This window comes from Lysobacter terrae (genome assembly GCF_054782215.1).
Genome location: NZ_BAAGSX010000008.1, coordinates 623,451 through 681,121, shown reverse-complemented (window position 1 = coordinate 681,121; position 57,671 = coordinate 623,451). Strand labels below are relative to the sequence as shown.

43 protein-coding genes and 1 pseudogene (2 of these 44 cut by a window edge) are annotated in these 57,671 nt (G+C 67.0%); 29 read left to right on the top strand and 15 right to left on the bottom strand.

Features of this window, described 5'->3' with window-relative positions; all coding sequences use genetic code 11:
- From ACYVJ8_RS14695 to ACYVJ8_RS14685, 3 genes are all read right to left on the bottom strand, one after another.
- Positions 1 to 1,120, bottom strand: the 5' portion of a protein-coding gene (locus ACYVJ8_RS14695; protein WP_460713673.1) for a S9 family peptidase. The gene continues 1,073 nt to the left of window position 1, outside the view; 1,120 of the gene's 2,193 nt are visible here — the first part of the coding sequence; the start codon lies at positions 1,118 to 1,120; the stop codon falls past the left edge of the window.
- Between the two features lie 115 nt (positions 1,121 to 1,235).
- Positions 1,236 to 3,383: a prolyl oligopeptidase family serine peptidase gene (locus ACYVJ8_RS14690; RefSeq protein WP_460713770.1), complete on the bottom strand. Its 2,148-nt coding sequence runs from the start codon at positions 3,381 to 3,383 to the stop codon at positions 1,236 to 1,238.
- Positions 3,384 to 3,453: 70 nt separating this feature from the next.
- Positions 3,454 to 3,798, bottom strand: coding sequence for a hypothetical protein (locus tag ACYVJ8_RS14685; protein ID WP_460713671.1), 345 nt, complete (start codon positions 3,796 to 3,798; stop codon positions 3,454 to 3,456).
- A gap of 216 nt (positions 3,799 to 4,014) precedes the next feature.
- Between ACYVJ8_RS14685 and ACYVJ8_RS14680 the strand changes: the two genes are divergently transcribed.
- Positions 4,015 to 5,016 (top strand): NADPH:quinone reductase, encoded by a 1,002-nt coding sequence (locus tag ACYVJ8_RS14680; protein WP_460713669.1) that lies wholly within the window; start codon positions 4,015 to 4,017, stop codon positions 5,014 to 5,016.
- A 33-nt stretch (positions 5,017 to 5,049) separates the two neighbouring features.
- Here ACYVJ8_RS14680 and ACYVJ8_RS14675 read toward each other — a convergent pair whose 3' ends face one another.
- On the bottom strand, positions 5,050 to 6,018 hold the full coding sequence (locus tag ACYVJ8_RS14675; protein ID WP_460713667.1) for a helix-turn-helix transcriptional regulator: 969 nt from the start codon (positions 6,016 to 6,018) through the stop codon (positions 5,050 to 5,052).
- A gap of 650 nt (positions 6,019 to 6,668) precedes the next feature.
- On the opposite strand from ACYVJ8_RS14675, the gene ACYVJ8_RS14670 reads away from it, so the two are divergent.
- From ACYVJ8_RS14670 to ACYVJ8_RS14645, 6 genes are all read left to right on the top strand, one after another.
- Complete coding sequence (locus tag ACYVJ8_RS14670; protein ID WP_460713665.1) at positions 6,669 to 9,533, top strand: molybdopterin oxidoreductase family protein; 2,865 nt, start codon at positions 6,669 to 6,671, stop codon at positions 9,531 to 9,533.
- Positions 9,530 to 9,760 carry a hypothetical protein gene (locus tag ACYVJ8_RS14665; protein WP_460713663.1) on the top strand — a complete coding sequence of 77 codons (231 nt, stop codon included), beginning with the start codon at positions 9,530 to 9,532 and terminating at the stop codon, positions 9,758 to 9,760. Before ACYVJ8_RS14670 ends, ACYVJ8_RS14665 begins: the two co-directional genes overlap by 4 nt.
- On the top strand, positions 9,757 to 10,620 hold the full coding sequence (locus ACYVJ8_RS14660) for a 4Fe-4S dicluster domain-containing protein (RefSeq protein ID WP_460713661.1): 864 nt from the start codon (positions 9,757 to 9,759) through the stop codon (positions 10,618 to 10,620). Before ACYVJ8_RS14665 ends, ACYVJ8_RS14660 begins: the two co-directional genes overlap by 4 nt.
- 9 nt (positions 10,621 to 10,629) lie before the next feature.
- Complete coding sequence (locus tag ACYVJ8_RS14655) at positions 10,630 to 11,586, top strand: dimethyl sulfoxide reductase anchor subunit family protein (protein WP_460713659.1); 957 nt, start codon at positions 10,630 to 10,632, stop codon at positions 11,584 to 11,586.
- A gap of 39 nt (positions 11,587 to 11,625) precedes the next feature.
- A complete protein-coding gene (locus ACYVJ8_RS14650; RefSeq protein WP_460713657.1) occupies positions 11,626 to 13,443 on the top strand; it encodes a tetratricopeptide repeat protein in 1,818 nt (605 codons plus the stop codon).
- A gap of 76 nt (positions 13,444 to 13,519) precedes the next feature.
- The gene (locus ACYVJ8_RS14645; protein WP_460713655.1) at positions 13,520 to 14,269 is read left to right on the top strand and encodes a DUF481 domain-containing protein; all 750 of its coding nucleotides are present in this window, start codon (positions 13,520 to 13,522) and stop codon (positions 14,267 to 14,269) included.
- A gap of 10 nt (positions 14,270 to 14,279) precedes the next feature.
- On the opposite strand, the gene hemC is transcribed toward ACYVJ8_RS14645, so the two are convergent.
- Together hemC and ACYVJ8_RS14635 are read right to left on the bottom strand one after the other, a co-directional pair.
- Positions 14,280 to 15,203 carry a hydroxymethylbilane synthase gene (gene hemC, locus ACYVJ8_RS14640; RefSeq protein ID WP_460713653.1) on the bottom strand — a complete coding sequence of 308 codons (924 nt, stop codon included), beginning with the start codon at positions 15,201 to 15,203 and terminating at the stop codon, positions 14,280 to 14,282.
- Positions 15,204 to 15,351: 148 nt separating this feature from the next.
- A pseudogene (locus ACYVJ8_RS14635) lies at positions 15,352 to 19,887 on the bottom strand (putative Ig domain-containing protein); the annotation flags it as partial.
- A gap of 657 nt (positions 19,888 to 20,544) precedes the next feature.
- Between ACYVJ8_RS14635 and ACYVJ8_RS14630 the strand changes: the two are divergent.
- The 4 genes from ACYVJ8_RS14630 to ACYVJ8_RS14615 all read left to right on the top strand — a co-directional run bounded on the left by ACYVJ8_RS14630 (position 20,545) and on the right by ACYVJ8_RS14615 (position 22,941).
- Complete coding sequence (locus ACYVJ8_RS14630) at positions 20,545 to 21,090, top strand: phage tail protein (RefSeq protein WP_460713651.1); 546 nt, start codon at positions 20,545 to 20,547, stop codon at positions 21,088 to 21,090.
- A 94-nt stretch (positions 21,091 to 21,184) separates the two neighbouring features.
- Positions 21,185 to 21,715: a phage tail protein gene (locus ACYVJ8_RS14625; protein WP_460713649.1), complete on the top strand. Its 531-nt coding sequence runs from the start codon at positions 21,185 to 21,187 to the stop codon at positions 21,713 to 21,715.
- Positions 21,716 to 21,784: 69 nt separating this feature from the next.
- Positions 21,785 to 22,324: a phage tail protein gene (locus tag ACYVJ8_RS14620; RefSeq protein ID WP_460713647.1), complete on the top strand. Its 540-nt coding sequence runs from the start codon at positions 21,785 to 21,787 to the stop codon at positions 22,322 to 22,324.
- 5 nt (positions 22,325 to 22,329) lie between these two features.
- Positions 22,330 to 22,941 (top strand): GNAT family N-acetyltransferase, encoded by a 612-nt coding sequence (locus ACYVJ8_RS14615; protein WP_460713645.1) that lies wholly within the window; start codon positions 22,330 to 22,332, stop codon positions 22,939 to 22,941.
- A 436-nt stretch (positions 22,942 to 23,377) separates the two neighbouring features.
- On the opposite strand, the gene ACYVJ8_RS14610 is transcribed toward ACYVJ8_RS14615, so the two are convergent.
- The 4 genes from ACYVJ8_RS14610 to ACYVJ8_RS14595 all read right to left on the bottom strand — a co-directional run bounded on the left by ACYVJ8_RS14610 (position 23,378) and on the right by ACYVJ8_RS14595 (position 26,316).
- Entirely contained in the window at positions 23,378 to 23,668 is a 291-nt protein-coding gene (locus ACYVJ8_RS14610; protein WP_460713643.1) for a DUF6916 family protein, read from the bottom strand.
- An 87-nt stretch (positions 23,669 to 23,755) separates the two neighbouring features.
- Entirely contained in the window at positions 23,756 to 24,493 is a 738-nt protein-coding gene (locus ACYVJ8_RS14605; RefSeq protein ID WP_460713641.1) for a LytR/AlgR family response regulator transcription factor, read from the bottom strand.
- Positions 24,490 to 25,614 (bottom strand): sensor histidine kinase, encoded by a 1,125-nt coding sequence (locus tag ACYVJ8_RS14600; protein ID WP_460713639.1) that lies wholly within the window; start codon positions 25,612 to 25,614, stop codon positions 24,490 to 24,492. Before ACYVJ8_RS14600 ends, ACYVJ8_RS14605 begins: the two co-directional genes overlap by 4 nt.
- Before the next feature lie 6 nt (positions 25,615 to 25,620).
- Positions 25,621 to 26,316, bottom strand: coding sequence for an alpha/beta hydrolase (locus tag ACYVJ8_RS14595; RefSeq protein ID WP_460713637.1), 696 nt, complete (start codon positions 26,314 to 26,316; stop codon positions 25,621 to 25,623).
- A 609-nt stretch (positions 26,317 to 26,925) separates the two neighbouring features.
- Here ACYVJ8_RS14595 and ACYVJ8_RS14590 point away from each other — a divergent pair.
- Together ACYVJ8_RS14590 and ACYVJ8_RS14585 are read left to right on the top strand one after the other, a co-directional pair.
- Positions 26,926 to 31,425 (top strand): DEAD/DEAH box helicase, encoded by a 4,500-nt coding sequence (locus ACYVJ8_RS14590; RefSeq protein ID WP_460713635.1) that lies wholly within the window; start codon positions 26,926 to 26,928, stop codon positions 31,423 to 31,425.
- 89 nt (positions 31,426 to 31,514) lie between these two features.
- On the top strand, positions 31,515 to 31,901 hold the full coding sequence (locus ACYVJ8_RS14585) for a SnoaL-like domain-containing protein (protein WP_460713633.1): 387 nt from the start codon (positions 31,515 to 31,517) through the stop codon (positions 31,899 to 31,901).
- A 10-nt stretch (positions 31,902 to 31,911) separates the two neighbouring features.
- Here the strand turns inward: ACYVJ8_RS14585 and ACYVJ8_RS14580 are convergent, their stop codons facing one another.
- Positions 31,912 to 32,631 (bottom strand): hypothetical protein, encoded by a 720-nt coding sequence (locus ACYVJ8_RS14580; RefSeq protein WP_460713631.1) that lies wholly within the window; start codon positions 32,629 to 32,631, stop codon positions 31,912 to 31,914.
- Between the two features lie 394 nt (positions 32,632 to 33,025).
- On the opposite strand from ACYVJ8_RS14580, the gene ACYVJ8_RS14575 reads away from it, so the two are divergent.
- The 14 genes from ACYVJ8_RS14575 (at position 33,026) to ACYVJ8_RS14510 (ending at position 49,362) form a co-directional block, all read left to right on the top strand.
- On the top strand, positions 33,026 to 33,412 hold the full coding sequence (locus ACYVJ8_RS14575) for an HvfA family oxazolone/thioamide-modified RiPP metallophore (RefSeq protein ID WP_460713629.1): 387 nt from the start codon (positions 33,026 to 33,028) through the stop codon (positions 33,410 to 33,412).
- A 121-nt stretch (positions 33,413 to 33,533) separates the two neighbouring features.
- Entirely contained in the window at positions 33,534 to 34,301 is a 768-nt protein-coding gene (gene modA / locus ACYVJ8_RS14570; protein WP_460713627.1) for a molybdate ABC transporter substrate-binding protein, read from the top strand.
- 1 nt (position 34,302) lies between these two features.
- A complete protein-coding gene (gene modB, locus ACYVJ8_RS14565) occupies positions 34,303 to 35,028 on the top strand; it encodes a molybdate ABC transporter permease subunit (RefSeq protein WP_460713625.1) in 726 nt (241 codons plus the stop codon).
- Positions 35,015 to 35,677, top strand: coding sequence for an ATP-binding cassette domain-containing protein (locus ACYVJ8_RS14560; protein ID WP_460713623.1), 663 nt, complete (start codon positions 35,015 to 35,017; stop codon positions 35,675 to 35,677). Before modB ends, ACYVJ8_RS14560 begins: the two co-directional genes overlap by 14 nt.
- A gap of 72 nt (positions 35,678 to 35,749) precedes the next feature.
- Positions 35,750 to 38,362 (top strand): Fe/S-dependent 2-methylisocitrate dehydratase AcnD, encoded by a 2,613-nt coding sequence (gene acnD / locus ACYVJ8_RS14555; protein ID WP_460713621.1) that lies wholly within the window; start codon positions 35,750 to 35,752, stop codon positions 38,360 to 38,362.
- Positions 38,363 to 38,399: 37 nt separating this feature from the next.
- A complete protein-coding gene (locus ACYVJ8_RS14550; protein ID WP_460713619.1) occupies positions 38,400 to 38,849 on the top strand; it encodes an SRPBCC family protein in 450 nt (149 codons plus the stop codon).
- 14 nt (positions 38,850 to 38,863) lie between these two features.
- Positions 38,864 to 40,051 (top strand): 2-methylaconitate cis-trans isomerase PrpF, encoded by a 1,188-nt coding sequence (gene prpF / locus ACYVJ8_RS14545; protein ID WP_460713617.1) that lies wholly within the window; start codon positions 38,864 to 38,866, stop codon positions 40,049 to 40,051.
- Positions 40,052 to 40,415: 364 nt separating this feature from the next.
- Entirely contained in the window at positions 40,416 to 41,195 is a 780-nt protein-coding gene (locus ACYVJ8_RS14540) for an AfsR/SARP family transcriptional regulator (protein WP_460713615.1), read from the top strand.
- A gap of 187 nt (positions 41,196 to 41,382) precedes the next feature.
- On the top strand, positions 41,383 to 42,324 hold the full coding sequence (locus tag ACYVJ8_RS14535; protein WP_460713613.1) for a hypothetical protein: 942 nt from the start codon (positions 41,383 to 41,385) through the stop codon (positions 42,322 to 42,324).
- The gene (locus ACYVJ8_RS14530; RefSeq protein WP_460713611.1) at positions 42,317 to 42,754 is read left to right on the top strand and encodes a hypothetical protein; all 438 of its coding nucleotides are present in this window, start codon (positions 42,317 to 42,319) and stop codon (positions 42,752 to 42,754) included. The genes ACYVJ8_RS14535 and ACYVJ8_RS14530 overlap by 8 nt, the downstream gene beginning before the upstream one ends.
- A gap of 12 nt (positions 42,755 to 42,766) precedes the next feature.
- Positions 42,767 to 43,348 carry a hypothetical protein gene (locus ACYVJ8_RS14525; RefSeq protein ID WP_460713609.1) on the top strand — a complete coding sequence of 194 codons (582 nt, stop codon included), beginning with the start codon at positions 42,767 to 42,769 and terminating at the stop codon, positions 43,346 to 43,348.
- A 19-nt stretch (positions 43,349 to 43,367) separates the two neighbouring features.
- Positions 43,368 to 43,808, top strand: coding sequence for a hypothetical protein (locus ACYVJ8_RS14520; protein WP_460713607.1), 441 nt, complete (start codon positions 43,368 to 43,370; stop codon positions 43,806 to 43,808).
- A gap of 29 nt (positions 43,809 to 43,837) precedes the next feature.
- On the top strand, positions 43,838 to 48,850 hold the full coding sequence (locus ACYVJ8_RS14515; RefSeq protein WP_460713605.1) for a S8 family serine peptidase: 5,013 nt from the start codon (positions 43,838 to 43,840) through the stop codon (positions 48,848 to 48,850).
- Positions 48,847 to 49,362, top strand: a complete 516-nt coding sequence (locus ACYVJ8_RS14510; protein WP_460713603.1) for a hypothetical protein — start codon at positions 48,847 to 48,849, stop codon at positions 49,360 to 49,362. Before ACYVJ8_RS14515 ends, ACYVJ8_RS14510 begins: the two co-directional genes overlap by 4 nt.
- Here ACYVJ8_RS14510 and ACYVJ8_RS14505 read toward each other — a convergent pair.
- Positions 49,281 to 50,177 (bottom strand): AraC family transcriptional regulator, encoded by an 897-nt coding sequence (locus ACYVJ8_RS14505; protein ID WP_460713601.1) that lies wholly within the window; start codon positions 50,175 to 50,177, stop codon positions 49,281 to 49,283. The two genes, ACYVJ8_RS14510 and ACYVJ8_RS14505, sit on opposite strands and share 82 nt — an antisense overlap.
- 98 nt (positions 50,178 to 50,275) lie before the next feature.
- Between ACYVJ8_RS14505 and ACYVJ8_RS14500 the strand changes: the two genes are divergently transcribed.
- Positions 50,276 to 51,034 carry an SDR family oxidoreductase gene (locus tag ACYVJ8_RS14500; protein ID WP_460713599.1) on the top strand — a complete coding sequence of 253 codons (759 nt, stop codon included), beginning with the start codon at positions 50,276 to 50,278 and terminating at the stop codon, positions 51,032 to 51,034.
- 38 nt (positions 51,035 to 51,072) lie between these two features.
- Positions 51,073 to 51,303, top strand: a complete 231-nt coding sequence (locus tag ACYVJ8_RS14495) for a DUF1653 domain-containing protein (RefSeq protein WP_460713597.1) — start codon at positions 51,073 to 51,075, stop codon at positions 51,301 to 51,303.
- Between the two features lie 152 nt (positions 51,304 to 51,455).
- Here ACYVJ8_RS14495 and ACYVJ8_RS14490 read toward each other — a convergent pair whose 3' ends face one another.
- From ACYVJ8_RS14490 to ACYVJ8_RS14480, 3 genes are all read right to left on the bottom strand, one after another.
- Positions 51,456 to 52,871 carry a glycoside hydrolase family 47 protein gene (locus tag ACYVJ8_RS14490; RefSeq protein ID WP_460713595.1) on the bottom strand — a complete coding sequence of 472 codons (1,416 nt, stop codon included), beginning with the start codon at positions 52,869 to 52,871 and terminating at the stop codon, positions 51,456 to 51,458.
- Between the two features lie 16 nt (positions 52,872 to 52,887).
- Complete coding sequence (locus tag ACYVJ8_RS14485; protein ID WP_460713593.1) at positions 52,888 to 55,524, bottom strand: beta-mannosidase; 2,637 nt, start codon at positions 55,522 to 55,524, stop codon at positions 52,888 to 52,890.
- A gap of 119 nt (positions 55,525 to 55,643) precedes the next feature.
- Positions 55,644 to 57,671 carry the 3' portion of a GH92 family glycosyl hydrolase gene (locus ACYVJ8_RS14480; RefSeq protein WP_460713768.1) on the bottom strand. Its footprint extends 408 nt past the window's final position, so 2,028 of the gene's 2,436 nt are visible here — the last part of the coding sequence; its start codon lies beyond the right edge, outside the window — the gene reads right to left on this strand; the stop codon is at positions 55,644 to 55,646.

Here is a 57,671-nt window from a genome sequence, read left to right as displayed (position 1 = left end):
CGAACAGCTCGAAGCCGTCGATGTAGACGTCGTCGCGCGCCGGGATCCAGTCCTTCCACTCCTTGCGCGAGGTCGATGCGGTGGGCGCGGTGACGATCTTGAAGTTCTTCGCCGGCTTGCCGTCGGCACCCGGTGCGTTGGTGCGGATCACCCAGCGGCCACCGTGGTGGTCGGCGTCGTATTCGACGTCGCGCTCGCGCGGGGCGAGCACGACGAACTCCTTGGGATCGGCTGCCGAGGCGCAACGCAGTTCGTCGGACACCGTGCTGCTCACCCCGATGCAGATGAACTTGTCGTCGCGGGTGCGCGACACGCCCATGTAGAAGCTGTCGTCATGCTCTTCGTAGATCAGCACGTCCGCCGAGGCCGGCGTGCCCAGCACGTGCTTCTTCACCCGCACGGTGAGCAGGGTTTCCGGATCGTTCTCGACGTAGAAGAGGGTCTTGTTGTCGTCGGCCCAGACCAGGTTCGGCGAGACGCCCTTCACCGCATCGGCGTAGATCTCGCCGGTGTCGAGATTCTTGAAGCGGATCGTGTACTGGCGGCGGCCCACATCGTCCTCGGCCCAGGCGAGGATGCGGTTGTCCTGGGTGACTTCGTAGTCGCCGACACTGAAGTATTCCTTGCCCGCGGCCATGGCATTGACGTCGAGCAGCACCTGCTCGGTGGCGAAGTCGGCGCCGGTGTTGGCCTGCTGGATCGAGGTCGCGTCCACGCCCGCGCCGTCCTTGCGGCGCGCGTGCACCGGGTAGTCCTTGTCCTTCTCGAAGCGGGAGTAGTACCACCAGCCGCGATCGCGGAACGGCACCGAGGCATCGTCCTGCTTGATGCGCGCGACGATCTCTTCGTAGAGCTTTTCCTGCAGCGGCCGCAGCGGCTTCATCACCGTGTCGGCGTAGGCGTTCTCGGCGGTGAGATACGCCAGCATCTGCGGATTCTTGCGCGTGTCGTCGCGCAGCCAGTAGTAGTCGTCGTTGCGGGTGGCGCCGTGCGGCGCCTTCACCGCGTGCGGCTTCTTGGCCGCGTCGGGCGGCGTCGGCAGATCGGCGGCGAATGCGGGCTGGGTAGTCATCAGTAGCGTGCTCGTGAACAGCGTGGCCAGCAGGAAGGTGGACTTCATGGATGGGGTCCGGTTGGGCGATGCGCAATGGCGGCGGAGGGCCGCAACGGCAGACGGGCGCCGTAGCGCCCGTCCGAGGATACCTCTTCGGGCTGTTAGGCCCGAGTAGGCAGGGTTACTTCAGCTTTTCCCACAGGAACGTGTAGGCCAGCGCGCTCATGTGCGCCGCTTGCGCGTTGTTGGCCGAGCCGCCGTGGCCGCCTTCGATGTTTTCGTAGTAAGTCACGTCCTTGCCGGCTTCGAGCATCTTCGCCGCCATCTTGCGGGCGTGGCCGGGATGCACGCGATCGTCGCGGGTCGAGGTCATGAAAATGACCGGGGGGTACGCACGCTTGGCATCGAACAGGTGGTACGGCGAAAAGGTCTTGATGAACTCCCAGTCCGCCGTATCGGGATCGCCGTATTCGGCCATCCACGACGCACCTGCGAGCAGGTGGCTGTAGCGCTTCATGTCGAGCAGCGGCACCTGCACGACGACCGCACCGAACAGCTGCGGATACTGCGTGAGCATATTGCCGGTGAGCAGGCCGCCGTTGCTGCCGCCCTGCACGCCCAGGTGCTTGGCGGAGGTGATCTTGTTCGCGATCAGATCCTGCGCGACCGCGGCGAAGTCCTCGTAGGCCTTGTGGCGATTGGCCTTGAGCGCCGCCTGATGCCAGCGCGGGCCGTACTCGCCGCCGCCGCGGATGTTGGCGACGACGTACACGCCGCCCTTCTCCAGCCAACCCTTGCCGACGCTGCCCGAGTAACCCGGAGTCAGAGAAATCTCGAAGCCGCCGTAGCCGTACAACAGCGTCGGCGCGGAGCCGTCGGCCTTGAGCTGCTTCGGCTTGACCAGGAAGTACGGAACCTTGGTGCCGTCCTTGCTGGTGGCGAAGTGCTGTTCGACGACGTTCTTGCTGGCGTCGAAGAAGACCGGGTTGGTCTTCAGCACTTCCGGCGTCTGACCCACTTCGGCGATGGCTAGCGTGGTCGGGGTGAGGTAGTCGGTGGTGGTCATCCACACCGCATCGCCTTCATCCGCGTCGACCGCGCCTACGGTGACGGTGCCCAGCGCGGGCGCGCCGACGAAGGCTTCGCGCTTCCACTCGCCCGCGGCGGGCGTCAGCACGCTGATGCGGTTCTTGACGTCTTCCAGCACGTTGATGACCAGATGGTGCTTGGTCCACGCGTAGCTGGACAGCGAGGTGCGCTCGGTCGGCGCGAACAGCGTGGTGAACTCGCGCTTGCCGGCCATGAAGTCGTCGAACTTAGCCGCGATCAGGCTGCCGGACGGATAAGTCTTGCCGCCGGCCTCGTAGGGATCGCGCAGTTCGAGCAGCAGCCACTGCTCGTGCACCGACTTGTTGGCGGAGTTGGGCGCATCGACCTTTACCAGCTTGCCGCCTTCCCGCACGTACAGCTCATCGTTGTAGAACGCCAGCGTGCGGCTGACGAAGTCGCGCTCGAAGCCGCGCGTATCGTCGTGGAAGGCGGCGATGTACATGTCGTCGGCCTGGCCTTCGTACACGGTGGCCGCGCTATCCAACGGCGTGCCGCGCTTCCATTCCTTGACGATGCGCGGATAGCCCGAAGGCGTCATCGAACCCTTACCGAAGTCGGTATAGACATACACGCGGTCGCGATCGATCCAGCCCAGTCCGCCCTTGGCTTCCGGACGATAGAAGCCATCCTTCACCCAGGTCTTGCTGGTCAGGTCGAATTCGCGGGTCACGTCCGCGTCGGAGCCGCCGCGCGACAGCGCGATCAGGCAGCGCTCGTAGGCGGCACCAGGCTGCTGGGGCTTCAGGCACTGTGCGCCGTGCCAGACCCATTGCGCGTTCTCGGCGGTGTTCAACGCGTCGAGGTCGAGCACGGTTTCCCACTGCGGCTCGGGCTTGCGGTATTCCTCCAGCGTGGTGCGGCGCCACAGGCCGCGCTGGTGCTGCGCGTCCTTCCAGAAGTTGTAGTAGTAGGCGCCGATTTTCTCGACGCCGGGAATCTTCGCGTTCGAATCGAGGATCGCGCGGATGTCGCCCTCGAGCTGCTTGAACTGCGGGTCGGCGGCGAGTGCGCCTTCGGACTTCGCGTTCTGCGCCCGCACCCATTCAAGGGAGTGGCTGCCTTCGACCTCTTCCAGCCAGGCGAACGGATCGGCAGGGTCTTTCATCTTCGGGGCGTCCTCGGCGTGGGCGGCGCCCAGGGTCGCGGCCACGGAGGCCGTCAGCAGCGCGGAGAATGCCGCGTTTTTTACGGCCTTGCGGGCCTTGCGCAGTGGAAGCATGGGCATGCGGCGGATGGTGGAAAGGCCCGCACGCTAGCACAGCCCCCGAGCGCCCACGCCGTGCCCGAGGTCATGCTGCGCCGCGATACGCCTGAGTCCGCACAGGCCGTGAAATCAGCGAAATGGGCAGTGAAGACGGCCGCGAACGCCGCCGCGCCTGCGGTCCGATCCGGCGGCGGCGCATGGACACCTGCTCGCCCTCGCTCCGTCGGGGCAGCGGGAAGCCCCGCAGCGCCCACAAGGCCATCGCCGGCATCACCAGCAACCACAGCGGCAACCAACCCACGGTGTCACTGAAACCACGCGCGCCGGGCAGCAGCAGGACCAGGGCGGTGCCGATCGCCAGTGCGTAGCGCAGCACGGCGTCGATGCGGGAATCGATGTCGAGGGGACGATGCGGGCGAGACTCGGTCATGGCGCTGGCTCGAAGAGGTGTGGGCCTACGCTGCCGCGGACTCATCTCAGAGGCTGCGACGTGCCTGGGAAGGCCGCACGCCACGGCCCCTGGCGTTGTTCCATGCGGGTCTCGACACCGTTGCGACGATCCCCCCGCTGAAGCCGCGGTCCGGCCCGATCATGGCGCCCCCTCCCCCGACCCGCTTTACGAGAACCCCGCCTTATGAAGACCGGAATGCGTGCTGCCCTCTATTCACAGACCGGACCCGCCACCGAGGTCCTGCGGATCGTCGACAGGCCGCGGCCCGAACCCGCGGCCGGGGAAGTGCGGGTGCGCGTGGCCTGGTCGGGCGTCAATCCGTCGGATGTGAAGAGCCGCGCCGGCACGCGTACGCGCACGTTGCCGTTCGCCGAAATCGTGCCGCATAGCGATGGCGCGGGCGTCATCGACGCCGTCGGCGAAGGCGTCGCCCACGAACGCATCGGCCAGCGCGTCTGGCTCTGGAACGCCGCCTGGGGTCGCGCCGATGGAACCGCCGCCGAGTGGATCGTGTTGCCCGCGGCGCAGGCGGTCTCGCTGCCTGACGGCGTGCCGCTCAAGGTCGGCGCCTGCCTGGGCATTCCGGCATTGACCGCCTGCCACGCCATCCAGGTCGACGGCGGCGTCGCCGGTCGCACCATCCTGGTCGCCGGCGGCGCAGGCGCGGTCGGCCATTACGCGGTGCAGATGGCGCGGCTCGCCGGTGCGCGCCGGGTGATCGCCACGGTCAGTTCGGCGGAGAAAGCGGCGCACGCACGCGCCGCGGGCGCGGATGTGGTGATCGACTACCGCCGCGAGGATGTCGTCGCGCGCGTGCTCGAAGAGACCGAAGGCCGCGGCGTGGACACCATCGTCGAAGTCGACTTCGCGGCGAATGCGGCGGCGGACTTCGCCATGCTCGCGCCCGAGGGCCGCATCGTGGTCTACGGCAGCGGCGCGTCCGACATCAGCGTGCCATTCGTGCCGGCGATCGTGAAGAACGCGCGGCTGTCCTTTTTCATCGTCTACAACCTGTCGCCGGCGGACCGCGAGCATGCCGTCCGCCGGTTGCACGCCTGGCTGGCGACGGGCGCCTTGCAGCACACCATCGCACTGCGCCTGCCGCTGGAGGAGATCGCGCAGGCGCATGAAGTCGTGGAGACCGGTCGCGTGATCGGCAACGTCGTGCTGCGGATTTCCGACGCAGCTGGCGACTGACGCGGTGCCTGCCGCGTCAGCGCGCAGACGCGATCAGCGCTCGTAATTGCTCAGCGCCAGCGCCAGCAGCGACCGCGCCTGCTCGCGCAGCGAGGCGGGCTCGACCACTTCGGCGTCGCTGCCGTAATGCATCACGTCCATCAGCAGCTCGCGGCCGGCGCTGTAGGGCAGCTTGAGTTCGTAGCGGCCGTCGGGCAGATAGCGGCCCTGCTGCTGCGAATGCCAGTGCTCGTCGGCGACCCAGCGCGCAGCCTTGGCGCTGAACAGGATCGTCGCCCAACCCTTCGGCGTGCCCGAGAAGATGCCGTAGCTCGAGGCGAGATGCCGGTCGAGTTCCTCGTCGGGCACGTCGCGCGTGGCGTCTTCCTGCAGCTTGGCCGCGCTGATGCGGTCGACCGAGAAGCTGCGCAGCGCGTCGCGGTCGTGGTCCCAGGCATCCAGGTACCAGTTGTCGCGGTAATGGGTCAGGCGCTGCGGCGACACCGTGCGCCGGGTGCGCTCGTCGGTGGAGCGGGCGCGATATTCGAAGTTCAGCCGCTTGCGGTCCAGCACTGCGGTGGCGACGACGCGGAAGGAGGTTTCGTCGAGCTTGCGGGTGCGGTGCGGCACGACGCGCACGCGTTCCACCGGCAGGCGGCGGCCGCCGGCGTGTTCGTCCAGCAGCTTCTCGATGCGCTGCTGCAGCGGCGCCAGGGCGTTGGACAGGACGCCGCCGCCGCTGCGGACCAGCAGTTGTTGCGCGGCGAGCAAGGCGTGCAGTTCTTCGGAGCTCAGCCACAGCCCCGGCAGTTCGAAACGCTGCGCCTCGTTGTGGTCGTAGCGGAAGCCCGCTTCGCCGTTGCCGATCACCGGCGCCATCAGGTAATCGCGCAGGTAGGCGAGGTCGCGGTAGACCGTAGCGCGCGAGCACTCCAGGTCCTCCTGCAGGCGCTGCACCGTCACCGGGTAGCGTGCGGCGCTGAGGATGCGATGCAGGGCGTGGATGCGTTCGATGCGTTCCATGATCGGCGGGCTGCGTGGATACGTGGGGCGATGGCGTAGACCATCGGGGCACGCAGTATGGCAAACGAATGGAGTAGAACGGTCGGAAGTCTGCTCGTCTGATCGTAAAGCTTCGGCTTCGGATGGAAGCGCTGCCCGGTTTGTAGCAAAAAGCATCGGCTTCGGAAGGACGCGCTACCCGACGGGACGGGGGTGCTCCGCCCCTCCGGACGGCATCCCTGCCTTTAGTCGGGGCCGCGGACCATCCTGGTCCGCTCTCCGCACCCCCATCGCATCGGGCAGCGCTTACCGCGAGCGCTGTGATCGCCACTTCGGCGTCAATGCTCTTCTTCTCCCCGCCTGCGGGGAGAAGATGCCCGAAGGGCAGATGAGGGGGAGCGAGCGCAGCGAGTTGCCTTTGCTCTTATCAAAGCGCCCGAGATGTGTGGGAGGGCAGGCGGTGCCGGTGGGCAGGCGCGACTGTCAGCGGCATGGATGCCGCTGACCAAGCCTCCATGGACGGATTCACGGCGTGTCGCGACTGCCCACCGGCGCCGCCTGCCCCCCCGTACAGCCACACGCCACCGCACCGCTGCGCAAAGCAAAAGCAACGTCAAAGTGGATCCCGGCTTACGCCGGGATGACGAGCAAGAGCTGATTACAATGGCACCATGCGCGCGCCCGCCGAACCCGTGATCGACTACTCGCCCTCGCCGGGAGACGAAGTCAAAACCACCACCTGCTACATGTGCGCCTGCCGCTGTGGCATCAAGGTGTGGCTGCAGGACGGCAAGGTCCGCTACATCCAGGGCAACCCCGAGCACCCGGTCAACAAGGGCGTGCTGTGCGCCAAGGGCTCCGCGGGGATCATGCAGCACTACTCCCCGGCGCGGCTGGACAAGCCGATGCTTCGCGTGGGCGAACGCGGCCGCGGCGAATTCCGCGAAATCGAGTGGGATGAGGCGCTGGAAATCGCGACCTCGTGGCTGGCGCCGATCCGCGAACGCAACCCCGACGAACTGGCCTTCTTCACCGGCCGCGACCAGTCCCAGGCCCTGACCGGCTGGTGGGCGCAGCAATTCGGCACGATCAACTACGCCGCGCACGGCGGCTTCTGCTCCGTCAACATGGCCGCGGGCGGGCTGTACACGCTGGGCGGCTCGTTCTGGGAATTCGGCGAGCCCGACTGGGAGCACGCGAAGTACCTGATGATGTGGGGCGTGGCCGAAGACCACGACTCCAATCCGATCAAGCTCGGCCTGGGCAAGCTCAAGGGCCACGGCGCCAAGATCGTCGCCGTGAATCCGGTGCGCACCGGCTACGGCGCCATCGCCGACGAATGGATCGGTATCCGGCCCGGCACCGATGGACTGCTCGCCTTCGCCCTGATCCACGAGCTGCTGAAGGCCGATCGCATCGATCTGGACTATCTGGTGCGCTACACCAACGCGCATTGGCTGGTCGTCCAGAATCCGCACGGGGCCGACGACGGCCTGTTCGCGCGCGATGCCGAAGGCCGCCCGCTGTGCTTCGACAAGCGCAGCGGTGCGCCCGCCGACGCGAATTCCATCGAGGTGTCGCCCGCCGTGGTCGGCGAAGTCGCATTACCCGACGGCCGACGCGCGGTGCCGGTATTCCATCTCGTCGTCGAACGTTATCTCGATCCGCAGTACTCACCGGATGCGGTGAGCGGACGCTGCGGCGTGCCCGCCGACACCATCCGCCGCATCGCCCGCGAGCTGGCGGAAGCCGCGTTCGACAACGCGATCCGCCTGCCGGTGAAATGGACCGACGCCTACGGCCGCGAGCACGAGGAGATGATCGGCCGCCCGGTCGCCATGCACGCGATGCGCGGCATTAGCGCGCACAGCAACGGCTTCCACACCTGCCGCGCCCTGCATCTGCTGCAACTGCTGCTGGGCGCGGTGGATACGCCCGGTTCGTTCCGCTATCAGCCGCCCTTCCCGAAGCCGATCGCACCGCCGAACCGTCCGGGCAAGGCGCGCCAACCCAATGGCGTGCTCGATGCAGCGCCGCTGGGTTTCGTGCATACGCCGGAAGACCTCGTCGTCGATGCGGACGGCAACCCGCGCCGCATCGACCATGCGTACTCGTGGGCGTATCCGCTGTCCGCGCACGGCATGATGCACAGCGTGATCCGCAACGCCTGGGCGGGCGATCCGTACAAGATCGATACGCTGATGATGTTCATGGCGAACATGAGCTGGAATTCGTCGATGAACACGCGCGAGACCATCGCGATGCTCACCGACAAGGACGCCGGCGGCGATTACAAGATTCCGCGCATCATTTATGCCGACGCGTATGCGAGCGAAATGGTCGCGTACGCCGATCTGGTGCTGCCGGACACGACCTACCTCGAACGCTTCGATGCGATCTCGCTGCTGGACCGGCCGATCTCCGACGCCGATGCGGCGATCGATGCGATCCGGCATCCGGTGCTCGACTCGGCGACGCAACGGGAGGGCCGTGACGTGCGCGGATTCCAGAGCGTGCTGATCGACCTGGGCGCGCGCCTGGGCCTGCCGGGCCTGTGCAACGAGGACGGCTCGCCGAAGTACCGCGACTACGCCGACTACATCCAGCGCCACGAACGCGCGCCGGGCGTGGGCCTGCTCGCGGGCTGGCGCGGTCCCGACGGGTCGCTCGAAGCCAAGGGCGAACCCAATCCGGAGCAGTTGCAGCGCTATATCGAGAACGGCGGCTTCTGGCGCAGCGAAATTCCCGAGGACGCGCGCTATTTCAAGATGGCCAATCGCAGCTATCTGCAGTGGGCGCAACGCATGGGCTTCCTCGCGGGAACGGCGCCGATCACGCTGCAGCTGTATTCGGAGACGCTGCAGAAGTTCCGCCTGGCCGCGCTCGGCTTCGGCGCGCAGCAGCCGCCGGCGCAGCATCGCGAACGCGTGGCGACGTACTTCGATCCGTTGCCGATCTGGTACGAGCCCTTCGAGGGCGAGCAGATCGCCGACGTCGACCGCAAATTCCCGCTCAGTGCCATCACCCAGCGTCCGATGTTCATGTACCACGCCTGGGGCTCGCAGAATGCGTGGCTGCGGCAGATCGCCACGCGCAACTACCTCTACCTGCATCCGGACACCGGCGCGAAGTACGGATTGCAGGACGAAGACTGGATCACCGTAACGTCGCATCACGGCACGATCACCGTGCAGGCCAAGTTCGCCGGCAACGTGCAGCCCGAGACGGTTTGGACGTGGAACGCGATCGGCAAGCGCAAGGGCGCTTGGCGCCTGGGCAAGGATGCGCCGGAGGGCGAGAAGGGCTTCCTGCTCAACCACCTGATCAGCGACATCACCCCGCGCGGCGATTACTTCAATGCCGATCCGGTCACCGGGCAGGCGGCGTGGTTCGACCTGCGCGTACGTATCGCCAAGGCCGACGCACCCGCGCAGCAGAGTGCGCCGCAGTTCGCGCCGTTGAACCTGGGCGAAGCCGACAACCGTCCGTTGCGCTACGGCGCCGGTTTCCGCGCGAAGCGCGAGGGGAAAGCATGACTACTCGCAAATTCGCCGGCTACCTGTGCGTGGCGCTGGGCTTCGCCTTGATCGCGCTGTTGGGTTACGGCGTGATCGATCCGATCGGCGGGCTGCCGGGCGGGTCGGCATCGATGCGCGATGTACTGATCGGACTGATGCCCACCGTGCTGCTGGCTCTGGGCATATTCGTGATCGGCCTGTGGCTGGTCAAAGGCGGCTCGAACAAGGGAAGCTCGAAGAAGTGACTGCACTGCCGCCGCCTTCGAAGAAGAAACTGGGCCTGGTGATCGACCTCGACACCTGCGTGGGCTGCCATGCCTGCGCGGTCGGCTGCAAGGAGTGGAACGCCGGCGGCTTCGCCGCGCCGCTCACCGACGAGCAGCCGTACGGCAAGGATCCCAGCGGCGTGTGGTTCAACCGCGTGCACAGCTACGAACTCGCCGCGACCGACTTCGCCACGCCGGCGCACGATCCCGGCGCGCATCAGGCGTTGAACTTCGCGCAGAGCACCTCAGCCACCGCCTGCAGCTCGAATGTCCCGCTGGCGCAGCAGCTGTCCGCACAACCGGCAATGACCCTGCACTTCCCGCGCTCGTGCCTGCATTGCGAAACGCCGGCCTGCGTCACCGTGTGCCCGACCGGCGCCAGCTACAAGCGCGCCGAGGACGGCATCGTCCTGGTCGACGAGGACAAGTGCATCGGCTGCAAGCTGTGCTCGTGGGCCTGCCCGTACGGCGCGCGCGAGTATTCGCACGTCGAAGGCGTGATGAAGAAATGCACGCTGTGCATCGACCGCATCTACAACGAGAACCTGCCCGAAGCCGAGCGCGAACCGGCCTGTGTGCAGGTTTGTCCGACCCGCGCGCGCCACTTCGGCGATCTGGGCGATCCCGAGTCGAAAGTGTCGAAGCTGGTCGCCGAGCGTGGCGGCGTGCCGTTGATGCCCGAGCTCGGCTACGCGCCAGTCAACCGCTACCTGCCGCCGCGGCCGCGCCGCGCGGGCAACGGCGAAGCGACGACCACCCCTGCAGTGACCTCCGAAGCGCTGGACACGGCCGCGCTGCCGCCGGTGTTGCGCTGGCTCGATCGCGTGCTGAGTCGCTGAGAGGACCGCATGAACCCCGCGTTTTCCGTCATCTTCTTCACCACGTTGTCCGGCGCCGGCTATGGGCTGCTGGCGTGGAGCGCCGTAGCAGCGCTATTCCGCTGGAGCGGCGCGCAGACGTTGTTCGTCTGTGTCCTGCTGGGGCTGATCCTGGCGACGATCGGACTGTTCAGTTCGATGGCCCACTTGGGCAAGCCGCTGCGCGCGTGGCGGGCATTTTCGCAGTGGCGCACTTCGTGGCTGTCGCGCGAAGGCGTGATGGCGCTGATTACTTACGTTCCCGCCCTGGTGTTGCTGGCCGTGCTCGTCGCGACCGTGTTCGCCTCGCATGGCGACGACCGCGTTCCCGCGCAATTCGACCTCGTCCTTACCGCGAGTGCGGTGTCGCTGATCGCAGCAGCGATGGCGACCGTGGTCTGCACCGCGATGATCTACGCCTCGCTGCCACCCATTCCCGCGTGGCGCCACCGCGCCGTCGTTCCGGTCTACCTGTTGTTCGCGCTATTGACCGGCGGCCTGCTGTGTGCGGCGATCGTGAGCCTGTCGGGATCGGTCGGCAATGGCGTGGCGATAGCGGGCGTGTTCACTGCGGTGATCCTGGCGGTCGTGAAGTCGCGTTACTGGCATGACATCGACACCACGCCGCTGGCGATGACGCGCGGCGATGCCGTCGGCCTGCCCGGACGGCAGGTGAGCGTATTCGAGCGCCCGCACACCGAGTCGAACTACCTCACCCGCGAAATGGGCTTCGTCGTCGCGCGCACGCATTCGCGCCGCCTGCGGCAGATCGCGATCGTGCTGTTCGCGGTGGTGCCGGTCCTGCTGCTGATCCCGGTATGGCTGTTCGTGCATCTGGACGCAGGGCCGTGGCTGCTCGCGGCCGCTTTCGCCGCCATCGTGGGCGCATTCGTCGAGCGCTGGCTGTTCTTCGCCGAAGCGCGGCACCTGGTGACGCTGTATTACTGACGTCTATCCCGCCTTTCGCTCGTCGTGCCGGTGATCGCCTTGCAGCAAGCGCAACAGCTCAATGCCCTAGCCGACCTGCTGCGCCGTGGTGCGATCGCGCAGGCGCTGCCGCTGGCTCGCCAGATCGTGTTGCAGGCGCCGATGGATGCGGAGGCGCGGCAGTTGCTGGCCCTGTGCCTGGCGCAGTCCGGCGATGCGGGCGCCGCAGAGGCCGAGTTCCGACAGGCGCTCCAGCTTTCGCCTTCCCATCCCAATGCCCTGGCCAATCTGGCGACGCTGTTGCGCAGCACCGGGCGTGTTGAAGAAGCCGCGCCGCTCTGGCGTCGCGCGACAGCAGCGAGTCCTCGCTTCCTTCAGGCCTGGATCGACCTGGGTGCCGCCGAGCTGTCGCTGGGAAACAACGAAGCAGCGGCGACCGCATTCGAGAAGGCCATCGCGCTGCAACCTTCCGCACGCGCCTGGCATTACCTCGGCAATGCGAAGCGCGCCGCCGGCGATCTCGAGTCCGCGGAGCGGGCATTTCGCCAGGCGGTCGCACTCGATCCCGCCGCGGCCACCGCCTGGATCAATCTCGGCGCGGTGTTGCGGCTGCTGGGCAGAGCCGAAGAGTCGCTGGACTGTTACCGGCGTGCGCAAGTCCTTGGCTATTCCGATCCCGGACTACGCGACGCCGTGATTGGTGCACTCACCGATACGGGACGTATCGAAGAAGCGCTGACACAGGCGCGCGACTTGGTGGCGGAACACCCGACTTTCGCCCCAGCGCAGCGCACGCTGGCGGGATTGCTGTGGGAATACGGGCCGACGCTGCACGCAGCGGAAGACCCTGCCCCCCGCTTCGCTGCAGCGGCCGAAGCGAATCCGGACGACGTCGCGCTGCAACTGGCCTACTTCGGCTTCCTGCTCGAGTCGCGCAGAGCGGACGAGGCGGTCGAACGCATCGAAGCGCTGCGGCGCCGGGTCGATTCGCCGCAACTCGTCCGCGTTCACGCCGATGCGCTGAGTCGGGCCGGACAGATCGAGCGCGCGGGCGTGCTGTATTCGCAGCTCTATGCCGCAGGCGAGCGCGGCGATGCCTTTCTCAATGCCTGGGCACGCCAACTTCTTATCGCCGGCGATTGGGAAGCGGCGCGGGATCGAGCCGGCGAAGTGCTGCGATCCTCGCCCTGGAATCAGCAGGCGCTGGCCTATCTTTCGACGGCGTGGCGGCTGCTCGGCGACGAGCGCGAACTGTGGTTGTGCGATTACGAGCGGCTGATACAGCCGATCGAGCTCGCGCCGCCGGATGGATTCGGCACTTTGGAAGCGTTCCTTCGCGACTTGAACGCCATGCTGGACAGCTTGCATCGCGCGGTGCGTGAGCCGATCCCCGAAAGCCTGCGCGGCGGCTCGCAAACGCCTGGGCAGTTGTTCGGCAGACGCGACCCGATCATCGAGGCCACCGGGCAGGCCTTGCAGGCGGCGGTCCAGCGTTGGCTGGCGACACTGCCCGAAGATGCGAGCCATCCCTTCCTGCAGCGAAACCGCGGGCGCAGCCGCTTCAGCGGCTCCTGGTCGGTGAAGCTGCGCAGCGCCGGGCATCACGTCAATCACATCCACTCGGGCTGGATCAGCTCGGCGTTCTATGTGGCGCTGCCGCCTTCGGTGCGCTCGCAGACCGATGTCTCGTGTGCGGGACATATCCAGTTCGGCCAGCCACCCGTGGACCTGGGGCTGTCCCTGGAACCGCGGAGCATCGTGCGCCCCGAACCCGGCCGGCTCGTGTTGTTCCCTTCCTACCTGTGGCACGGGACCGTGCCCTTCGAAGACGCAGAGCCCCGGGTGACGATCGCGTTCGACATGGTGCCTGCGGCATAAGACCGATTCGGCATTACGGATCCGGCGAGGGACTGGGCATAATCGGCCGGACGTTCCCAGCGCCACCGCCACTGCGATGCCTGCTCCCTGGTTCGCCGCTCTGCTCGTTCCCTTGCTCACGCTTCCCGTGCGGCAAGCCGCGACCGTGCACGCGTCCAATGCTGACGCCGTCGCGACTAGCGCGCCTCAAACGAGCACGCTACAGGCAGACCCCACCCAGACCGATGCGCTCGCCAGCGTGGCGCCGACGGAGCTTTTCCCGGCGGACCTGTACCGCATCGATCCGATCTGGTTCCGCCCCGGCTGCCTGCAGCTGCGTTGCGGCGACGAGGAATGGCGTCGGGAGTTGCAGCCGCTGCCGGTCGCGTCGCGGCCGTCGCCGCGTCTGCCGGGCATGCGCCAGGCGCAGGGCTTGAGCGCGCCGGCACGTCCGCGCGAATCCCGCTCTTCGTATTCCAACGATGCGCGCATCGGCACGCGCTACGGCGTGCAACTCGTGCGCGACGGCGATACCCGGCTCAGCGTCGAAGTCGGCGGCGGTTATCGGCTTGCGCCGGCTTACGACGACGGCGTGTCGACTCCCGGCCCGATCTTCCGCGGCGGCATCAACCTCGGCCATCGCTTCGGCGAGCGTGCGCAGGTGAGCCAGCGCGTGCAGTTCGAAGCCGGCGGCGGCGAACGTTTCGTCAAGCAGATGTTCGGGCTGGACGTGGCGCTCGACGACGAGTGGCAGCTCGAATCCGATTACGTCATCCGTTACGACTCGCTGGGCGCCAGCGGCGCCGATACCGCCGAGGCTTGGCTGGGTATCCGCCGCTACTTCTGACGTCGCGCCCTCAGGGGCTGCTTTCCGCGATCAGATCTCTCGCACCCTGCGTCAGCAGCGCTTCCGCGACCTCCAGGCCGAGGCATTCGGGCGCGTCGCCGCGGCCCAAGGCGTTTGCGCGCACGGCGCGGCCGTCATGCGCCGATCCGACCAGGCCGTGCAGATGAAGGTGTTCGCCCTCGAGCCAGGCGTAGCCGGCGACCGGCACGTGGCAGCTGCCGTGCAGTGCGCGGTTCATCGCCCGCTCGGCTTCGACGCAGGTGCGTGTGGAGGCGTGATCGAGCGCCGCGCACAGCGCGCGGGTGGCCGCGTCGTCTTCGCGGCACTCGATCGCGATGGCGCCTTGCGCCGGTGCCGGCAGCCACGCCGGTGCATCCATCCGCGAGCGAATGCGTGCGTCGAAACCAAGACGTTCCAGACCCGCGCAGGCCAACACGATGGCGTCGTAATCGCCCGCGTCCAGCTTCGCCAGGCGCGTGTTCACGTTGCCGCGCAGGTCGCGCAACTGCAGGTCCGGGCGCTGCGCGCGCAATTGGGCCTGGCGGCGCAGCGAGGACGTGCCGACCACGGCACCCTGCGGCAAGGCCGCGATGTCGTCGTAGCGATTGCTGACGAAGGCGTCGGCGTGATCGGCGCGCTGCAGGATCGCCGGCAGGGCGAAGCCCGGTTCCAGCTCCATCGGCACGTCCTTGAGCGAATGCACGGCGCAGTCGGCTTCCCCGCGCAGCATCGCCAGCTCCAGCTCCTTCAGGAACAGGCCCTTGCCGCCGATCGCCGCGAGCGAACGGTCCAGCACTTCATCGCCGCGCGTGCTCATCGGCACCAGCACGACGTCGAGGCCGGGGTGGGCGCCGCGCAGGGCGGCGGCGACATGTTCGCTCTGCCATAGGGCGAGCGGGCTCTTGCGGGTAGCGATGCGGAGAAGGCGGGTCATGGCGCCATTATCGCCCGGGGCCACCTCGGGAGCTGCAAAAAGTGCCGAAAGCCCCGCCCGCAAACGAAAACCGGAGGCCCAGGCCTCCGGTTTCGTCACCTCAACGGGTGCGATCCGCTGCTCAGTAACCCTTCTCGAAGTTGAGCATCACGGCGTTGTCCGCGTCGTCGCCCTTGCCGAAAACGCCGCGGTACTCGACGCGGATCGAGAAGTCGCGCTGCAGGTAGAACATCGCTCCGAAGCCGACCATCACGCGGTTGCGGTCGAAGCCGTCGACATCGGCGCGGTACAGCGGGCCGGTCGGCAGATCGACGTACTGCAGGGTCACCGCGCTATCCGTCTTGAAGTCGTGCTGGTACTCCACGCGGAACTGCGGCACGAACGCGCCCCAGTTCGTGTCATGGTGGAACTGCCAGCGCAGGCCGAGATTGCCGGTCGTGGTGTCCACGTCCTGGTCGCCATACACCAGGCTGTAGATCGGATCGCCGTGCTCCGCATAACCGTCGAGCGTGGCGCGCGCCACGTCCACACGTGCATAGGGAGTCAGCTGCATGTCGCCGCGCTGGAATTGCGCACCGGCCGAGATCGACGCGAACCACTGCGAACCGTCACGCGAGCCTTCGACGTAGCCGCCGGTCGCGCCGACGAAACGCCGCAGGTCGTACGACAGACGCTGATAGCCGGCCAGCCCATCCACGAAGAAGGTCTCGCCCGGGGCGTAGCTCGCGTACAGCGCCAGCGTGGTGGCGTCGCCCTCGGCGCGGCTGCCGTTGTCGCCGATGTCGCTGTCGTCGCGGCCGTAACCGATGCCGCCACCGAACGTGAAGGCCGGGCTGAAGCGATAGTCGAGGCCCGCGCTGACGCCATCGCTTTCGAAGTCGGCGCCCTCGCCGCCACCGCGGCCGTCCTGGTTGCCGGAGCGGATGACGCCGCCGATCCAGGTGCCGAGGCGCCCGCCGACGCTGCCGCGCTCATCTTCGTCAGCCGTTGGCATCGCGACAGCGTCGTTCGATGCCACCAGATTGCAGACATCGCCCGGCTTGCGCCCGATCGCATCGAGGCAGCGACGGCTCGCGGCGAAGCCCAGTCCGTTGCTGAAGCCGGCGCCATCGCGACCGCTACCGTGGAGGTTCTCCAACCGCTGCTGGAAGTTGCCGATCTGCGCACTGGCGAAGCGACGCGTGGCTTCCACCTGCGCATCGATCAGGCCGCGCACTTCGGCATCGCGCGACGGATCCGGTCGCGGTGCCACGTCTATCGTGACGGTGGCCGGCGCCGAAGTCGCGAACGCGTTGCTCAGCGTGAACTGCACGACCGCCTGCCCGGAGAAGCCCGTCACCGGCGTATAGGTCAGGCGATAGCTGCCGCCGACCGGCGCGATGGTGGCCGTGCCGGACGTCGCCGGCGTCAGCGACACCACGGTGGCCGCCGTGAAGGGACCGCCACTGGCGCCCTGAGTGAGATCCACCGTTACCGACAACCCGCCCATGACGCTTGTCGTCTGTGCCGCCGCGACGGGCATCGGGTTGATGGTGATCGTCACCGTTGCCGGCGCCGAGGTGCCGCCGGGGCCGATCGCCTGATAGGTGAACGTATCGTTCCCGGAATAGCCGGCGCTGGCGGTGTAGACGATGTTCAAGCCGCTGACCGTGGCGGTTCCGTGCGCGGGTGCAGTGGCGACGGCGATCGAGGTAATGACGCCGGTGTCGTTCGTCGTCACCGCCACGGTGGCGGGAGTCGCGCCCAGCGTCGTGGCCGCATCATTGACCGCGACGGGCACGGATTCCGCAATGGTCACGGTGTAGCCCTGCGTGCCGCTGAAGCCGAGCGTATCGGTGGCGCTAACGCTGAAGGTGTAACTGCCGGCCGTCGTCGGCGTACCGCTGAATGCACCGCTGGAGGACAGGCCGATGCCGACCGGCAGACTGCCTGACACCAGCGCGTAGCTGTAGGGCGATGTACCGCCGGATGCGGTCAACGTCTGCGCATAGGCGATACCACGCACGCCATTGGGCAAGGTCGACGGCGAGAGGGTGATCGTCGGTGCGGCGATCACCACCGAATAGGCCTGATCGCCGGTGAAGCCATTCGCATCGGTCGCGCGCACCGTGAAGTTGAATGTGCCCGCCGTGATCGGCGTACCGGAGAACACCCCCGCGCTGCTGAAGCTCATGCCTACGGGCAACGAACCGGAGACCAGACTGAAGCTGTAAGGCGCCGCACCGCCACCGCCGGTGAAGGTCTGGCTGTAGGCGACGCCCGCGGTGCCATTCGGCAACGATGCCGGCGACACCGTGATCGTCGGAGCGGCGATCACCACCGAATAGGCCTGATCGCCGGTGAAGCCGTTCGCATCGGTCGCGCGCACGGTGAAGTTGAATGTGCCCGCAGTGATCGGCGTACCGGAGAACACCCCCGCGCTGCTGAAGCTCATGCCTACGGGTAACGAACCGGAGACCAGACTGAAACTGTAAGGCGCCGCACCGCCGCTGCCGGTAAAGGTCTGGCTGTAGGCAACGCCCGCCGTGCCATTCGGCAACGATGCCGGCGCCACCGTGATCGTCGGAGCGGCGATCACCACCGAATAGGCCTGATCGCCGGTGAAGCCGTTCGCATCGGTCGCGCGCACGGTGAAGTTGAATGTGCCCGCAGTGATCGGCGTGCCCGAGAACACGCCGGCACTGCTCAGGCTCATGCCCACCGGCAGCGCACCGGACACCAAGCTGAAGGTATACGGCGAGGTTCCGCCGCTCCCGCTCAAGGTCTGGCTGTAGGCGGCGCCGGCAACTCCATTGGGCAACGTCGACGGCGACACCACGATCGTCGGCGCGCTTACGGTGATGCTGACCGTGGCCGGCGCCGAGGTTCCGCCGAGATTGCTGGCGGTGTAGGTGAAGCTGTCCGAACCGGAATAGCCCACGTTGGGCTGGTAGGTGATGCTGGTGCCGCTGGCGATCGCGGTGCCGTTGGCGGGCGCGGTGCCGATCGCCACCGACGTGGGTACGCCACCGGTGATGTTGAGCGTGATCGGATTGGCGCCGCTGTTGAAAGCCACCGTCGCCGACACCGCATTCGCGACCGGTACCGGCGGACCGGTCACCGTGATGGTGACGGTCGCCGGCGCCGAGGTACCGCCGGAATTGGTAGCGGTATAGGTGAAGCTGTCGGACCCGACGAAACCGGTATTCGGCTGATACGTGATGCTGGTGCCGGAGGCGATCGCCGTGCCGTTGCTGGCGGCCGTGGCCACCGCTACCGACGTCGGCACACTGCCGGTGATGTTGAGCGTGATCGGATTGGCGCCGCTGTTGAAGGCCACCGTTGCAGACACGGGATTCGCGGTCGGCGGCGCCTGCGGTGCGACGACGAGCGAGTAGGCGCGGCTGCCGGTGTACGGCCCGGTGCCGGTGCTGCTGTCGGTTGCGGTCACGGTGAAGTTGAACGTGCCGTTCGCGGTAGGCGTGCCCGACAACGTGCCTGCACTGCTCAGGACCAAGCCCGCGGGTAACGCCCCTGCGGTGATCGCGAAAGAGTGCGGCGATGTCCCGCCACTGGCCGTGATCGTCTGGCTATAGGCCGAAGCCTCGGTGGCACCGGGCAACGTGGTCGGCGACACGCTGATCGTGGGCGCGTTGACCGTCAGCGAATAGGCGCGGCTGCCGGTGTACGGCCCCGTGCCGGTGCTGCTGTCCGTCGCGGTCACGGTGAAGTTGAACGTACCGCCCGCCGTCGGTGTGCCGGAAAGCGCGCCACCGCTGCTCAGGGTCAAGCCCGCCGGGAGCGCGCCAGCCGTGATGGCAAACGTGTAAGTCGCCGTGCCGCCGCTCGCGGTGATGGTCTGGCTATAGGCGGAACCTGCGGTCGCGCTCGGCAGCGTCGTCGGCGACACGCTGACCGTGGGCGCGTTGACCGTCAGCGCGTAGGCGCGGCTGCCGCTGTGGGCCGCGCTATCGGTCGCGGTGATCGTGAAGTTGAAGCTGCCGCCCGCCGTCGGCGTGCCCGTGAGTGCGCCGGTGCTGGAAAGACTCAAACCCGCCGGCAATGCACCCGCTGTAACGGCGAAGGTAAACGGTGGCGTGGTGCCGCCGCTCGCGGTGAGCGTCTGGCTGTAGGCCGCGCCGACGGTTGCGTTGGGCAACGTGGTCGGGCTGACCGTGACCGGCGGCGGTGCAACGACGTTGAGGGTGAAGTTTTCCAGTTCGAAATAGCTGCCCGGCCCGGTGCTCGCATCGGTCACGCGAACGACGATCGGGAAGCTGGCGGGCGACACGCTGGTGGTGCCGCTGAGCACGCCGCTACCGGACAGCGTGATGCCGGCCGGTAGCGAACCGCTTTCGAGCAGGAACGTGTGCGGCGCGACACCGCCGCTCGGCGTCAACGTCTGCGAGAAGGCGACGCCCTGGAACGCCGATGCCGACGTCGGGCTGATCGACAGCGACGGGTTCTGCACCGTGCCGGTGTAGCCCTTGTCGGTTGAGGCGCCGAGCGAATCCAACGAGCGCACGCTGAAGGAATACGCGCCGCGCTGCGTGGGTGTCCCGGAGATCACGCCGGTCGACGACAGACTCAGGCCGGGCACCAGCGTGCCGCCGGACACCGTGTACGTATACGGCGCGGTGCCGCCGGTGGAAGAGAGCGTCTGCGAGAACGCCGCGCCTGCCGTCATCGCCGGCAGCGTCGCCGGCGACACCACGATCGCCGACGTCGGGGCGCTGATGGTGATGTTGAAGACGACGTCGTTGTTATCGTTGTCGAGGAAAGTAAAGGTATCGCTCGTCGCCGAATCGCCGTTGTGCACGTAGGTGACGAGTTGCACGCCGCCGCTGTTGGCGCCGATCGTCGCCGTGCCGTGCGCGGTGGTGAGCGGGCTGGTGCCGCTGAGGCCGCCGTCAAAGGGGCCGTCGCAGGTGCTGGCGTCGATCGACACCGAGCCGCCGTTGGCTACTGTCGCCGTCAACGGTGCCGGGCAGTAGGTCGATGTCGCGGCCGATGCGGCCGATGACCACATCGCCCCCAGGCACAGCAGCGCGAACGCGAAATTCTTCAGCAGGCCATGGCGGCGGCCCGACACGCAATTCCGAATGGAATCCGGCATATCCCTTGCTCCCCTAGCGGTCCATCATGGCGCAACAGGTGCAGTGGCACCCGCAATACTCACGTACTGTCGCGCTGAAACCGGCCAAGGAGGCCGGTCCATCCCCTTCCTTCGGCCGCATTGAAGCAGGGTCCGGGGCGCGACGGAAGTGCCCGCCGGGTCACGGCCCTTGTGGCGGTCACAGCGGGCGGTCAGAGTAGGCCCCGCGACGCATGAGGCGTCGCGTCCACATACGGGGGAAAGGCAATGAGTGACTATTTCCTCGGTCAGATCATGATGACCGGCTTCAACTTCGCTCCAAAGTATTTTGCGCAGTGCAACGGACAATTGCTGCCGATACAACAGAACCAGGCCCTGTTTTCGCTGTTGGGCACGCAGTACGGCGGTAACGGCACGACCAACTTCGCGCTACCCGATCTGCGCAGCCGCACGCCGATCGGCTACGGCAATTCGGTGGACTCGGGATGGCAACCGACGCCGGTGCAGATCGGCGAGGTGGGCGGTAGCGAGAATGTCACGCTGCTGACAACCAACCTGCCCGCGCACGTGCATTCGGTGAACGCGTCCACCACTGCCGGCGACAACCGCATCCCGGTCGGGCGCGTGTATGCGACCAGCATCAACAACAGTCCGGCCGTCGCGATCTATGCGGCCTCTACCGGCGCCACCGTGGCGATGAATCCGGCAACGGTCGCCAACACGGGCGGCACCCAGCCGCATTCCAACCTGCAGCCCTACGAAGTCATCAACTTCTGCATCGCGCTGAACGGCATCTTCCCGTCGCGCAACTGACGCAAGCCATCCATCCAAACGACAGGGAGTCGTCGTTCGCGCATTTCGCGCCATCGCATCCGACTCCTGCATCACGGACTTCAGGAGCAACATCATGAGTGATCCTTTCCTCGGCGAAATCCGCATGTTCGGCTTTGGCCGCACGCCGGTGGGCTGGCAAGCCTGCGACGGCAGTCTGCTGTCGATTTCGCAGAACGACGCGCTGTTCTCTTTGCTGGGCACGATCTACGGCGGCGACGGCGTGAGCACCTTCGCAGTACCGGATCTGCGCGGGCGGCTGCCGATCCATCAGGGTCAGGGCCAGGGGCTGAGTCCCTACTTCATCGGCCAGGTCGCGGGCAGCGAGAACGTCACGCTCACGACCAACCAGATTCCTGCGCACTCGCACTCGCTGCAGGTGACCACCGCGGCTTCGACCGCGACCACGCCGGGCCCCGCGCTGCTGCCCGGCACCGTCAGCGGCGACACGTTCTACGTCAACACGATCGTCGGCAACACGGCGGCGGCGATGGAGTCCAACATGCTGGCCAACAGCGGCAACTCGCTGCCGCACGAGAACTGCATGCCGACCCTCACTGTGCAGTACTGCATCGCGACCGCCGGCATCTATCCGCCGCAGAGCTGACGCTCAGGCACCTTCATTGCGCATGCCGGCGGCTGCCGGGGTGCAACGACCTCATCGAGGATCCAGATCATGACCGAACCTTTCATTGGCGAGATCCAGCTGTTCGGATTCAACTTCAACCCACGCAATTGGGCTTTCTGCAATGGCGCGCTGTTGCCGATTCAGCAGAACACGGCGCTGTTTTCGTTGCTGGGCACGCAGTACGGCGGCAACGGGACGACGAATTTCCAGTTGCCCAACTTCGTCGGACGCGGCGGCTGCGAGCAGGGCAACGGGTCTGGATTGTCGCCGCGCACTATCGGCGAGTCCTTCGGCGTCGACTCGGTGACGCTGACGCAGGGCGAGATGCCCGCGCACAGCCACAACGTCAATGCTTATTCGCAAACGGCGAGTGGTAGCGGCACGGGTACGCCAGTGGCCAACGGTGGGCTGTCCTTTCTCGCGGCCAGCACTTCGTCGAAGACGTTCATCGCTTCGCCGGAGAACACGCAGTTGGCGCCCAACATGATCGGCCCGCAGGGCGGCGGTCTGCCGCATGCGAATCAGCAGCCGTATCTGGGCGTGAACTTCTGCATCGCGCTGCAGGGCATCTTCCCGTCGTTCGGCTAGCCGTGATGGGGGCGACGATTCCGCTGCCGCCTGGTCTGCCGGACTTTCCGGCAGCGGATCGTCACGTCGACACACCCGCGTCTCTACGGGAGCGCGGGTTGTGGCTGCGGCACGCGACATCGGCCGATCTGGTCTGGCTGCATCGCCTTTACGCGACGACACGCGCTGAGGAAATGGCGCAGGTGCCTTGGCCGGATACGTTGAAGCAGGCGTTTCTGGCCGATCAGTTCGGTCTGCAGCATCGGCATTACCTGAGCCATTACGACAACTGCGATTTCCTTGTGATTGAAGGCACGCAGGGGCCGCTGGGGCGTTATTACCTGCAGCGGGGGCCGCAGCATCATTTGGTGGTCGATATCAGTTTGTGGCCGCAGTCGCGTAACCAGGGTATCGGGCGGGCGCTCATCGAGGCCTCGCAGCAAGAGGCCTGGCGCGAGCGTTGCGAACTGCGCCTGCACGTGCTGACCACCAACCATGCGGCGAAGCGGCTATATCAGCGTTTGGGTTTCGTAGTGGTGGAGACGCAGGGCATACATCACCGCATGCAATGGAATCCCGTGTACGGCGCAAGCAACAGCCCGAAGTTGTGCCGGCAGGAGGGCGGCGCCGGCGGGTAGTCGTGACACGCCGTGAAGCCGTCCATGGAGGCTTGTCAGCGGCATCCATGCCATCACGGGCGGGCAGGCGGCACCGGTGGGTAGTCGCGACACGCCGTGAATCCATCCATGGAGGCTTGGTCAGCGGCATCCATGCCGCTGACAGTCGCGCCTACCCACCGGCACCGCCTGCCCCTCACACATCTCGGCGCATTGGCAAAAACCAAAAGCGAGAAGCGAGAAGCGCCAGCAAGGGCACTGCTCTTCTTCGAAGCGGTGACCTGAAAGCTCGCGCTTAGCGCTGCCCGCCGGGATGGGGGTGGCGGAGAGCGGACCATGGATGGTCCGCGGCCCGACTAAAGGCAGGACTGCCGTCCGGAGGGTCGCAGCCACCCCCATCCCGGCGGGTAGCGCGTCTCCCCGAAGAAGACAGCCGGGAACGCCCGGCAATCCGATCTCAGTTGAAGACGGCCTGATACAGGAACCCGCCCTTCTCCTGCGCGATCGGCACCAGGAAAATGCCCACCTCGCCGACGCGCGGATGGCGCATCACGTACGTCTGCTGCGGGAACAGGAAGGCGGAGGTGTTGCGGAACAGCAGCGAGAACGGCGGCCGCACCGGATTAGGCAGGCGGGTCTCCAGGGGCCGCGCTTCCACCAGCACGAAGGGCACGTCCATATCGCTCAGCGATGCGGAAAAGGTTTCGTTCACGCAGCCGGCGAAGTGTTGCAGGGTGAGCAATTCCATTTGTTCCTGGTCCTGATGACGGCGGCGGTGCCGCCCGGCTACGAGTCGAACGCGTACTGCGCTCGCCGGTTCAACAAGGTGCTTGTTCTACAGGTGCTTGAGCGTGTCGCGCAATCCGGCCACGCAACGGCGGCTGACTTCCAGCGGGTTCTTGCCGTGGCGCAGGATTGCCTGCACATGGCCATCAGGGCTGCGCTTGAGCTCGACGATCTCATGGCGGGCCACCAGGCAGTTGCGGTGGATGCGCACGAAGCGTTCGCCGAATTCCTCTTCCAGCGATTTCAGCGATTCCTCGATCAGGTCCTCGCCGCGCGCGTGGTGGACGATGACGTATTTCTCCTCGGCATGGAGGTAGTGCACGTCTTCGAGCGGGATCAGGCGCAGGCTGCCGCGCAACCGTGCGCATAGATGGGTGCGTCGCTGCGTCGGCGTGCTGCTGGAAGACGTGGACGACTGCACGCGGCCCGCGGCGAAGGTGCGCACGCGGTCGATCGCGGCGGCCAGGCGTTCGGCCCGCACCGGCTTGACCAGATAGTCGATGGCTTCCGCCTCGAACGCCGACAGGGCATGCGCGTCGTACGCCGTGCAGAACACGACGGCGGGACGCGGTTCGAATGCAGCGAGGTGGCGCGCGGCTTCCAGGCCGTCGATACCCGGCATGGCGATATCCAGCAGCACCAGGTCGGGATGATGGGTGGCGCAGGCGTGCAGGGCTTCGTGGCCATCGGCGGCGTCGGCAACGATCTCGACGCCCTTGATCTCGGCCAGCAGCCCTCGCAGCCGCTCGCGCGCAAGGGGCTCGTCGTCGGCGATGACTACTTTCATGCGCTCCTCTTGCTTCCCGTACCTTTGTCGGTCTCCGCCAGGTCGGCGGTGGGGACCGGCAACCTGAGGTCGACCTGATAGTAGCCCTCGTCCCACCCGGCGGTCATCCGGGCCCGTGGGCCGTAGGCGTAGCGCAGGCGCTGGGCGATGCTGAACTGTGCATGGCGATTGCCGTTGCGTGGCGGTTCGTTGCTGGCGTCCAGCGTGGGCAGGATGTCGCCTTCGCGCGGCGGCGGGGCCGGATTGCGAATGCAGACCGCGAGCTCGTCGCCGATCTGCGCCAGCTCCACTTCGATCTCGCCGCCTCCCGGCAGGCGTGAAATGCCGTGCAGTACCGCGTTCTCCAGCAACGGCTGCAATACCAGGCGCGGCATCGGCATGCGCCAGGGCAGCGGCTCGGCCATGCGCCAGGCGATGCGCAGGCGATGGCCCAGGCGCAACTGTTCGATGGCGAGATAGCGCTCGCACAGTTCGATTTCTTCGCGCAGGGCCGAGTCGGAGTCGCCGGCACCCAGCGCGGCGCGGAAGAGGTCGGACAGGTCGAGCACCGCGCGCTCGGCTACCACCGGGTCGCTGCGAACCAGGCCGGCGATGGTGTTCATGCTGTTGAAGAGGAAGTGCGGCTTGATTCGCGCCTGCAGGGCGTCGGCTTCGGCGCGCGCGCTGGCGCGGACTTGCGCCGCCCAGCCGTCGTTGACGTACAGGTAACGCAGTACCACGGCGACGATCAGCGTGGTCGTCGCCGCCGATCCCCACAGGAAGCGCGGCATCGACACGTGGTTCGGCACCAGGCCGTAACCCAGGCTAGCATCGATCACGTAGGCGATGGACGCGCCCAGCGCCGCGACGGTGCCGCTACCGAACAGCGCCACGGCCGTGCCGACTGGTTGCGATAGTTTCGAGATCCACTGCCGCGACACGCACAGCAGTACCGCGGCGGTCAGCGCGAGCCACAGGGAGAAGCCGCTGCCGGTAATGAAGCGTTCCAGATCCCAATGCGCGCCGCCCGGTGCCAGCGCCAGCACTACGACCACGAGTTCGGCCATGCCCAGCATCACTGCGAGACGCGGCAGCCGGCACAGGTCCGGCAGCCATGGTTCGCGCGGGTCGCGGGCCGCCATGGTGGGCTAGACGCCGGTGCCTGCTGCCTGGAAGCGCTGTGCCATCCAGGTGCCCAGGTCGCGGATTTCCTCCGCGCAGACCTGATGCGCCATCGGGTAGGCATGCCAGTCGACGGCGAAACCGAGTTCGCGCAGCTTGCGTGCGCTGAAATCGCCGCCGGCATAGGGCACCACCGGATCGAACTGGCCGTGCGCCATGAATAGCGGCTGCGAGGTTGCCTCCGGCGTGGTTTCGCGCGCGAGGCGCTCGGGCATAGGAAGGTAGGTCGACAGTGCGATCACGCCCGCCACTGGCTGGGTGCGTCGCAACGCGGTCGCCAATGCGATCGCGCCGCCTTGGGAAAAGCCGGCCAGCAACAGGCGCGAGGCGGGGATGCCGCGTGCGGCTTCGCGTGCGATCAGTGCTTCGGTTTGGGTCACGGATTCGTCCACGCCGGTTTCGTCGGCGCGGTTGGCCAGGTTCATGTCGCGGATGTCGTACCAGGCGCGCATGCGCACGCCGTTGTTGATCGTGACAGGGCGAACCGGTGCATGCGGGAAGACGAAGCGCAACGCGGGCCAGTCCTTGCGCACGAGCTCGGGCACGATGGGGGCGAAGTCGTGGCCGTCGGCGCCCAGGCCGTGCAGCCACAGCACGCTCCATTGCGGTTCGGGGCCGGTTTCGTGTTCGACGGTTTCGAGCAGGGTGGCGGAATCGTTCATGTTCGGCATTGTGAGCAATGAGTGGCTGCCTTGTCGAAAACCGTGGCCACATATCTAAACCTCCTCGCCCCGCTTGCGGGGAGATGGACAGCTTCGCGCAGCGAAGCAGGGTGAGGGGACGTGCTGTCGGCGGTAGCGATCTCGGCGCGGGCAGTCGGCGCCAGTGGGCAGGCGCGACATGCCGTGAATCCGTCCATGGAGGCTCGGTCGGCGGCATCCATGCCGCCGACGGTCGCGCCTACCCACTGGCACCGCCTGCCCTCCCACACATCTCGGACGCGTTGAAAGCGAAGCAAAGCTTTTGCCGAAGCGGCGCTCCGCACGCTCGCGATAAGCGCTGCCCGGCGCGATGGGGGTGCGGAGAGCGGACCAGGATGGTCCGCGGCCCCGACTAAAGGCAGGGATGCCGTCCGGAGGGGCGGAGCACCCCCATCGCGTCGGGTAGCGCGTCCCACAGAAGCCGGCTGCACTTAAGTCAGGGAGGTTCAAATGGCAGTCTCACCAGCTGAGACCGCCCCGCCCCAAGCTGCCGCGATGCAAGGCCAGATACGCCTTAATTTCGCTCGCACTGTTCAGGCCCCGCCGGCTCCGCGGCGGGATAATGACGCCGTGTCGCCTCCCACCTCCCCCCTGGCCGGCTTCCACCCCGCGGTCGCCGCGTGGTTCGAGCACGCCTTCCCTGGTCCCACCGAGGCGCAGGCGCTTGCGTGGCCGGCGATCCGGTCCGGTCGCAACACACTCGTGGCCGCGCCGACGGGCTCGGGCAAGACGCTCACCGCCTTCCTTTCCGCCATCGACGCCCTGGTGCGCGAAGGCCTGGCCCAGGGTCTGTCGAACGAAACCCACGTCGTCTACGTCTCGCCGCTGAAGGCGCTGTCCAACGACATCCACCTCAACCTGGAAGCGCCGCTGGAAGGCATTCGCGAGGAACTCGCGCGGCAAGGCCTGCCCGACGTAGAGATTCGCACCGCCGTGCGCACCGGCGACACGCCGCAGGGCGAGCGCGCGCAGTTGCGCAAGAAGCCGCCGCACATCCTCGTCACCACGCCCGAATCGCTGTACGTGCTGTTGGGTTCCGAATCCGGCCGCACGATGCTGGCGACCACGCGCACCGTCATCGTCGACGAAATCCACGCCGTCGCCGCGAGCAAGCGCGGCAGCCATCTCGCGCTGTCGCTGGAACGGCTGGAAGCGCTCTGCGGCCGCCGCCTGACCCGCATCGGCCTCTCCGCCACGCAGAAGCCCATCGATGAAGTCGCCCGCTTCCTCGTCGGCGGTGGCTACGTTGATGCCGACGGCACGCCCGATTGCGAGATCGTCGACATCGGCTACACCAAGCAGCGCGACCTCGCCCTCGAAGTGCCGCCCACGCCCCTGCAGGCGGTGATGTCGAACGACCAATGGGAGCAGGTCTACGGCCGCATCGCCGAACTGGTCGAGCAGCATTCGACCACGCTGGTCTTCGTCAACACCCGGCGCATGGCCGAGCGCGCCGCGCGCCACCTCGGCGAGCGCCTGGGCAAGGAGCACGTCGCCGCGCATCACGGCAGCCTCGCCAAGGAATTGCGCCTGGACGCCGAGCAACGCCTCAAGAGCGGCCAGCTGAAGGTGCTGGTCGCTACCGCATCGCTGGAACTGGGCATCGACATCGGCGACGTCGATCTGGTTTGCCAGCTCGGCTCGCCGCGCGCGATCGCCGCGTTCCTGCAGCGCGTGGGTCGCTCCGGCCACCATGTCGGCGGCGTGCCCAAGGGACGGCTGTTTCCGTCCTCGCGCGATGACCTGGCCGAGTGCGCGGCGCTGCTCGACTGCGTGCGCCGCGGCGAACTCGATGCGCTGATCATGCCGCCCGCGCCGCTGGATGTATTGGCGCAGCAGATCGTCGCCGAAGTGGCCGCGCGAGAGTGGGAAGAAGACGCGCTGTACGACTGGTTCCGCCGCGCCTGGCCGTACGCACAGCTGCAGCGCAAGGACTTCGATGCGGTGGTGAGAATGCTGTCGGACGGCTTCACCACCCGCCGCGGCACGCGCGCCGGCTACCTGCACCGCGATGCCGTGCACAAGCGCCTGCGCGGCCGCGCTGGCGGACGCATGACCGCGGTGATGTCCGGCGGCACGATTCCCGATACCGCCGACTACAACGTCATCCTCGAGCCGCAGTCGCAGAACATCGGCACGATCAACGAAGATTTCGCCATCGAGAGTATCGCCGGCGACATCTTCCAGCTCGGCAACGCCAGCTACCGCATCCTCCGCGTCGAGCCGGGCCGCGTGCGCGTGGAAGACGCGCAAGGCATGCCCCCGAGCATTCCGTTCTGGCTGGGCGAAGCGCCGGGCCGCACCGCCGAGCTGTCGCAGGGCGTGTCGCGGCTGCGCGCGGAAATGGCCGCGCGCTTCAACTTCGCCAATCCTGACAACGAAGCCGCGCAAGTCGCCGACGTGGTCACCGGCCCGGGCGCGACGGCGAAGGCCGCACGCTGGCTGGTGGACGAAGTCGGCCTCACTCCGGAAGCCGCGCTGCAACTCGCCGATTACCTCGGCCGCCAGTACGCCGCCTACGGCGCGCTGCCGACCCAGGACACCATCGCGCTGGAGCGCTTCTTCGACGAATCCGGCGGCACCCAGCTCATCATCCATTCGCCCTACGGCAGCCGCCTCAACCGCGCTTGGGGCCTGGCCCTGCGCAAGCGCTTCTGCCGCAAGTTCAACTTCGAACTGCAGGCCGCGGCGACCGAAGACGCGATCGTGCTGTCGCTGTCGACCAGCCACAGCTTCCCGCTGATCGAAGTCGCCAACTACCTGCACTCCTCGTCGGCCGAGCACATCCTGATCCAGGCATTGCTCGATGCCCCCTTGTTCGGCGTGCGCTGGCGCTGGAACGCGACCACAGCGCTCGCACTGCCGCGCTTCGTCGGCGGCAAGAAGGTCGCGCCGCAACTGCAGCGGATGAAATCGGAAGACCTGCTGGCGACCGTCTTCCCCGACCAGGTCGCCTGCCTGGAAAATATCGTCGGCGAGCGCGAGATCCCCGACCATCCGCTGGTCGCGCAGACGCTCGACGACTGCCTGCACGAGGCGATGGATACCGAGGGCTGGCTGCACTTGCTGCGGCGGATGGAAAGCGGCGAAGTGAAAGTGGTGGCGCGCGACCTCACCGCGCCGTCGCCGTTCGCCGCCGAGGCCTTGAATGCACGGCCGTACGCCTTCCTTGACGACGCACCGCTGGAAGAACGCCGCACCCAGGCGGTGATGGCGCGCCGCTACGCCGATGCCGACAGCGCGGACGATCTGGGCCGCCTCGATCCAGGTGCGATCGAGGAAGTACGCGAGCAAGCCTGGCCGCAGGTGCGCAACACCGACGAGATGCACGATGCGCTGATGGGCCTGGGTTGCGTCACCGACGACGAGGCGGAGGCCAACGGTTGGACGGAGTGGCTGCGCAAATTGGCGAACGAGCATCGTGCGACACGCTTGAGTCCTTCCAAGGAAGACAAGCTCTGGTTCGCCGCCGAACGATTGCCGCAAGCCGATGCGATACACCCCGGCGCCACGCGCGAACCCGCGATCGAAGCTCCCGCCGAATTCGCCGAACAGACCTGGGCACGCGAAGACGCCCTGGTCGAGTTGCTGCGCTCGCGCCTGACCGGCTTGGGCCCGACGCCTGCGGCCGCGCTGGCCGCCGCACTCGCCGTCGCGCAATCCGATATCGACTTCGCCTTGCTCAAGCTGGAAACCGAAGGCTATGTGATGCGCGGCCGCTTCTCGCCGCACGCGATCGAAGAGGAATGGTGCGAACGCCACCTACTCGCGCGCATCCACCGCTACACCATCGGCAAGTTGCGCCGCGAAATCGAGCCGGTCGAGCCTCGCGACTTCATGCGTTTCCTGTTCGATTGGCAGCGCGTGTCGAAGTCGGCGCGGGTCAGCGGGCCCGAAGCCTTGGCCGGTGTGTTGGCGCAACTGGAAGGCTTCGAGGCCCCGGCCGCGGCCTGGGAAGGCGAACTGCTGCCGGCACGCGTCAGCGATTATTCGATCTCCTGGCTGGACGACTTGTGCACGGCCGGCCGCGTCGCCTGGACGCGCCTGCGCGGTGCGACGTCCGAAGCCAACGGCAACGGTCGTACGGCACCCGTGCGCGCGACGCCGGTGGTGCTGGTGCCCCGCCGCCACCTCGCCTTTTGGACGCCGCTCACCGCCAGTTCGCTGGACGAGGGTCCGGCGCTGTCCTCGCGCGCGCAGCGCGTGGCCGACTACCTGCGCGATCACGGCGCTTCCTTCTTCGACGAACTCGTCACCGGCGCGCATCTGCTGCATACGGAACTGGAAGACGCGCTGGCCGAACTGGTCGCGCGCGGCCGCGTCACTTGCGACAGCTACGCGGGCCTGCGCGCACTGCTGGTCCCGCAGTCGAAGCGGCCCGCGGCGTTCGGCCGTCGGGGCCGCCGCACCGCACTGCTCGGCATCGAGGATGCCGGGCGCTGGACGCTGACGCGGCGCGCGGTTCGCCCTGCAAACGAGGGGAGCAAGAACGGCAAGACCGAGAGCAGGTCCGACCCCGAAGGCATCGAGCACATCGCCCGCACCCTGCTGCGCCGCTACGGCGTAGTGAGCTGGCGCGTACTCGAACGCGAGGCGCCCTGGCTACCGCCCTGGCGCGAGCTGCTGCGCGTCTACCATCGTCTCGAAGCGCGTGGCGAAATCCGCGGCGGCCGCTTCATCGCCGGCCTGTCCGGCGAGCAGTTCTGTCTCCCCGAAGCGATCGCTGCGCTGCGCCAGGTGCGCAAACGCGCGCTCGATGGCGAATGGCTCGCTCTGTCCGCGCTCGATCCGCTCAATCTCGTCGGCACGGTCGTTGCGGGCGCCAAGGTGCCGCGCCAGCTCGGCGCACGTGTGCTTTGGCGCGACGGCCTGCCGGTGGCGACCTTGGTTGCCGGCGAAGTCGCCTGGCTCACCGAGCTGCCTGCCGCCGAGCAACGCGGCGCGCACAAAGTATTGATGCGCGAACCGGATATGTATTCGGCCGGCCTGGATCTGTCGGCGGATATCCGCGCCTGGATCGACGAGCGAGTGGATGCAATCGCGGCCGGCCCACAGCGGCCGGAGGTTTGATTCCGCGTTAATCCGACGTGATGGACAGATGAGCGAATCCTGCCATCCCGATAGCAACGCCTCATGCAGCCTTTTTCGATTGACCCGCCATGGACATTGCAATGGACATCGAATCCGTAGCCCACCGCTTGGTCGAGTTGTGCCGCACCGGACAGTACGAACAGGCGCAGCGCGAACTGTATGCACAAGACGCCATCAGCGTCGAACCGCCGTGGGCACCGCCGGGGTCGCTCGGCAATGCCAAGGGCCTGCCGGCCATCTTCGAGAAGAGCCGCAAGTTCGCAGAGGGCGTCGAGGCGGTCCACAGCGCCGGCTGCAGCGATCCGGTGATCGCGGGCGACTGGTTCAGCGTCGCGATGACCCTGGATGCGACCTTCAAGGGTATGGGCCGCTCACAGATCTCCGAAATCTGTGTGTATCGCGTCCGCGACGGCAAGATCGTACACGAGCAGTTCTTCTACGGCATGGAAACGTAAGCCCGTCGAGTCACTCCAGGCGGAAGCGACTCAGATCGATCGAGACCATCAGCAGATCGCGCACCGGATGCAGATCGGGACCGCGTAGATAGACTCGGCGCCGGCTCGGAAATTTCAGTCCATCCACGTCGACGATATCGTGGACGTATTGCGTCGCGCCGAAGCCACCGGCGACGTCGACCTGGTAGTCATGCCTGCGCAGCAGGAAGTCGGGACCGAAGTAGAAGTCCTGCTGCTTACTGTGGCTGGCGATGTGGTCTGGAAAGCTCATGCGCAGGCCGCGCCATGTTTCGTCGCCCTCTTTCCAAGGGTCGATCTCTTCGGCCTCGAAACCCGGCATGGCCAGAGAGAAGGGCGCGGACAGATAGGTCCACATCGCGTATCCACTGAAGTAGGCGCGGTGAAGCGGATCCCATGGCGTGGTCATGCTGTGCCCTTCGAATGCGCCTCTCGGGTCCAGGCGTTCCCGGACCAGCTCGCCGTCGACGGTTTCGATGGCAATGCGATCGGCCGTGAAGGCGGTTCGCCACTCCGGCCTTCCAAAGGGGGCGACCGAAGCACGCTCCTCATGGAGGGATACCCGGACCGTCCGGGGCGTCGGATCCTGGAGCAGTCCCTTAAGGGGCCAGAATCCGCCGCCAGTAACGATCGTGGCGGAAAGGGCGTCATGCCGCTTCCAGCGAGTCAGCCCGCCATGGGCATCGATGGCATTGGCCAGGAGGGCATTCATTGCGCGCCCCCGATGATCCGGATTGCAGGGACGCGCAGCTGCCTGTTGTCGATGTGCGTGCTGTCGATGTGCGTGTTGTCGATGTTCATGAGGCTTCCTCGGGGAGTGGCGGCAAGTACGCTCGTTCGGCGAGCGGCCTGCGATTCGAAGCTACTCGCGTCGATGGAGTGCAAAAAGACCGCATGGCGAAGCACAGTCTTCCACGCGGTGGAAGAATGGGTCGCTGCCAAAATCGAGTCTTTGTATCGGTCTGTATCCGGCGCCTCTGCCGCCACACTTGCAGACAAAAACGCCACGGCTAGACACAAGCGCGATACCCCACACCGGCGGAATGCCGCCTCGAGGAAATGCGCATGTCGCGCCTTCCCGACCCTTCCCCACCGGAGCTACATCCATGTCACGCAATACCCGCAACTCCACCGTCGCCGCGCTCGGCGTCGCCCTCACCGGCCTGGTCTTCGCCGGTTCCTCGTTCGCCATGCAGCCGCTAGCCCAGGGCTACGCGGTGGCCACTGCCAAGGTCGCGCCGGAAGGCAAGTGCGGCGAAGGCAAGTGTGGCGACGCGAAGTTCAATGCCATCGACACCGACAACGACGCGCGCGTTTCGCTCGCCGAGTTCCTCGTCGTCGCGCCGGGCCAGAACGCCCTGTTCGACACGAAGGATACGAACCACGACGGTTACATCTCGGAGCTCGAGTCGTACAAGTCGATCAAGGGCATCTATGAGTCCAACGGCCGCAAGGTGCCTGCAGGTCTCTTCGCGAAGCACCCGAGCAAGTAAGGCTCTGCGAGGCCCCAATGCCCCCCGGCAGCGGGGCCTCGTTTCGCGCGGCGCGGGCTTGTCATAGCCCCGGGCCCTGCACTGCGGCAGAATCCCCGGACCTCCCGATGGCGCTTCCCCCATGCGCATCCTCCGTTTTCTGCTTCTGAGCGCGCTGCTGCTCTGCGGCCCGCTGCACGCTGCCGGATCCGCTGAAGCGCCTGTCCGCGTCTTCGCCGCCGCCAGCCTGACCGATGCGCTCAACGAGGTCGCCGCGCACTGGCGCCGCGCCGGCCATCCGCAACCCAGCCTCGCCTTCGGCGCGTCGTCGACGCTCGCCAAGCAGGTCGAAGCGGGCGCGCCGGCCGATGTGTTCGCATCGGCCGACTTGAAGTGGATGGACTACCTGGATCAGCGCGGCCGCATCGACACCGCTTCGCGCACCAACCTGCTCGGCAACACGCTGGTGCTGATCGCGCCGAAGGACAAGCCATTCCAGGCGCGCATGCAGCCGGGCTTCGCCATCGCCAATGCGTTCCGGGGCCGGTTGTGCACCGGCGAACCCGGTGTCGTGCCGGTCGGCATCTATGCGAAGGAAGCGCTGGAAAAACTGGGTTGGTGGCAGCCGTTGCAGGGCCGCATCGTCGGCACGGACGACGTGCGCACGGCCCTGGCCTTCGTCGAACGCGGCGAATGCGGCGCCGGCATTGTCTATGCGACCGACGCGCGCATGAGCGGCGCGGTCGTCACCGTGGCGGCGTTTCCAGCGCAGACGCATGCACCGATCGTTTACCCCTTCGCCGCAGTGAAGAATGCACGACCCGAGACGCTCGCCTTCCTGCGCTTTCTGCGCACCTCGCAGGCCGCGGCGATCTTCAGTCGCCACGGCTTCACGGTGCTGAAGCCTTGATATGACGGCCTGGCTGTCGGCGGAGGAAACGCAGGCGCTCTGGCTCTCCGCCAGGGTTGCGCTGTGCGCCGCCGTCGTCTGCCTGCCGCCCGCCATCGCCCTGGCCTGGTGGCTCGAACGCCGCCGCTTTCCCGGCCGTTTCCTCGTCGACGCGCTGGTGCAGTTGCCGATGGTGTTGCCGCCGGTGGTGCCGGGCTATTTGCTGCTCTTGCTGCTGGGCACGCAGGGGCCGCTCGGGCACTGGCTCGAAAGCACGTTCGGCATCGTCGTCGCCTTCAACTGGAAGGGCGCGGTGCTGGCTTCCGCGGTGATGGCATTCCCGTTGATGGTGCAGCCGATCCGGCTGGCTTTCCGCCTCATCGATGCGCGGCTCGAATACGCGGCGGCGACGCTCGGCGCGCGGCCGTGGCGCGTGTTCGCGACGATCTCGCTGCCGCTGGCGGCGCCCGGACTGATTGCCGGCTGCGTGCTGTGCTTCTCGCGCAGCCTGGGCGAATTCGGCGCGACCATGGCCTTCGTCGGCAACATTCCCGGCGAAACGCGCACCTTGCCGCTGGCGATCTATTCGCTGACCCACGTTCCCAACGGCGAAGCCGGCGCGCTGCGTCTGGCGCTGTTGTCGATCGCGCTGGCGATCGCGGCCTTGCTGGTGAGCCACTGGATCAGCGCACGCGCCGAACGCCGCCTGGGCTTCAGCGACCACCGGGGCGCGCATGCTGAACTTTGATCTGGCCTATGCGCGCGGCAGCTTTCGCCTGCAAGCGCAGGCGCGCCTCGAAGGCGGCGTGACCGGCATCTGCGGGCCGTCCGGTTCGGGCAAGAGCACGTTGCTGTTGTTGCTCGCGGGCCTGTTGAAGCCGCAATCGGGCACGTTGCGGATCGGCGATGAAGTCCTGGTAGACCGTGCGCAGCGCGTCTTCGTGCCGGCGTGGCAGCGGCACTTCGGCCTGGTGTTCCAGGACGGCCAGTTGTTCCCGCACCTGAGCGTGCGCGAGAACCTGCTGTACGGATACGAGCGCCTGGCGCCCGCGCGGCGCCTGTTCGACCTCGACACGGTGCTGCAACTGCTGGAAATCGGGCATCTGCTGGCGCGGCGTCCGGCGCTGCTGTCCGGCGGCGAACGCCAACGCGTGGCGCTGGGCCGCGCCCTGCTCTTTTCCCCGCGCCTGCTACTGCTCGATGAGCCGCTGTCGTCGCTGGACGAGCGCCTGAAGCAGCAGATCCTGCCCTTCCTCAAGCGCGTGAAGGACGAAACCCGCATCCCGATGCTGTATGTCACCCATGCGCGCGCCGAGGTCGAATTCCTTGCCGATCGCGTGCTGACGATGGATAGCGGGTGGTTGGGACCAGCACATCGGGCTGATCCCTTCGCCTGATTGCGGGATAATTGAGCCTTTCCCCAGCCCGCAGCGCCCCTGCCGCGCTGCCCGCTACGCCTCAGGCCCATCATGAACAGCCAGTACCGCAAGCCGCTCCCCGGCACCCAGCTCGATTATTTCGACGCGCGCGCCGCGATCGAAGCCCTGTCTCCCGGCGCCTGGGACACGCTGCCCTATACCTCGCGCGTGCATGCGGAGAATCTGGTGCGACGCGCCGAACCGGCGATGCTTGATGCCTACCTGACGCAGCTGATCGAACGCCGCCGCGATCTCGACTTCCCCTGGTTCCCCGCGCGCGTGGTGTGTCACGACATCCTGGGCCAGACCGCCCTGGTCGACCTGGCCGGCCTGCGCGACGCCATCGCCGAACGCGGCGGCGACCCGGCGCAGATCAATCCGGTGGTGCCGACGCAGCTGATCGTCGATCACTCGCTCGCGGTGGAAGCGCCCGGCTTCGACAAGGACGCGTTCGCCAAGAACCGCGCGATCGAGGACCGCCGCAACGAGGACCGCTTCCACTTCATCGAGTGGACGAAGAAGGCGTTCAAGAACGTCGACGTGATCCCGCCGGGCAACGGGATCATGCACCAGATCAATCTGGAGAAGATGTCGCCGGTGATCCATAACGATCATGGCGTCGCTTATCCCGACACCTGCGTCGGCACCGACAGCCACACGCCGCACGTGGATGCGCTGGGCGTGATCGCGATCGGCGTCGGCGGCCTGGAAGCCGAGAGCGTGATGCTCGGCCGCGCCTCGTGGATGCGCCTGCCCGACATCATCGGCGTCGAGCTGACCGGCAAGCCGCAACCGGGCATCACCGCCACCGACGTCGTCCTCGCCCTGACCGAATTCCTGCGCCAGGCCAAGGTCGTCGGCGCGTACCTGGAATTCCGCGGCGAAGGCGCGGCTGCATTGACGCTGGGCGATCGCGCGACGATTTCCAACATGGCGCCCGAATACGGCGCCACCGCGGCGATGTTCTTCATCGACGACAAGACCATCGACTACCTGCGCCTCACCGGCCGCGACGACGAACAGGTCCGACTGGTGGAGCTGTATGCGAAGCACACCGGCCTGTGGGCCGATGCGCTCAAGCACGCGCAGTACGAGCGCACGCTGACCTTCGATCTGTCGACGGTCGTGCGCAACATGGCCGGCCCGTCCAATCCGCACAAGCGGCTGCCGACCTCGGCGTTGGCGGAGCGCGGCATCGCCGGCAATCTCGACGCCGCGCGCACGCAGGAAGCCGCGGGCCTGATGCCCGACGGCGCGGTCATCATCGCCGCGATCACCAGCTGCACCAACACCAGCAACCCGCGCAACGTGATCGCCGCCGGCCTGATCGCGCGCAATGCGAATGCGCGCGGCCTGACCCGCAAGCCGTGGGTGAAGACCTCGCTCGCGCCCGGCTCCAAGGCTGTGCAGTTGTATCTGGAGGAAGCCAAGCTGCTGCCGGAACTGGAACAGCTCGGCTTCGGCATCGTCGCCTTCGCCTGCACCACCTGCAACGGCATGAGCGGCGCGCTGGATCCGCAGATCCAGAAGGAAGTGATCGAGCGCGACCTGTACGCCACCGCCGTGCTGTCGGGCAATCGCAACTTCGATGGCCGCATCCATCCGTATGCGAAGCAGGCCTTCCTCGCTTCGCCGCCGCTGGTGGTGGCCTACGCCATCGCCGGCACCGTGCGCTTCGATATCGAGAAGGACGCACTCGGCTTCGATGCGAACGGCAACGCAATCACGCTCAAGGACATCTGGCCCAGCGACGAGGAGATCGATGCCATCGTCGCGCAGTCGGTGAAGCCGGAGCACTTCCGCCGCGTGTACGACCCGATGTTCAAGTTCAGCGTCGAGCACGGCCAGAAGATCAGCCCGCTGTACGACTGGCGGCCGATGTCCACCTACATCCGCCGTCCGCCGTACTGGGAAGGCGCGCTCGCCGGCGAACGCTCACTCGCGGGCATGCGTCCGCTCGCGGTGCTCGGCGACAACATCACCACTGATCACCTCTCGCCGTCGAACGCGATCCTGCTCGACAGCGCCGCCGGCGAATACCTGGCGAAGATGGGCCTGCCGGAAGAGGACTTCAATTCCTACGCCACGCACCGCGGCGATCACCTCACCGCGCAGCGTGCGACCTTCGCCAATCCCAAGCTGCTCAATGAGATGGTGCGAAATGCCGACGGCGGCGTGAAGCAGGGTTCGCTGGCGCGCGTAGAACCGGAGGGTCAGGTCACGCGCATGTGGGAGGCGATCGAAACCTACATGGAACGCAGCCAACCGCTGATCATCATCGCCGGCGCCGATTACGGCCAGGGCTCCTCGCGCGACTGGGCGGCGAAGGGCGTGCGCCTGGCAGGCGTGGAAGCGATCGTGGCCGAAGGCTTCGAGCGTATCCACCGCACGAATCTTATCGGCATGGGCGTGCTGCCGCTGGAATTCCTGCCCGGCACCGATCGCAACACGCTCGGCATCGACGGCACCGAAACCTTCGACGTGCTCGGCGAACGCCGGCCGCGCGCGACGCTGACGCTGGTGATCCATCGCCGCAACGGCGAGCGCGTTGAAGTGCAGGTGCTGTGCCGCCTGGATACCGCCGAGGAAGTGTCGATCTACGACGCCGGTGGCGTGCTGCAGCGCTTCGCCAATGATTTCCTGGAGTCGGCGCAGGCGGCGTGATTCGATCGTCCTATCTCTAACCGCAAGGAGCAACGACATGCCCGGAACCGTCACTCTGCACCGCGTCATCAAAGCGCCTGCCGACCGCATCTATCGCGCCTTCCTCGATCCGGACGCGATGGCGAAGTGGCTGCCGCCGCACGGCTTCACCGGCAAGGTGCATTCGATGGATGCGCGCGTCGGCGGCAGCTACCGCATGTCGTTCACCAACTTCGGCACCGGCAGCAGCCATTCCTTCGGCGGCACCTACCTCGAACTCGTGCCGAACGAGAAGCTGCGCTACAACGACCGCTTCGACGACCCGAACTTGCCGGGCCAAATGGAAGTGACGGTGTCGCTAAAGCCAGTGATGACTGGCACCGAGCTGCACGTCGTCCAGCAGGGCATTCCCGACGCGATTCCGGTCGAGTTCTGCTACCTGGGCTGGCAGGAATCGCTGACGCTGCTCGCGCAGCTGGTCGAACCCAACATTCCCGACAACCTCTGATTTCGTCATTTCTCATGACCCACGCACCCCAGATCCGCATCCCCGCCACCTACATGCGCGGGGGCACCAGCAAGGGCGTCTTCTTCCGCCTTGAAGACCTGCCCGCCGCGGCGCAGGTGCCAGGCAAGGTGCGCGATGCGCTGCTGATGCGTGTGATCGGCTCACCCGATCCCTACGCCAAGCACACCGACGGCATGGGCGGCGCGACGTCCAGCACCAGCAAGTGCGTGATCATCTCCAAGTCACCGGTTCCCGATCACGACGTCGACTATCTCTACGGCCAGATCTCGATCGACACCGCGTTCGTCGACTGGAGCGGCAACTGCGGCAACCTGTCCTCCGCGGTCGGGCCGTTCGCGATCGCCAACGGCCTGATCGATCCGGCGAAGGTGCCGCACAACGGCATCGCCATCGTGCGCATCTGGCAGGCGAACATCGGCAAGACCATCGTCGCGCACGTCCCCATCACCGACGGCCAGGTGCAGGAAACCGGCGACTTCGAGCTCGACGGCGTCACCTTCCCGGCGGCGGAAATCGCTCTCGAATTCCTCGACCCGTCGGACGAAGGCGAAGGCGGTGGTGCGATGTTTCCCACCGGCAACCTCGTCGATGACCTCGAAGTGCCCGGCGTCGGCACCTTCAAGGCGACGCTGATCAATGCCGGCATTCCGACTATCTTCCTCAACGCCGCCGACCTGGGCTACACCGGTACCGAGTTGCAGAGCGCGATCAACGACGACAAGGCCGCGCTGGCCCGCTTCGAAACCATCCGCGCGCACGGCGCGGTGCGCATGGGTCTGATCGCCGATGTCGAACAAGCGGCGACGCGCCAGCACACACCCAAGGTCGCCTTTGTCGCGCCAGCGCAGGACTACACCGCCTCCAGCGGAAAGCGCATCGCCGCCGGCGACATCGATCTGCACGTGCGCGCACTGTCGATGGGCAAGCTGCATCACGCGATGATGGGTACCGCAGCGGTGGCGATCGCCACCGCCGCTTCGATTCCTGGAACGTTGGTGAACCTTGCCGCGGGCGGCGGCGAGCGTGAGGCCGTGCGTTTCGGCCACCCCTCCGGCACCCTGCGCGTCGGCGCACAGGCCAAGCTCGTCGACGGCCAGTGGACCGTCACCAAAGCGATCATGAGCCGCAGCGCGCGCGTGCTGATGGAAGGCGCGGTGCGGGTGCCTGGCGATTCGTTCTGAGCGAAGGCGCCGCCTTCGTCGCCGCAATGCAGTTCGTTGCGAACCATGGCGTAAAAGGCACTCCAAGTCCAACTGGAGGCACCATAGGTGCCAGCAGCACCTAAAGTATCGACAACACGTGTCCATCGGTCACCTGCGAGCAGCTGGTTGCTGGCGGCGTCCGCGATGCCGGTCCCGGATTCGCGTCTGACACCGCTGTTCACCACCCGGTTTGCACTAACGTCTGTCCGCGGCGGGGAGCTTGCCGCGTTGGCGAAAATACTTCGGCGATAGCAGCCGCTACCTCCTGACAGGAGAACCGCGATGGCCGGTGTGCATGGATGGACCCCGCCTAGTCGCGCGCCGTTACCCTGAGCGCGCCGCAATGCCTTCGCTTCGCGTCCGCACGTTCGGTGGTCTGTCGGTGGCCGGCGACGGTGGCCGGGAGATCGCGATCCCCGCTTCCTGCCGCCCGGTGCTCGGCTACATGCTCGTTCACCAGCGGCGCCACGTCTCGCGGGGGGAGCTCGCCGAAGCCTTGTGGAGTACGCGCGATGGACAACGCGCGCGGCACTGCCTCGCCACCGCGCTGTGGCGCTTGCGCAAAGGCTTCGCGGCGGCGGGCGTGCACGTGGATGTCGTCGATCGCGACACCATCGGCATCGGGCGGGCGACGCAGGTGTGGGTCGATGCCCAGGTGTTCGAGGCTCGCATCGAACCGCGCCGCATGTTGCCACCGGAACTTCTCGGCCCCGCGGACCTGCGTCGCCTGCGCCACGCCGTGCGCCTGTATCGCGGCGATTACCTCACGGGTATCGACAGTGATTGGGCCGCGTTCGAGCGGCAGCGCCTGCACGATCTCTATTGCGACGCGCTCGCGCAACTGATGCTGGCGCACGGCGCGGCCTCGCAGTGGCGCGCCGCCACGACGTGGGGCCGCGCGCTGTGCCGCACCGAACCCCTGCGCGAAGACGTGCACCGCTTCCTGATGACCGCTGCAGCGAGCACCGGCGACCGCGCGGGCGCGATCGCGCAGTACCGGCAGTGCGAACGCATCATCGGGCGGGAGCTCGGCATCGAACCGATGCCGGAGACACAGGCACTGTATCGGTGCCTGCTCGGCCACACCCCGAAGCCCGAAACCCTGCGCCCCACGTTGCGGTGATCCCCCGGTGATCCCCCGGTGATCCCCTGGTGATTGTGCAGTGACGCGTTGGCGATGCACGGGTGACGCACGCGTGTCGGCACCGTGTCGCAAGCGTGATGGCCCGGAGATGCGCAGGTGAGCCTGCGGTGACACGCATGCGCCATCGTCCGCGCAACGCACCATGCGCTGCACAGGACGCCGTGACATGTGCCATGTCCAAACCTACTACCCACGCCTGCGCGAAAGCCTCGCGCCCGAATTCATCGAAATGCCCGATGCGTCGATGGATGCGATCGTCGCCGAGGTCTACGGCCCCGGCGTGACCGCCGACATGGCCGAGTCGTTCTGGAACGACATCGGCCACGGTTTCCAGAACGTCGCGCAAGGCGCCGGCCGTTTCGCGCAGCAAGCCGCGCCGCAACTGCAGCGCGCGTTGCCCGGCGTGGTGCAGGGCGCCACCGCGGGATCCGCGTTGGGACCGTGGGGCATGCTCGCCGGCGCGGTCGCGGGCGGCGCGGGCAGCATCCTGTCGCAGCAACGCGATCCGACGCTGCGCAACATCGGCGGCGCGATCGGCGGCGTCACCCAGCTTGCCGGTGGGCTGACCGGTGGCGGCGGCGCGCTCGGCAACATCGCAGGCGGTTTGCTCGGTGGCGCGGGGCGCGCGCCCGCCGCGCGCGCCGCACCTGGCGCATCGCCCGCGGGCGGGCCACCGATGCCGCAGGGCGCCAGCGCGAATGCGCTGCTTGGCCTGCTGTCTCGGCCGGAAACGCTGCAAGCGCTGGCTTCGGCGGCGATGGGCCGGTTCGGTCGCGGACAGGTGCCGGTCGGGCAACAAACCGTGCCGGTGCAGTCGATCCTGAGCGCGATCGGCATGCTCGCCGGCCACGCCTCGCACGAAGCCGAACAGGAAACCGCTCGCTACCCCGATTTCTATTACGGCTCCGAAGGCGAACTCGCCATCGACGTGGCCGACGCCGAACAACGCGCGTTCGCACTGCTCGAGCTGTACGCGAACACCCCCTCGCCATGGCGCGACATGACCAGCGACACATGGGAATCCGAGGGCGAATACACCGACCAGGACGCGGCCTTCGACGCCTGGCTGATGGCGAACGAATGGTCCCAGGAGGGCTTCCATGCTTGAGAACGACGAGGCATCCCTACCAATGCAAGCCGAGTTGCCGACCATGCCGCAGTTCGATGACGTCCTGGGCGAATTCATGCGCCAACATCCGGAGCTCGCATGGATGACGCAGTTGATCGCGGCGCAACGCAAACCGCCGGAAGACGATGGCGATCCGGGCGTCGATCCGCGCGACGACGAACTCGATACGCTGCGCGCCACGCTCGATCGTACGCGCGCTCGCGCCAACCGTCTCGCCGAAGTCGCGCGTCGCCTCGCCACCGATCTCGAGGCCGCGCAGGCGCGCCTGTCCGACCTCGCCGCCGCCGCCGGCGCCTGCGGCCTGTGCTGGGGCGAAGACCCGAATTGCCGCGCTTGCCGCGGCCTGGGCAAACCCCGCCATTTCGACACCGCTGCGTCGCGGATCCCGACGCCTTCCGACCCGCAATAAAGGAGAACCGTCATGGCTGTCTATCCGTACGAACTGGGCGAGCTGCTCGACAGCACCGAATTCGCGCCCGAGGCCGAAAGCGCCGAGTGGCAGGAAGCGCGCCGCTCCAACGTGCGCACCGCGCGGCGCGGCAACGCAACGCCGCAAACGCCCGCGCAGGGCTATGCGACCAAAGCCGAACTCACCGCTACCGCCAATCGGCTCGACGAACGCATCGCCGTCAATTCCAACGCGATCAAGACGGTCGAAGGCCGCTTCAACGGCGTCGCCGCCGACCACGCGAAATTGAAGGCCGACGTCGGACGCCTGCAGGGCGGCCTAAACGACCTGCGCAACATGTCGATGCTGATGCCGCTGCTGACCACGCAGACCTCGCGCGAGTTGCAGTCGACCGCCGGCGGCACGCTGCAACGCGGCGACCGCGTCGTGATCGATACCGGCGACATGTTCAGCAGGATGATGCCGATGTTCTTGTTCAGCGGCAGCTTCGGTGGCAGCGGCACGCAGTCCGGCCAAAGCGGCGGCATGTTCGGTGGCGACAGCTCCGGAATCATGCTGATCGCGATGATGATGGCAATGCAGGGTAAGAAGTAGGCCTACCAGGAGGCGTTCCATGAACACCCTGTCATTCCCCATAGGTGTACTCCTGGGCAGCGAACTGGCACGCAGCGTCGGTGCGACCTCGACTTCCGACCGCATGACCACCGGCGTGACCTTGGCGAGCGTCGGCTGGCCGCTCGGCTTCGTGCTCGCCCGCCAGTACGCCATCAATCGCGCGTCCGTTCAGGCCGCGCCCTCCGACACGCGTCCACCGCCCGCAAAGGAGCACGACATGGATGAGATCGACAAATACATCCTCGCGCAGATCCGCGAGTTGAAGGCCGACAATCGCCAAGCATCGTTCGAGGACATCCGGGCCCAGTTGATCGGTTCACTGCAGGCCATCATCGATCGCGTACAGGCCTTGGATCTCGAAGCCGCCGTCGACCCCGGCATCGCGCGCGCGATCGCCAGTGTCTTCGAGGAGATCGGGACTGCGGCCGACAAGGCTTAGCGCACGCGCCGCGGCCTCGGTGTCTCGCGATGGATCCCGCCCTCCAGGAACTGCTCGCCGCTGGCGAAGCCACCGACGAAGTGGCGATCGTCCTGCGGCTGCGCGAACCCAGTGAGGTGCCGCCGGGCGTGCGTATCGTCGCGCGCTTCGGACCGATCGCCACGGCACGCGTCGAGCGCGCCGCGATCTGGCAGATCTACGGGCACCCGTCGATCGCGAGCCTAAAGGCGCCGAGTTGGCTGGCGTTGGAGTACGGACCGGTGATCGACCCGCGCGACGCCGAAGCCACCGAAGTCGAAGACACCGATGCGCGTCGGCCGGACGGCTTGGCGCAACGCGGACGCGGTGTAGTCATAGGTGTGATCGATTGGGGTGCCGACCTGGCGCACCCCGAGTTCATTCTGGAAAACGGAACGTCGCGCATCCAGGCGTTGTGGGACCAACGCGCGGACCCACCCGATGGCAATCCGTACGGCTACGGCCGCGTGCTCGGTCGCGATCTGTTGACCGCCGCGCTGCGCACCGACGATCCGTACGCGACCGCTGGCTATCATCCCGCGGCCTCCGATACCGGCGCGGGTGCGCACGGCACGCACGTGCTGAGCATCGCCGCGGGCAACGGCCGCAGCGGCGGCCCTCTGGGCATCGCACCCGACGCGGATCTCGTCTTCGTCCACCTCGGCAGCGCGGGATGGGAGAAAGCCGGCCCGCTCGGCGATTCGAGCAACTTGCTGGAGGCGCTGCATTTCCTGGTGGCTCAAGCCGGCGACCGTCCGCTCGTCGTCAACATGAGCATCGGCCGCCATGCCGGTCCGCACGACGGCACAACGCTGGTCGAACAGGCGATCGACTGGCTGGTCCGCGCGCGTCCCGGCACGGCGGTGGTGCAGAGCGCCGGCAACTACTTCTCGCGCAACGTGCACAGCGCCGGGCAACTGATGAATGGCGAATCCGACCAGCTCGGCTTCGAGGTCTTCGTCGGCGACACCACACCCAACGAACTGGAGGTGTGGTATCCGGGGCGCGACATCTTCAGCGTCGCCGTGATCGCGCCGAATGGGCGCACCCTCGCGGATATCAGGCAAGGCGACAAGGCATCGCTGGAGATCGACGGCAAGCGCATCGGCACGCTGTATACCGCGCGCGATCCGAACAACGACGACCACCATATCCATCTGTTCCTGTATACCTCCGCGCCGCCGGGCACGTGGCGCGTCGTGTTGCGCGGCGAAGACGTGTCGGACGGCCGCTATCACGCATGGGTCGAACGCGACCCGGGATGTGCGGCGTGCCAGGCCTTGTTCCTCCCGGACAACGCCAACCATCGCGCCACGACGGGCAGTATCACCAACGGTCTCCTGACCTTCTGCGTCGGCGCCTACGACGCGCACGCGCGCGAGCCGCAGCTCGCGCCGTTCTCCAGTTCCGGACCCACGCGCGACGGTCGCGTGCGTCCAGTGCTGTTGGCGCCGGGGGTGCGCGTGCTCGCCGCGCGTTCGCACCCGCGTACCGGCACCGCGCCGCTGCTCACCCGCATGAGCGGCACCAGCATGGCCGCGCCGCACGTGGCGGGAACGATCGCCCTGATGTTCGATGCCGGCGGTCGTTTGCCGATCGTGCAATTGCGCCGTGCGCTGTTCGATTCGCTCGCTCCGCGGCTGGCAGTGGATCCGCACGATCGCGACCGGATCGGCTTCGGCGTGCTCGATATCGCCGGCGCCGTGCGACGCGCGCGCGAACTCGCCCTGCCTTCGCCCGGCCCGCCACCGGCGCCGCCTCCCGCGCCTCCCCCGATGCCGGAGTCCACGACCGAGGACCACGCCATGAAGCCCGACTGCTGCGGTGACCCTTGCAAGGATTGCACCCATTGCCGCGACCACGATTGCGCGACGTGCGCGTGTTGCCACACCCATACCGAGTCGGTGGGCGAGGCGGAAGTCTTCCTGCCCGATGCCGAGGCTCTGCTCATGGAAAGCGAATCGCAATTCGAATCGCACGCGGCCGAGGCGCCGCTGATCCAGGTCGTGCCCTCGCCGCTGGAAACCGCATCGCCGGCCGACGTGCCGCTGATCCAGGTAGTGCCGTCGCCGCTCACGGGGGCATCGCGGACGCACGCCCATCACCACCACGAGCACGAGACCGAACAGGAGAGCAGCGAGCTGGAGACCGCGATCGAGCAAACCCTGCCCCATCCGGTCGAAGCCGCCGAGGCTCTGGTCGAGGCCGGCATCGACGACGCCACCGAATTCGTATCGCAGACACTCGCCGCCGTCGGTCGCGAGTGGCCACCGCGTTGCACCGTGCGCTCGCTGTTCGACGATCTCACTGGCAGGACGCGCGCTTCGCAACGGCTGCGCATGGATCGCTACTTCGAAGTGATCGGCCGCCCGGGGCGGCGGCTCGCAACCGCATTGCAATCGGGCGACCTGGTACTGCGGCGCGGCGACAGCGGTTTCGCGCATGGCGCTTTCATCGCGCATCCCGCGCTCTACAGCGAGCCGGATGCGCATGCGCACGGACTGCGCATGGAGAGCCCGTGGCCCGGGTTCTATGTGCATGTCGTCGAAGCGGGCGCGCGTCCGCAGCGCGGCTGGTCGCGCTTCGCGCGCCGCGTCTGCCTGCCGGACTGGACGGTGCTGCCCGATACCCTGGTAGTGCGCTCGCGTGCGCCGGGCGCCGCGTGGCTCGAAGGCGAGTCGGTGGAAACCGCGCCCGATCCCAACGTCAGTTGGCTACAGCGCGTGCTCAACCAGTGCATCGGCGCAGCGCTGGTGGTCGATGGCTTATACGGGCCGGCGACACGCGATGCGATCCGTCGCTTCCAGGCCGCGCGCGGCTTGCAGACCGACGGCATCGTCGGCCCGCAGACCTTGGGCGCGCTGCGTGCGGAAGGGCATGAGCCGCCGCCGGGATATCGCCCGCCGCCGCCGTATACGCCGCCCTCGTATCCATCGCATCCATCGTATTCGCACACGCCGCCCTCGTATCCATCGCATCCATCGTATTCGCACACGCCGCCGCCCTACCGGCCGCGCACGCCGGTTTACGAGCAACCGTCGCGGACACCACCTCCGTATCGGCCGACTACACCGCCTTCCTACTCGCCGCCGCCTTCCTACCCGCCGCCGCCCTCGTACGCACCGCCGCCGTACGGGCCGCCGTCGAATCAACCACCGTCATATCCGCCTTCGTACCCGGGACCCGCGTATCCGTCGCCACCACCGACCGGCTATCCGCAACCGCCGTATCCGTCGCCGCCGCCTTCGGCCTACGGCAAGGAGGACACCGGCATCTGCCGCAATATCGATCGCTTCGGCTACGACAGTGCCGCGTTGACGATGGAACATCGCCGTTCCATCCAAACGCTCGCGCAACGCATCCTCGACGACAGCGTCGCGAGCGTCTCGGTCACCGGTTACGCAAGCCCGGAAGGCACCGCTTCCTACAACCTCATGCTCGGCCAGCGCCGCGCCGACGCCGTCGCCGCCGAACTACGCGCCGCAATGGAACGCGTGCACCACGGCAGCGCCAATACCGTCCGCATCCAGACGCGATCGGAAGGCGAATCGCAACAGATCGCCGGCGACTCCGGCGCCAATCGCCGCGTTGAAGTCTGCTACGCCGAAACGCCGCGTCCAACGCCGCGCCCGCAACCGCAACCGCCGCAGCCGGGGCCGGGGCCGCAGCCGCCCACTCCGCCACCGCGCCCCAGCGTGATGACGCGTTACGACGTCGCCACGCCGCAGGGCCAGGCGATGCTGCTGCGCTACGAAGAAGCAGTGCGCCGCATGATGACGCTGCCCGATACCAATCCGTTGAGCTGGAACTTCCAGTGGTACACGCACGCTGTGCCGCACCCCGGTGGCCGTGCGCAAGCCTTGCAAGACACCTTCCACGGCACGGCATCGCCAGCGCGCACGCTCGCCTCGCGCGTGTGGAGTACGTGCCGGGCGCATTTCAATTCCGCGCAGGAGCGGGACTTCCTGCCCTGGCATCGCGGCTATGTACTGTTGTTCGAGCGCATCTGCCGGCGCGTGCTGCAGGACGACAGTTTCACCCTGCCGTATTGGGACTACCTCGGGCATCCCAGCGCCCTGCCGGCACGGTTCCGCGATCCCTCCAACCGCGTACTGTTCCGCCCGGGTCGCACGATCAACGGCGGCCAGCAGATAGCCGCGCTGAGTTCCCTCCGAGCCTACGAGATGGCGTCCTTCAGCCCGCGCGGCGTACGGGTTGGCTTCAACTCCGAGCTGGATTACAACCCGCACGGCCTGGTGCACAACGGCACCGGCGGACCCATGGGGCCGATTTCCATGGCGGCTTCCGACCCGATCTTCTGGCTGCACCACTGCAACATCGATCGCATGTGGGCCAGTTGGAACAACGCGGGCCGCAGCAACCCGCGCGACCCGGCCTGGTTGAACTCGAGCTACACCTTCGCCGACGAGAACGGCCGCGAAGTCTCGATCACCGCCGGCATGGTGTCGTCCATCGCAACGTTGGGTTACGCCTACGACCGCCTCGACGCGCTGCCTTCCGCTGTCGGTCCGGCCGAAGCCGTCGAAGAAGAACCCGATCGCGCCCGCGCCGCGCGCGTCACCCATCGCGCGGGTGCGCCGCAAGGCATCGCACTGGGCAGCCAGACCATCCAGGTCAACCTGCGCACCGTCGCACGGCCACCACACGAAGCGGCCGACGACACGGGACAGCCGAAGCGGCTGTATCTGGTGCTGCGCAACTTCAGGGCAAACCATCTGCCCGGCGTCGTCTACTACATCTACCTGCAACTGCCGCCCGGCACGCGTGGCGAGGCCGCCGAGCGCCATTTCGTCGGGCCCCTGCACTTCTTCGGCGCGACACCGCATCCGGGCAACCCGAATATCGAAGGCAAGACGCACTCGTTCGACATCACCGACATCGCCGAACGCCTGCGCGCCGCCGGCATGTTGCAGGGAAGGCCCACCGTGACCTTCGCGCCGGCGGGCCAGCCGGCGGCGAACGCGCAACCGGTCATCGGCGACATCGCACTGGTGGAGGAATGAACGACCGCGTGTCGACGCTATGGCTGCCTTGCTTTGCCGCGATGCTCGCCGGCCTCGCCGTCGACACCAGCGTGGTGGCGCCCGAAGCCTTGCTCGCGATGTGCACCGCGCCGGGCGTGGATCCCGCGGCGTTCATCGCACGCGCCTGGCGGCTGATGCCGGCAACGCATGCCTCCATGTGGTGCATGGCCGCGGGCGCCGTGCTCTACGCCGAAGCGCGCGCCGCCAGTGCCGGGCGCGCGCTGCGCATCGTGCGGCGCGGGGTTTGCGTCTGCGCGATGGAATGCGGGATGTGGCTGGGAATGGCGTTGGCCGCGCGCTTGGTGGCGTCACCGAATGTGCCGGCCTCGACGGCGATCGTGCTGGGCATGACGATCGGAATGCTGCTGCCGCTAGCGCCACAGGCCTTGCGGGCAGCACGATACGCGGCTCAATCTATACGCGCATACCGGCTGGGCACTCGCCCTACATGTCGATGGAAAGCGGCACTGAAGGTGCTCGTGGACCCGTAACCCACGCGTTGCGCTATTTCCGAAACCGACAACTCGCCCCGCCGCAGCAATTCCTTGGCGAGTTCCATGCGCCACGCAAGCAGATACTCCATCGGCGCCACGCCCACCGTGCGCGTAAAGCGTTCGAAGAACGACGAGCGTGAAAGCGCCGCCGCATTCGCCAGCTCCGCAACCGTCCACGCACGCGCGATATCCGCGTGCATCTGCTTCAGCGCGAAGGCCAATCGCTCGTCGCCCAAACCGCGCAGCAATCCTGGCGGAGCGCTGCCGGCCGTCGTCGAACGCATCGCTTCGACCAGCAGCATGTCCACCAGGCGCGACAGCATGAACTCGCTGCCTGGCTGCTGACCCGCGGATTCTTCGCCTACCATCTGCACGAGCTGCGACAGACGCGCCGAATCCGGCACATGCACGACTTGGGGCAACAAGGAAACCAGCAACGCAGGATCCGCGCATTCGAACAGGAACGAACCGCCCAGCGATCGCATGTCGGGCGCGCCTTTCGGGTCGCCATAGCGCAGTTCGCTGCTGCCGCCGGCGACGTCGTTGGGATCGCGATGGACCGGCGGCGCCGGCGCGAAGCTGGAGATGGTGAACGCCGGCGTCGTCGGCAACAGGACGAAGTCGCCGGCGCGGATGGTGATGGGCGCGTGCCCATCGACCGCCAGCAGGCAGCTGCCTTCCAGCACGATGCAAAAGCTGGGTTGGCCGAACGGCGAATAGCGGACGGCCCAACTCCCCTTGCCACTGATGAGGTTGGCGAAGACGGCGCGCGGGCGCAGCAGCTGGACGACTTCAGAAAGGGGGTCGCTCACATCCGGACGATCGCTAAACAACTACGGACTCTACGCCATAGATCATCCGAGACGCCAGACCTATCGTTCTCTCCGACCCTCACCACTCGGAGCACGCAATGAAGACGGTACTGATCACCGGATGTTCCTCGGGCTACGGCCTCGAAACCGCGCGTTACTTCCTCGCGCAAGGCTGGAAGGTCGTCGCCACGATGCGGACCTCGCGCGACGATCTCTTTCCCACCTCGCAATCCCTACGCGTCCTGCCACTGGACGTCACCCGGCCGGAAAGCATCGCGCACGCGATCGAAGCCGCCGGCCCCATCGACGTGCTGGTCAACAACGCCGGCATCGGCCTGTTCGGCGCATTCGAAGCCACGCCGATGGCGACCGTGCGGGATATCTTCGAGACCAACACGTTCGGTGTCATGGCCATGTGCCAGGCGGTGATTCCGCACTTCCGCGCACGCCGCGCGGGGACGATCGTCAATGTCACCTCGAGCGCGACGCTGGCGCCCATGCCGCTGGTGGCGGCCTATACCGCGAGTAAGACGGCGATCGAGGGATTCACCGCTTCGCTGGAGCACGAGCTGAAGGCGTTCGACGTGCGGGTGAAGCTGGTCGAACCCGGCTACGGTCCGACGACTCGATTCACCGCCAACGGCCAGGAGCGCATGCAGCGGCTGATTCCTGAAACCTATGCGACCTTCGCGCAGAGCGTCTTCGCGGCGTTCACCCAAGGTGGCACGGTGACGCGGGAATCGGATGTGGCGGAAACGGTGTGGCGCGCGGCGAACGATGCTTCCGCGCGAATGCATTTCCCGGCGGGTGCCGATGCCGTGGCGCTGGCGGAGCGGCGCGCATTGGCGGCCTCGTGACCGCTGCATAATGGGGCCAGTCCACTCGACGCGATCCCATGTCCACGCTTCCTCCCCTTCCTTCGCTGGCTCCCGGCCGTTATCGGCACTACAAGGGCAACGACTATGAAGTCGCGGCTGTGGCGCGGCACAGCGAGACGCTCGAACCCGTCGTTGTTTATCGGGCGCTCTATGGAGAGGGCGGGCTGTGGGTTCGCCCCTATGCCATGTTCTGCGAGGACGTGGTCGTTGATGGCCGGTCGGTGCGCCGGTTTGCACCAGTCGAGTAGTCCCCCTCGCCCCGCTTGCGGGGAGAGGGACAGCGCCGCACAGCGGCGCAGGGTGAGGGGACGTCCACGTCACGCAACGGCAAAAGCAAAAGCGCCCCTCATCTGCCCTTCGGGCATCTTCTCCCCGCTAGCGGGGAGAAGAAATTCCCGGCCTACGGCATCCGCAGCGGATGCGCCTCCGTGTTGAACGTCACCTTGTCGAAGTCCAGCGCGGTTTCCGGAGCGAACAGCAGGTAGTAGTACTTGAAGGTCTCGGCGAAGACGAAGCTCTCCATCGAGTCTTCCTTCTCCTTGGTACGCACGTCCTTCAGCGCGGCGTAGCCGTGCTCGGTGCGGCAATTGCGCACGAAGTCATCGAAGAATTCCTTGCCCATGGCGCGGTACTTCGGGTCGTGCGTGTAGTGGTGCAGGTAGTAGGCCGATTCCACGATTTCCGGGCGCAGCGCGTAGCTCGGCCATTTGATCTGCATGGTGCGGTAGTCGAGCGACTCCGGTTCGATACCGTTCAAACGCCACATCTTCAGGCCGGAGTCCTGCAGTCGGCGGGCGCGCTGTTCGTCGCCCGACACCATCAGCAGCGCGGGCATGAAGGCGTCGAGGGCGCCGTACTCGGTCTCCTTGCGCGCACCGGTGTTCATGTCGGCGTGTCCGTACCAGAGCTCGCCGCGAACTTCATCGGCCAGCACCTTGTTGATGCCGGCGATACTCGTATCCCACATCGCCTTGCACTCGGCATCGCCGAACAGGCGCCAGCACTTGTATAGGTACTCGTAGTACGAATCGATGCCGCCGCCGATGTGCGCGGTGGTGTCCTTCCACTCGCCGGTGTCCACGTCGATCGCGGCACCGACCACGCCCAGCTTCGAGCTGCGCTTGTAGGTTTCGACCAGCGCGCGCTTGGCCTTGTCGAAATACACCGGCTTGCCGGTGAGCTTCGACAGCATGCCGAACTCCAGCAGCAAGGTCCCTGTTTCGGCGGGGTTGCTGACGTTGCCGCGGACCTTGCCCGTCCGCAGGTTGACGTGTGTGTAAGGCATGCCCGTCTTCGAGTCGAACACCGGCAGCAGGCGGGTGCCCAGGTCGTCGGCGAGCTTGAGTAGGCGTTCGTCGCCGGTGAGCTGGTAACCCGAGAGCAGGCCGCCGAGCAGGCGGATGGTGATCTCGAAGTTCTGGACGTAGAGATCCTTGTCGAAGGACAGCTGCGTGGCGATCAGCTCGCGCGCCTGGTTCGCCTCATCCTTCAGGCCCATGATCACCAGCGTGTCCAGGGCGTCCACCGGCGTCATCAGCAGCGATTCGCCGTACCAGTCGTGTGGCTTCGCACTCAAGGGCTTGAGGGCGTCGTGGCCCTTCGCATACGCCCAGTAACCCTGCCAGGCATGGAGGGCTTCCTCGCGCACGCGGTTGGCCATTGCCTGCGCTTCGGCCTCGGTCATGGCACCGGGCGCCGCAGCCGCGGGGGCTGCAACGGGCGCGGCGGCTTCGGTCTTGGGGGATTGCGTCGGCGCGCAGCCCGCTGTCGCGAGCGTCAGGGCGAAGAACAAGGAAGAGGTGCGAAGACGATTCATACGGCGATTCCCTTTCTCAGTGCGATGGGGTGGCGCGGGTGGTGGCGTCGGCGAGCGAACGTAGGGTTAGTGCGTGCTGCAGTTCTTGCAGCGAAGCCTTCGAGCGGAGCGTGAGATGTATCGTCTCGCCCGGCAGCAGCGACAGCGCGTTGTCGGAAAGCTCAGCATCGAGGTCGCCGAAGTCGATCCAGACGCCGCGCGCGAGCTTGTCCGCGTGCAGATCGAGACTGTAGCCATCGCCATCGGCGACGATCTGCGCACGCAGGCCCGGATCAGGCAGCGTCAGTTCCTTCGCCACGGCAAAGTAGACGATGCGTCTGGAGACGACACGGCCGTCGATGCTGAGTTCGAATACCGCCGCCGTTCGCTTCGCGTCGGCCTTGCCGAGCAATTGCGCATCGGCATATGCGGCGACCTGCATCGCGGACAGCGGGGCTAGCCCCACGGACGTGCGTTCGTCGCGATACACCTTGCCGTCGAAGTCGAGCACGCGGGTGCGCAGTTCGCCCAGTGTCGCGGCCGTGCGATCGGACACCAGGGTGACGTCGGTGCGGCCGTCCTTGCGCAGCGCGGCGACGGCCATCGGCGCGAAGAAGCGGCGCGCGTGGAAATGCAGCGGCTTCCATCGACCGAAGTAGTCGATCCCCGACCACGACGCGCCCGGCCACACGTCGTTGAGCTGCCAATACAGCGAGCCCATCGTCCGCGGCCGCGAGGCGCGGTGGTGCAGTGCGGCCAGCTCGATGCCTTCGGCCTGTACCAGCTGGCTGAGATAGACGAAGTCGGCGAAGTCGCGCGGCATGCCGTATTCGCGCTCGACGTAGAGCATCAAGCGCGTGTTGCCGTCGCCGGCAAGGAACTTCTGGTGCGCACGAATGACCGGCGTGTCGATGCCCTGCTCTTCCGGCGCCGCGAAGCTGCGTACGGTGCGCAGCGACGGCCACGCCTGCAGGCCGTACTCGGACATGAAGCGCGGCGTCTCGTCGAGATAGGCCTCGGCGGGCTTGGCCGGGTTGCCCCAGACTTCCCAGTAATGCTTGTCGCCGTTGTTCGAGTCATTGGCCTTTTCGGCCAGATCGTTGCTCGGCGAGCTCGACCAATACGGCACGCCACCGCCTTCCTCGGCGACGACCTTGCGCAGGTCGTGGCCGAACAGGGCGACGTAGCCTTCCCATACCTGCTTGGCGAATGCCGGATCGGCCTCGGCCAATGCCTTGCCGTGGCCCCAATCCTTCCATGCCGTTTCTTCTTCGTTGTTGCCGCACCACAGGACGATGCTGGGGTGGTTGCGCAGCCGGCGTACGTTGTCGCGCGCCTCGGCCACGACATTGGCGCGAAACGCGGGGTCGTAGGCCGGCGGCATGCCGCCGCCGAACATGAAGTCCTGCCAGATCATCAGGCCGAGTTCGTCGGCGAGATCGTAGAAGGCGTCGGATTCGTAGTAGCCGCCGCCCCAGGCGCGCAGCATGTTCATGTTGGCGTCGCGCGCGGATTGCAGCACGCGGCGCTGCTGTTCGACCGTGGCGCGCGCGGGGAAAGCGTCGAACGGAATGACGTTGGCGCCCTTGGCGAACACCGGCACGCCATTGATGACGAAAGCGAAGCTTTGGCCCCACTGATCTTTTTCGCGGCGCAGCTCGACGGTGCGCAGGCCGGTGCGGCGCTGCATCGCGCCGAACTCCGTGCGGCCATCGAGTACCCGCGCGGCGAAGGTGTAACGCGCCTGCTCGCCATAGCCTGCCGGCCACCAGCGGCGTGGGTGTTCGATGTGCAGCGGCACGGCGAGCGTGTTGTCGCCCTTCGCAAGTTGCGCGGACTGGTGCACGGTGTCGATGCGGCGGCCATCGGGATCTACGATGTCGACTTCCAGCGTCACCGGCTTCGCAACGGCACTGTCGATGGCGACGACGGCGTCCAGCTTGGCGACCTCGTCGGTCAACGACTGCTGCTTCACTTGCAGGTCGGCGATGCGCAGGGCCTCCCAACTCTCCAGTCGCGCTTCGCGCCAGATGCCGGCGGTGACGTAGCGCGGACCCCAGTCCCAACCGTAGTGATAACCCGGCTTGCGCGCGAAGTTTCCCGTCATCGCGTCCTTGGGCTCGTCGCCGTAGGGCGAGGGATAGTTGCCGGCGATCTTGTTCGGCATCGCCTGCACCTGCGGCAGTAGGCGGCGGATCGGCGAGTGGAAGACGACGCGCAGCGCGTTGGCGCCCGACTTGAGCTTGCCCGCGACCGGCATGCGCCAGGTGCGGAAGTAGTTGTCGGCCGAGAGTAGCTTTTCGTCGTTGAGGTAGACGTCGGCGAAGGTGTCAAGGCCTTCGAACACGAGTTCGGCATGCGCGCGGCGACGTGTGGCGCGATCGACCGTGAAGGTCGTTCGGTACTCCCACTGCGCCAGGCCGATCCATTGCAGGCCTGCCTCGGGCGCGCCGACATACGGATCGGGAATCAGGCCATTGGCGAACAGATCGGTGTGGACGTTGCCTGGCACACGCGCGGCATGCCACGTCGTAGCACCGGCATGCGCGGCAGCTTGCGCATCATCGGGCGAAAGACGGAATTCCCATGCCGACGCCAGCGGTTGCGCTACCAGCGATTGCGCCATCGCCGCGGGGGACATCAGCCACAGGCACAGGGCCAGCCATCGTTTCATATGTCGACGCATCCGCTGGTGTGCTCCGCACTAGAGGGAGCCGGGAAGCCACCGGAGCGGTATCGGCTCCGATCCGGTGGCTCCCGACGCCCGTGGGACCGTTGGCGAATCGGCGCGCATCACGGCGTCGCCGAAGCGCAGTGCGAGACCGGCAGCGCCGAGACAGCGGTGCCCCAGCCGGTGCTGTTCGCCTGTGGGGACAAGGCGAAGTCGAGCGTCGGGCCGGCCTGCAACTGTTCCCAGTCGAGCCACACGCGTTCGTGCGCCTTGCCGTCGAGCTTCACGCCTGCGACGTACTGCGGCGCGCCGGCTTTCGCGGCGGACGCCTCGATGGCGAGCGTGCGGCCATTGCCCAAGTCGATCTCGACGCGCTCGAAACGGGGCGCGTGCAGCAGGAATTCGCCGCTGCCCGGCACCGCCGGATACAGGCCGACCGCACTGAACAGATACCACGCCGACATCGTGCCGAGGTCGTCGTTGCCGGTGACGCCATTAGGGGCGTTGGTGAACAACGACTGCGCGGCGCGCAGCACGGTGGTGGTCTTCCACGGCTGGCCGATCAACGTGTACATCCACGGCGAGTGCAGATCGGGTTCGTTGTTGGGGTTGTAGCGGTACTGGTTGTAGTAGCTGTAAGGACCGACCACCCATTGCTTGCGCGCCGCGCCGGCCGGATCGGCGACGAGCGCGTCGTAAGCGAAGAAGGTGTCGAGGCGCTTCGCCATCTGCTCGCGCCCGCCCATCGCCGCCATTACGCCGGGCACGTCCTGCTGCGTGAGCCACTGGTACTGCCACGCGGTGCCTTCGTGGAAGCCATGATTGGAACGCGGGCTGTAATCGCCGCCCGGTGGCGCGTAGTAATTGCCGTCTTCCGTGCGTGGACGCGGGAAGCCGGTGAAGCCCAGTTCGGCATCCGTCGTCTTCTCATCCCACACGCGGCGCCAGTTGCTGCCGCGCGCGCGCAGCGTCGCGGCTTCGCTCTTCTTGCCCATCGCACCGGCCATCACCGATAGCGCGCAGTCGCCCAACGCGTATTCGAGCGTCGCCGATCCGCCGTGATGCGGATCCACGTCCATGCCCTTGGAGGGGAAGGCACGGTCGTACGGCACGAAGCCGTTGGCGACATAGCTGGCATTGCCCGCACGGCCCTGACTGCGCGATGCCGCCGGCGGCAATTGCGTGGCGTTCTGCCACAGCGCGGACCAGGCCTGCTGCTCGTTGCCCTTCAGCGCGCCGAAGCGCCAAAGGTCGACGAGGTAGGGCGTGACCGGATCGCCGGTCATGATGTTGGTGTCGAAGTTGGCGTAGCCCCAGCGCGGCAGCCAACCGTTCTGCTCCTGGATCTTCAGCAGCGTGGTGGCGATGTCGCGCGCGCGTTGCGGATGGGTCAGCGCGAGCCATTGGTTCTGCGTGCGATAGGTATCCCACAGCGAGAAGTACTCGTAGTAGGTCCAGCCATCGGCCACATGGATCTGCTCGTCGTAGCCGCGATAGCGACCGTCGGCGTCGCTACCGGTCAGGGGCTGCAGCAGTGCGTGGTACAGCGCGGTGTAGAACACCGTGCGTTCGTCGCGCGTGCCGCCCTGCACGCGTACGCCGGTCAGTTCCTTCCGCCACGCATCCTGCGCCTGCCGGCGCATCGCGTCGAAGCCGAGCAGCTTGCCGCCGCGCATGCCTTCCGCGCGCAGGTTGCTGCGCGCGCCTTCGATGTCGACGTGCGAAATCGCGCTGATCGCGGTGACGCTGCGCGACTTGCCCAGGTCGAAGCTGAGCCATGCGCCGTTGGCGACCTGCCACTGCGCGCCAGCGCTCTGGCGCGAGCCGGGCACGGCGCGCTCCACGTCCCAGGTGCCGAAGGTCTTGAACGGACGGTCGAATTCGATGCGGAACCAGGTCGTGTACTGGCGTCCCCCGCAGAAGCTCTTGGTCACCAGCTTGCCTTCGACCGCATGGTCGCCGACGACGTTGACGACGCTGCCGATGACTTCGTGGCGTTCGTTGGCCTGGCCGAGGTTGACCAGCACATGCCCCTCCTTCGCCTGACCGGCGAAGGTGTAGCGCTCGGCGGCGGCGCGCGTGAGCGCGGTGGCCTCGGCGTCGATGCCTGCGCCCGTGCTGAGGCGCACTTTGTAATAACTGGCTTGGCC

Bases quoted from the DNA above. Each gene is read 5' to 3' on its own strand.
- ACYVJ8_RS14690 (WP_460713770.1), bottom strand. From the start codon at position 3,383: ATGCTTCCACTGCGCAAGGCCCGCAAGGCCGTAAAAAACGCGGCATTC.
- ACYVJ8_RS14685 (WP_460713671.1), bottom strand. From the start codon at position 3,798: ATGACCGAGTCTCGCCCGCATCGTCCCCTCGACATCGATTCCCGCATC.
- ACYVJ8_RS14680 (WP_460713669.1), top strand. From the start codon at position 4,015: ATGCGTGCTGCCCTCTATTCACAGACCGGACCCGCCACCGAGGTCCTG.
- ACYVJ8_RS14675 (WP_460713667.1), bottom strand. From the start codon at position 6,018: ATGGAACGCATCGAACGCATCCACGCCCTGCATCGCATCCTCAGCGCC.
- ACYVJ8_RS14670 (WP_460713665.1), top strand. From the start codon at position 6,669: ATGCGCGCGCCCGCCGAACCCGTGATCGACTACTCGCCCTCGCCGGGA.
- ACYVJ8_RS14665 (WP_460713663.1), top strand. From the start codon at position 9,530: ATGACTACTCGCAAATTCGCCGGCTACCTGTGCGTGGCGCTGGGCTTC.
- ACYVJ8_RS14655 (WP_460713659.1), top strand. From the start codon at position 10,630: ATGAACCCCGCGTTTTCCGTCATCTTCTTCACCACGTTGTCCGGCGCC.
- ACYVJ8_RS14645 (WP_460713655.1), top strand. From the start codon at position 13,520: ATGCCTGCTCCCTGGTTCGCCGCTCTGCTCGTTCCCTTGCTCACGCTT.
- hemC (WP_460713653.1), bottom strand. From the start codon at position 15,203: ATGACCCGCCTTCTCCGCATCGCTACCCGCAAGAGCCCGCTCGCCCTA.
- ACYVJ8_RS14630 (WP_460713651.1), top strand. From the start codon at position 20,545: ATGAGTGACTATTTCCTCGGTCAGATCATGATGACCGGCTTCAACTTC.
- ACYVJ8_RS14625 (WP_460713649.1), top strand. From the start codon at position 21,185: ATGAGTGATCCTTTCCTCGGCGAAATCCGCATGTTCGGCTTTGGCCGC.
- ACYVJ8_RS14620 (WP_460713647.1), top strand. From the start codon at position 21,785: ATGACCGAACCTTTCATTGGCGAGATCCAGCTGTTCGGATTCAACTTC.
- ACYVJ8_RS14615 (WP_460713645.1), top strand. From the start codon at position 22,330: ATGGGGGCGACGATTCCGCTGCCGCCTGGTCTGCCGGACTTTCCGGCA.
- ACYVJ8_RS14610 (WP_460713643.1), bottom strand. From the start codon at position 23,668: ATGGAATTGCTCACCCTGCAACACTTCGCCGGCTGCGTGAACGAAACC.
- ACYVJ8_RS14605 (WP_460713641.1), bottom strand. From the start codon at position 24,493: ATGAAAGTAGTCATCGCCGACGACGAGCCCCTTGCGCGCGAGCGGCTG.
- ACYVJ8_RS14600 (WP_460713639.1), bottom strand. From the start codon at position 25,614: ATGGCGGCCCGCGACCCGCGCGAACCATGGCTGCCGGACCTGTGCCGG.
- ACYVJ8_RS14595 (WP_460713637.1), bottom strand. From the start codon at position 26,316: ATGAACGATTCCGCCACCCTGCTCGAAACCGTCGAACACGAAACCGGC.
- ACYVJ8_RS14585 (WP_460713633.1), top strand. From the start codon at position 31,515: ATGGACATTGCAATGGACATCGAATCCGTAGCCCACCGCTTGGTCGAG.
- ACYVJ8_RS14580 (WP_460713631.1), bottom strand. From the start codon at position 32,631: ATGAATGCCCTCCTGGCCAATGCCATCGATGCCCATGGCGGGCTGACT.
- ACYVJ8_RS14575 (WP_460713629.1), top strand. From the start codon at position 33,026: ATGTCACGCAATACCCGCAACTCCACCGTCGCCGCGCTCGGCGTCGCC.
- modA (WP_460713627.1), top strand. From the start codon at position 33,534: ATGCGCATCCTCCGTTTTCTGCTTCTGAGCGCGCTGCTGCTCTGCGGC.
- modB (WP_460713625.1), top strand. From the start codon at position 34,303: ATGACGGCCTGGCTGTCGGCGGAGGAAACGCAGGCGCTCTGGCTCTCC.
- ACYVJ8_RS14560 (WP_460713623.1), top strand. From the start codon at position 35,015: ATGCTGAACTTTGATCTGGCCTATGCGCGCGGCAGCTTTCGCCTGCAA.
- acnD (WP_460713621.1), top strand. From the start codon at position 35,750: ATGAACAGCCAGTACCGCAAGCCGCTCCCCGGCACCCAGCTCGATTAT.
- ACYVJ8_RS14550 (WP_460713619.1), top strand. From the start codon at position 38,400: ATGCCCGGAACCGTCACTCTGCACCGCGTCATCAAAGCGCCTGCCGAC.
- prpF (WP_460713617.1), top strand. From the start codon at position 38,864: ATGACCCACGCACCCCAGATCCGCATCCCCGCCACCTACATGCGCGGG.
- ACYVJ8_RS14540 (WP_460713615.1), top strand. From the start codon at position 40,416: ATGCCTTCGCTTCGCGTCCGCACGTTCGGTGGTCTGTCGGTGGCCGGC.
- ACYVJ8_RS14535 (WP_460713613.1), top strand. From the start codon at position 41,383: ATGTGCCATGTCCAAACCTACTACCCACGCCTGCGCGAAAGCCTCGCG.
- ACYVJ8_RS14530 (WP_460713611.1), top strand. From the start codon at position 42,317: ATGCTTGAGAACGACGAGGCATCCCTACCAATGCAAGCCGAGTTGCCG.
- ACYVJ8_RS14525 (WP_460713609.1), top strand. From the start codon at position 42,767: ATGGCTGTCTATCCGTACGAACTGGGCGAGCTGCTCGACAGCACCGAA.
- ACYVJ8_RS14520 (WP_460713607.1), top strand. From the start codon at position 43,368: ATGAACACCCTGTCATTCCCCATAGGTGTACTCCTGGGCAGCGAACTG.
- ACYVJ8_RS14515 (WP_460713605.1), top strand. From the start codon at position 43,838: ATGGATCCCGCCCTCCAGGAACTGCTCGCCGCTGGCGAAGCCACCGAC.
- ACYVJ8_RS14510 (WP_460713603.1), top strand. From the start codon at position 48,847: ATGAACGACCGCGTGTCGACGCTATGGCTGCCTTGCTTTGCCGCGATG.
- ACYVJ8_RS14500 (WP_460713599.1), top strand. From the start codon at position 50,276: ATGAAGACGGTACTGATCACCGGATGTTCCTCGGGCTACGGCCTCGAA.
- ACYVJ8_RS14495 (WP_460713597.1), top strand. From the start codon at position 51,073: ATGTCCACGCTTCCTCCCCTTCCTTCGCTGGCTCCCGGCCGTTATCGG.
- ACYVJ8_RS14490 (WP_460713595.1), bottom strand. From the start codon at position 52,871: ATGAATCGTCTTCGCACCTCTTCCTTGTTCTTCGCCCTGACGCTCGCG.
- ACYVJ8_RS14485 (WP_460713593.1), bottom strand. From the start codon at position 55,524: ATGAAACGATGGCTGGCCCTGTGCCTGTGGCTGATGTCCCCCGCGGCG.